The 46,479-nt window shown below is 67.9% G+C and carries 44 protein-coding genes, 1 other RNA gene and 6 pseudogenes; 23 read left to right on the forward strand and 28 right to left on the reverse strand.

The window, feature by feature from the left end:
• The coding region (locus MBELCI_RS09515; protein WP_045319964.1) for an electron transfer flavoprotein subunit alpha/FixB family protein at nt 1-273 on the forward strand (273 nt) is incomplete at its 5' end.
• A gap of 34 nt (nt 274-307) precedes the next feature.
• Here MBELCI_RS09515 and MBELCI_RS09520 read toward each other — a convergent pair.
• Complete coding sequence (locus MBELCI_RS09520; RefSeq protein WP_021693977.1) at nt 308-1,057, reverse strand: DUF6473 family protein; 750 nt, start codon at nt 1,055-1,057, stop codon at nt 308-310.
• A 135-nt stretch (nt 1,058-1,192) separates the two neighbouring features.
• Between MBELCI_RS09520 and MBELCI_RS09525 the strand changes: the two genes are divergently transcribed.
• Nucleotides 1,193-2,068 (forward strand): 3-hydroxybutyryl-CoA dehydrogenase, encoded by an 876-nt coding sequence (locus MBELCI_RS09525; protein WP_021693978.1) that lies wholly within the window; start codon nt 1,193-1,195, stop codon nt 2,066-2,068.
• A gap of 9 nt (nt 2,069-2,077) precedes the next feature.
• Here the strand turns inward: MBELCI_RS09525 and MBELCI_RS09530 are convergent, their stop codons facing one another.
• The 6 genes and pseudogenes from MBELCI_RS09530 to MBELCI_RS09555 form a co-directional block, all read right to left on the reverse strand.
• A complete protein-coding gene (locus MBELCI_RS09530) occupies nt 2,078-2,350 on the reverse strand; it encodes an HPr family phosphocarrier protein (protein ID WP_021693979.1) in 273 nt (90 codons plus the stop codon).
• Nucleotides 2,347-2,766, reverse strand: coding sequence for a PTS sugar transporter subunit IIA (locus MBELCI_RS09535; protein ID WP_021693980.1), 420 nt, complete (start codon nt 2,764-2,766; stop codon nt 2,347-2,349). The genes MBELCI_RS09530 and MBELCI_RS09535 overlap by 4 nt, the downstream gene beginning before the upstream one ends.
• A pseudogene (rapZ, locus tag MBELCI_RS09540) lies at nt 2,763-3,711 on the reverse strand (RNase adapter RapZ). Before rapZ ends, MBELCI_RS09535 begins: the two are co-directional and overlap by 4 nt.
• Complete coding sequence (locus tag MBELCI_RS09545) at nt 3,708-4,139, reverse strand: HPr kinase/phosphorylase (protein ID WP_045319965.1); 432 nt, start codon at nt 4,137-4,139, stop codon at nt 3,708-3,710. Before MBELCI_RS09545 ends, rapZ begins: the two are co-directional and overlap by 4 nt.
• Nucleotides 4,136-5,872 (reverse strand): sensor histidine kinase, encoded by a 1,737-nt coding sequence (locus MBELCI_RS09550; RefSeq protein WP_021693984.1) that lies wholly within the window; start codon nt 5,870-5,872, stop codon nt 4,136-4,138. Before MBELCI_RS09550 ends, MBELCI_RS09545 begins: the two co-directional genes overlap by 4 nt.
• Before the next feature lie 29 nt (nt 5,873-5,901).
• Nucleotides 5,902-6,603 (reverse strand): response regulator transcription factor, encoded by a 702-nt coding sequence (locus MBELCI_RS09555; protein ID WP_021693985.1) that lies wholly within the window; start codon nt 6,601-6,603, stop codon nt 5,902-5,904.
• Between the two features lie 425 nt (nt 6,604-7,028).
• Here MBELCI_RS09555 and MBELCI_RS09560 point away from each other — a divergent pair.
• Both MBELCI_RS09560 and MBELCI_RS09565 read left to right on the forward strand, forming a co-directional pair.
• Nucleotides 7,029-8,530 (forward strand): annotated as a pseudogene (locus MBELCI_RS09560) (phosphoenolpyruvate carboxykinase).
• Between the two features lie 75 nt (nt 8,531-8,605).
• Nucleotides 8,606-9,619, forward strand: a complete 1,014-nt coding sequence (locus tag MBELCI_RS09565) for an alpha/beta hydrolase family protein (protein WP_021693987.1) — start codon at nt 8,606-8,608, stop codon at nt 9,617-9,619.
• A 9-nt stretch (nt 9,620-9,628) separates the two neighbouring features.
• Here MBELCI_RS09565 and MBELCI_RS09570 read toward each other — a convergent pair whose 3' ends face one another.
• On the reverse strand, nt 9,629-10,264 hold the full coding sequence (locus MBELCI_RS09570) for a ribonuclease T2 family protein (protein ID WP_021693988.1): 636 nt from the start codon (nt 10,262-10,264) through the stop codon (nt 9,629-9,631).
• Between the two features lie 132 nt (nt 10,265-10,396).
• Between MBELCI_RS09570 and MBELCI_RS09575 the strand changes: the two genes are divergently transcribed.
• On the forward strand, nt 10,397-11,167 hold the full coding sequence (locus tag MBELCI_RS09575) for a DUF1013 domain-containing protein (RefSeq protein WP_021693989.1): 771 nt from the start codon (nt 10,397-10,399) through the stop codon (nt 11,165-11,167).
• 79 nt (nt 11,168-11,246) lie between these two features.
• On the opposite strand, the gene MBELCI_RS09580 is transcribed toward MBELCI_RS09575, so the two are convergent.
• The 10 genes and pseudogenes from MBELCI_RS09580 to MBELCI_RS19310 form a co-directional block, all read right to left on the reverse strand.
• Complete coding sequence (locus MBELCI_RS09580; RefSeq protein WP_021693990.1) at nt 11,247-11,675, reverse strand: PACE efflux transporter; 429 nt, start codon at nt 11,673-11,675, stop codon at nt 11,247-11,249.
• Between the two features lie 118 nt (nt 11,676-11,793).
• Nucleotides 11,794-12,387, reverse strand: a complete 594-nt coding sequence (gene recR, locus MBELCI_RS09585; RefSeq protein WP_021693991.1) for a recombination mediator RecR — start codon at nt 12,385-12,387, stop codon at nt 11,794-11,796.
• 67 nt (nt 12,388-12,454) lie between these two features.
• On the reverse strand, nt 12,455-12,799 hold the full coding sequence (locus tag MBELCI_RS09590) for a YbaB/EbfC family nucleoid-associated protein (RefSeq protein ID WP_021693992.1): 345 nt from the start codon (nt 12,797-12,799) through the stop codon (nt 12,455-12,457).
• A 77-nt stretch (nt 12,800-12,876) separates the two neighbouring features.
• Complete coding sequence (locus tag MBELCI_RS09595; RefSeq protein WP_021693993.1) at nt 12,877-14,637, reverse strand: DNA polymerase III subunit gamma/tau; 1,761 nt, start codon at nt 14,635-14,637, stop codon at nt 12,877-12,879.
• A gap of 71 nt (nt 14,638-14,708) precedes the next feature.
• Nucleotides 14,709-15,098 (reverse strand): YidH family protein, encoded by a 390-nt coding sequence (locus MBELCI_RS22940; protein ID WP_045319966.1) that lies wholly within the window; start codon nt 15,096-15,098, stop codon nt 14,709-14,711.
• Nucleotides 15,099-15,318: 220 nt separating this feature from the next.
• Nucleotides 15,319-15,972, reverse strand: a pseudogene (rsgA, locus tag MBELCI_RS21595) (ribosome small subunit-dependent GTPase A); the annotation flags it as partial.
• 324 nt (nt 15,973-16,296) lie between these two features.
• An RNA gene (ffs, locus tag MBELCI_RS19890) (signal recognition particle sRNA small type) lies at nt 16,297-16,393 on the reverse strand.
• Nucleotides 16,394-16,594: 201 nt separating this feature from the next.
• A pseudogene (locus tag MBELCI_RS22560) lies at nt 16,595-17,098 on the reverse strand (HAD family hydrolase); the annotation flags it as partial.
• Complete coding sequence (locus MBELCI_RS19305; RefSeq protein ID WP_052512713.1) at nt 17,082-18,134, reverse strand: 5'-nucleotidase C-terminal domain-containing protein; 1,053 nt, start codon at nt 18,132-18,134, stop codon at nt 17,082-17,084. The pseudogene MBELCI_RS22560 and the gene MBELCI_RS19305, both read right to left, overlap by 17 nt.
• Nucleotides 18,131-18,964 (reverse strand): metallophosphoesterase, encoded by an 834-nt coding sequence (locus MBELCI_RS19310; protein ID WP_052512714.1) that lies wholly within the window; start codon nt 18,962-18,964, stop codon nt 18,131-18,133. The genes MBELCI_RS19305 and MBELCI_RS19310 overlap by 4 nt, the downstream gene beginning before the upstream one ends.
• A gap of 181 nt (nt 18,965-19,145) precedes the next feature.
• On the opposite strand from MBELCI_RS19310, the gene nudC reads away from it, so the two are divergent.
• Nucleotides 19,146-20,096, forward strand: a complete 951-nt coding sequence (nudC, locus tag MBELCI_RS09620) for an NAD(+) diphosphatase (RefSeq protein WP_021693997.1) — start codon at nt 19,146-19,148, stop codon at nt 20,094-20,096.
• On the opposite strand, the gene MBELCI_RS20735 is transcribed toward nudC, so the two are convergent.
• On the reverse strand, nt 20,038-20,460 hold the full coding sequence (locus MBELCI_RS20735; protein WP_131505530.1) for a hypothetical protein: 423 nt from the start codon (nt 20,458-20,460) through the stop codon (nt 20,038-20,040). The two genes, nudC and MBELCI_RS20735, sit on opposite strands and share 59 nt — an antisense overlap.
• Before the next feature lie 162 nt (nt 20,461-20,622).
• Entirely contained in the window at nt 20,623-21,474 is an 852-nt protein-coding gene (locus tag MBELCI_RS09625; protein ID WP_021693998.1) for a prephenate dehydratase, read from the reverse strand.
• Between the two features lie 120 nt (nt 21,475-21,594).
• Between MBELCI_RS09625 and MBELCI_RS09630 the strand changes: the two genes are divergently transcribed.
• The 5 genes and pseudogenes from MBELCI_RS09630 to MBELCI_RS09650 all read left to right on the forward strand — a co-directional run bounded on the left by MBELCI_RS09630 (nt 21,595) and on the right by MBELCI_RS09650 (nt 28,077).
• Nucleotides 21,595-22,113, forward strand: coding sequence for a c-type cytochrome (locus MBELCI_RS09630; RefSeq protein WP_021693999.1), 519 nt, complete (start codon nt 21,595-21,597; stop codon nt 22,111-22,113).
• Between the two features lie 179 nt (nt 22,114-22,292).
• Nucleotides 22,293-24,280, forward strand: a pseudogene (locus tag MBELCI_RS09635) (extracellular solute-binding protein).
• A gap of 18 nt (nt 24,281-24,298) precedes the next feature.
• Nucleotides 24,299-25,372, forward strand: coding sequence for a microcin C ABC transporter permease YejB (locus MBELCI_RS09640; RefSeq protein WP_021694002.1), 1,074 nt, complete (start codon nt 24,299-24,301; stop codon nt 25,370-25,372).
• Nucleotides 25,373-26,497: an ABC transporter permease gene (locus tag MBELCI_RS09645; RefSeq protein ID WP_045319967.1), complete on the forward strand. Its 1,125-nt coding sequence runs from the start codon at nt 25,373-25,375 to the stop codon at nt 26,495-26,497.
• Nucleotides 26,494-28,077 carry an ABC transporter ATP-binding protein gene (locus MBELCI_RS09650; protein WP_045319968.1) on the forward strand — a complete coding sequence of 528 codons (1,584 nt, stop codon included), beginning with the start codon at nt 26,494-26,496 and terminating at the stop codon, nt 28,075-28,077. The genes MBELCI_RS09645 and MBELCI_RS09650 overlap by 4 nt, the downstream gene beginning before the upstream one ends.
• 65 nt (nt 28,078-28,142) lie before the next feature.
• On the opposite strand, the gene MBELCI_RS09655 is transcribed toward MBELCI_RS09650, so the two are convergent.
• The 3 genes from MBELCI_RS09655 to MBELCI_RS09665 form a co-directional block, all read right to left on the reverse strand.
• A complete protein-coding gene (locus MBELCI_RS09655; RefSeq protein WP_021694004.1) occupies nt 28,143-28,829 on the reverse strand; it encodes a fumarylacetoacetate hydrolase family protein in 687 nt (228 codons plus the stop codon).
• Between the two features lie 123 nt (nt 28,830-28,952).
• Nucleotides 28,953-30,380 carry a D-alanyl-D-alanine carboxypeptidase family protein gene (locus MBELCI_RS09660; protein WP_045319973.1) on the reverse strand — a complete coding sequence of 476 codons (1,428 nt, stop codon included), beginning with the start codon at nt 30,378-30,380 and terminating at the stop codon, nt 28,953-28,955.
• A gap of 369 nt (nt 30,381-30,749) precedes the next feature.
• Nucleotides 30,750-31,451 carry an HAD family hydrolase gene (locus tag MBELCI_RS09665; RefSeq protein WP_045319969.1) on the reverse strand — a complete coding sequence of 234 codons (702 nt, stop codon included), beginning with the start codon at nt 31,449-31,451 and terminating at the stop codon, nt 30,750-30,752.
• A gap of 154 nt (nt 31,452-31,605) precedes the next feature.
• Here MBELCI_RS09665 and clpS point away from each other — a divergent pair, with 154 nt between their 5' ends.
• The 3 genes and pseudogenes from clpS to MBELCI_RS09680 all read left to right on the forward strand — a co-directional run bounded on the left by clpS (nt 31,606) and on the right by MBELCI_RS09680 (nt 33,826).
• Nucleotides 31,606-31,944 (forward strand): ATP-dependent Clp protease adapter ClpS, encoded by a 339-nt coding sequence (clpS, locus tag MBELCI_RS09670; RefSeq protein ID WP_415143905.1) that lies wholly within the window; start codon nt 31,606-31,608, stop codon nt 31,942-31,944.
• Nucleotides 31,945-31,987: 43 nt separating this feature from the next.
• Nucleotides 31,988-32,997 (forward strand): annotated as a pseudogene (locus tag MBELCI_RS09675) (class I SAM-dependent methyltransferase).
• A 25-nt stretch (nt 32,998-33,022) separates the two neighbouring features.
• Complete coding sequence (locus tag MBELCI_RS09680; RefSeq protein ID WP_021694008.1) at nt 33,023-33,826, forward strand: SDR family NAD(P)-dependent oxidoreductase; 804 nt, start codon at nt 33,023-33,025, stop codon at nt 33,824-33,826.
• A gap of 15 nt (nt 33,827-33,841) precedes the next feature.
• Here the strand turns inward: MBELCI_RS09680 and MBELCI_RS09685 are convergent, their stop codons facing one another.
• The gene (locus MBELCI_RS09685) at nt 33,842-34,228 is read right to left on the reverse strand and encodes a hypothetical protein (protein ID WP_021694009.1); all 387 of its coding nucleotides are present in this window, start codon (nt 34,226-34,228) and stop codon (nt 33,842-33,844) included.
• 99 nt (nt 34,229-34,327) lie between these two features.
• Here MBELCI_RS09685 and hemF point away from each other — a divergent pair, with 99 nt between their 5' ends.
• Entirely contained in the window at nt 34,328-35,221 is an 894-nt protein-coding gene (hemF, locus tag MBELCI_RS09690) for an oxygen-dependent coproporphyrinogen oxidase (protein ID WP_021694010.1), read from the forward strand.
• Nucleotides 35,222-35,283: 62 nt separating this feature from the next.
• Nucleotides 35,284-35,961 carry a DUF2270 domain-containing protein gene (locus tag MBELCI_RS09695; protein WP_021694011.1) on the forward strand — a complete coding sequence of 226 codons (678 nt, stop codon included), beginning with the start codon at nt 35,284-35,286 and terminating at the stop codon, nt 35,959-35,961.
• On the opposite strand, the gene hemE is transcribed toward MBELCI_RS09695, so the two are convergent.
• Entirely contained in the window at nt 35,958-37,010 is a 1,053-nt protein-coding gene (gene hemE / locus MBELCI_RS09700; protein ID WP_021694012.1) for a uroporphyrinogen decarboxylase, read from the reverse strand. The two genes, MBELCI_RS09695 and hemE, sit on opposite strands and share 4 nt — an antisense overlap.
• A 104-nt stretch (nt 37,011-37,114) precedes the next feature.
• On the opposite strand from hemE, the gene hemC reads away from it, so the two are divergent.
• Entirely contained in the window at nt 37,115-38,059 is a 945-nt protein-coding gene (gene hemC / locus MBELCI_RS09705; protein WP_021694013.1) for a hydroxymethylbilane synthase, read from the forward strand.
• A 29-nt stretch (nt 38,060-38,088) separates the two neighbouring features.
• Here hemC and MBELCI_RS21605 read toward each other — a convergent pair whose 3' ends face one another.
• Nucleotides 38,089-38,361 (reverse strand): hypothetical protein, encoded by a 273-nt coding sequence (locus MBELCI_RS21605; protein ID WP_021694014.1) that lies wholly within the window; start codon nt 38,359-38,361, stop codon nt 38,089-38,091.
• Nucleotides 38,358-38,660 (reverse strand): hypothetical protein, encoded by a 303-nt coding sequence (locus MBELCI_RS21610; protein ID WP_021694015.1) that lies wholly within the window; start codon nt 38,658-38,660, stop codon nt 38,358-38,360. Before MBELCI_RS21610 ends, MBELCI_RS21605 begins: the two co-directional genes overlap by 4 nt.
• Before the next feature lie 219 nt (nt 38,661-38,879).
• Here MBELCI_RS21610 and MBELCI_RS09715 point away from each other — a divergent pair, with 219 nt between their 5' ends.
• Nucleotides 38,880-39,761 carry a DUF2189 domain-containing protein gene (locus MBELCI_RS09715; RefSeq protein ID WP_045319975.1) on the forward strand — a complete coding sequence of 294 codons (882 nt, stop codon included), beginning with the start codon at nt 38,880-38,882 and terminating at the stop codon, nt 39,759-39,761.
• Nucleotides 39,762-39,812: 51 nt separating this feature from the next.
• Here MBELCI_RS09715 and MBELCI_RS09720 read toward each other — a convergent pair whose 3' ends face one another.
• The gene (locus MBELCI_RS09720; RefSeq protein WP_021694017.1) at nt 39,813-41,453 is read right to left on the reverse strand and encodes a glycoside hydrolase family 13 protein; all 1,641 of its coding nucleotides are present in this window, start codon (nt 41,451-41,453) and stop codon (nt 39,813-39,815) included.
• Nucleotides 41,454-41,642: 189 nt separating this feature from the next.
• On the opposite strand from MBELCI_RS09720, the gene MBELCI_RS09725 reads away from it, so the two are divergent.
• From MBELCI_RS09725 to MBELCI_RS09745, 5 genes are all read left to right on the forward strand, one after another.
• The gene (locus MBELCI_RS09725; protein WP_021694018.1) at nt 41,643-42,785 is read left to right on the forward strand and encodes a CaiB/BaiF CoA transferase family protein; all 1,143 of its coding nucleotides are present in this window, start codon (nt 41,643-41,645) and stop codon (nt 42,783-42,785) included.
• A 76-nt stretch (nt 42,786-42,861) separates the two neighbouring features.
• Complete coding sequence (locus MBELCI_RS09730) at nt 42,862-43,752, forward strand: lipid A-modifier LpxR family protein (protein ID WP_021694019.1); 891 nt, start codon at nt 42,862-42,864, stop codon at nt 43,750-43,752.
• A gap of 186 nt (nt 43,753-43,938) precedes the next feature.
• Nucleotides 43,939-44,559 (forward strand): 30S ribosomal protein S4, encoded by a 621-nt coding sequence (rpsD, locus tag MBELCI_RS09735; RefSeq protein ID WP_021694020.1) that lies wholly within the window; start codon nt 43,939-43,941, stop codon nt 44,557-44,559.
• A 237-nt stretch (nt 44,560-44,796) separates the two neighbouring features.
• Nucleotides 44,797-45,876, forward strand: a complete 1,080-nt coding sequence (gene hisC, locus MBELCI_RS09740) for a histidinol-phosphate transaminase (RefSeq protein ID WP_021694021.1) — start codon at nt 44,797-44,799, stop codon at nt 45,874-45,876.
• Nucleotides 45,873-46,479: prephenate dehydrogenase/arogenate dehydrogenase family protein (locus MBELCI_RS09745; RefSeq protein ID WP_045319970.1), on the forward strand; the 607-nt coding region annotated here is incomplete at its 3' end. The genes hisC and MBELCI_RS09745, both read left to right, overlap by 4 nt.

Here is a 46,479-nt window from a genome sequence, read left to right on the forward strand (position 1 = left end):
CTCGGCGCCGCCGTCGGCGCGAGCCGCGCGGCAGTGGATTCAGGCTATGCGCCGAACGACTGGCAGGTCGGGCAGACCGGCAAGGTCGTGGCGCCCGCGCTCTACGTCGCGGTCGGCATCTCGGGCGCGATCCAGCACCTCGCGGGCATGAAGGACAGCAAGGTCATCGTCGCCATCAACAAGGACGAGGAGGCGCCGATCTTCCAGGTCGCCGATTACGGCCTCGTCGGCGATCTGTTCGGGGTGCTGCCGGAGCTGACCGAGAAGCTGTGAGGCCGCAGGGGCGGCGTCGCCGATGCCGCCCCTTTCAGACTGTTTGCCTGGCAAAGGAAACTTCAAGCGCCTCCGCAATGGCGCGATGCCGCATGGCCTCGGAGAGGTCGGGCGTCGTCATTGCGACGATCCCGCTCACGATCGGGCGGAGATCATTGACCATTTCGCCGGTCACGAACAGAGGATCATCCCCGAGCCGACCGTCACCCCGCCGTTCGGGCAGAAGCACCAGTGTCACGGGCGAGGCGAGGCAGCTGATCAGTTTGCGCATCCGCATGGTCCAGGCGATGTGCAACTCCGCGCGCAAGGTCGCGAAACGCACGGGGTCGAGGTCCTGCAACGACGACAGCATGTGGCGCACGAAGCAGAATTCCGTGAAATCGACCTCCGGATAGAGCGCCCTTAGGGTCGCCGATGCTCGCAGGAAGCGGTCGTTGCGCCGCGGGTGTACCGTGTAGAGCCGGTTCGACAGCCCCTGCGCGCCCGTGATTTGCAGCACGACCCGTTCCGCGCGATTGCAGATGTCGAGCAAGGCCCGATCCCCCAGAAACGCCCCCGCGCCGGCATTGAGCGCGCCCAGATTGACGCATTCCAGACCGGTCCGCTCTTCGAGCAGCGCCACATAAGAGGCGGACATTCCCGGCCCGAAGGTTTCGGTGCCACCGGGGCAGGCGATGTAACGCCCCGCGCGTAGCCGTTCCGGTCCCCGCACCTCGAGCCGCGAACCTTTGTAGCATACGCGTGCGATATCGCCGGTTTTCAGACCGGTCCTGTCATGCTTCATGGCACAATCTCACCCATTTTTCCCGCCGGTGATTAGGCCATCGAAGGCTTGAGATACCGCTAAGGACCTCGCCGCCCTTGTGACCGGGGCGGGGGCAGACCTATGCTGCGCCGAACTGGACAGGGATGGTGTACAATGACAATCGAACGCGTGGGTGTCGTAGGTGCGGGTCAGATGGGCAACGGCATCGCTCATGTGTTTTCGCTGGCCGGCTACGAGGTGGTGATGACCGATGTGAGCGCCGAGGCGCTCGACAAGGCCGTGGCACTTATCGAGCGCAACCTCGACCGACAGGTCGCGAAAGGCGCTGCCACCGAAGACGAGAAAGCCTCCGCGATGGGCCGCATCTCAACCACGCCGACCCTCACCGATCTTGGCTCTTGCGACCTCATCATCGAGGCCGCCACCGAGCGCGAGGCCGTCAAGACCGCGATCTTCGAGGAGCTGGTGCCACATCTCGCGCCGCACACGATCCTGACCTCGAACACCTCTTCGATTTCGATCACCCGGCTGGCCTCGCGCACCGACCGTCCCGAGAAGTTCATGGGTTTCCACTTCATGAACCCGGTCCCGGTCATGCAGCTCGTCGAGCTGATCCGCGGCATCGCCACGGATGAAGAGACGTTCCGCGCCTGTTTCGAGGTGGTCGAGCGGCTTGGCAAAACGGCGGCGACCTCAGAGGATTTTCCGGCATTCATCGTCAACCGGATCCTGATGCCGATGATCAACGAGGCGGTCTATACGCTCTACGAGGGGGTGGGGTCGGTCTCCTCCATCGACACCTCGCTCAAGCTCGGCGCGAATCATCCGATGGGGCCGCTGGAGCTGGCCGACTTCATCGGCCTCGATACCTGCCTCGCGATCATGAACGTGTTGCATGACGGGCTGGCCGATACCAAGTACCGACCCTGCCCATTGCTGACGAAATACGTCGAGGCGGGCTGGCTCGGCCGTAAGACCAAGCGCGGCTTCTACGACTACCGGGGCGAGACGCCGGTGCCGACACGCTGAGGGGGGCCCTCAGCCCCCTTCGCCAAAGTAGTCCGCGACCAGCGTCTCGATCGCGTCGGCGAGCCGCTCGGCCTCGGCTCCGGAGGTCTCGACCTCGATCCAGGTACCGCGCGAGGCGGCGAGCATCAGGAGCCCCATGATGCTGTCGCCAGTGGTCGAAAGACCGTCCCGGCTCACGGTCGCGTCGGCGTCGAAGGATTCGACGCATTCGGCGAGCTTGGCTGAGGCGCGGGCGTGAAGCCCCTTCACGTTGATGATTTGCAGGCGTCTCGAAGTCGTCATGTTCCGGTGCGTGTCTCCGTCTGCAGCCCCGCATCGACGATGAGGCTATCAATATATTTTCGGCCCGCCATGAGCGCCGCGCGCACCGCCTCCGGGACGGTCTTGCCGCGGGATTTGGCGAGCTTGATGAGCATGGGGAGGTTGGCGCCATATAGAATGCGCCGATCCGAGACCGAGCAGGCCCTGAGCGACAGATTCGAAGGCGAGCCGCCAAACATGTCGGTCACGATGACGACGCCGTGGCCGGTATCGACGCTGTCGGCGGCGACGCAGATCTCGTCCTGCTTGGCGGCGCGATCATCATCGGGCAGGATGGTGATGGCCATGACGCCGGTCTGGCGTCCGACGACGTGTTCCACAGCAGCGAGGTATTCGCGTGCGAGGCCTCCATGGGCCACGATGACGATTCCGATCACGCGACTTGTCCCCGTGCGGCCGACGAGACACCCGTCCCGGCGCGGCGTTCCAGCTCCCTGTGACGTTTAGACACCTGCCATCCCTCCTTCGCAAGGGCCTTGGCCAAACGCTCGGTCACGGCGACCGAGCGGTGTTGCCCGCCGGTACAGCCGAAGCCGATCGACAGATGGGTTTTGCCCTCGGCGTGATAGGCCGGAAGCAGCGGTACCACAAAATCGCACATCGACGTGAAGAAGCCGTCAAAGCGGGGATCGCCCGCGACATGCGCATCCACCCGTGCGTCGCGCCCGTCGAGTGGGCGCAGAGCCGCGTCCCAATGCGGGTTGCGCAGGAAGCGGCAATCGATGACCAGATCGAGCCCGCGCGGCAGCCCCCTCTTGTAGGAGAAGCTGTGGATCGTCACCGCGAGAGTGCGCCCCTCGGGCGGCGCAAACCAGTGTTCGATCTCGGCCCGCAGATCATGCGGCGACAGCCCCGAGCTGTCGAGCAGCACGTCGGCGCGGGCGCGCACCGGCACCAGCAGTTCGCGTTCGCGGGCGATGCCGGCAAGAGGCTGTCGGCCGGGGCGAGAGGATGGCGGCGGCGCGTTTCGGAATAGCGGCGCACTAATTCATCCTCGTCGCAATCGAGATAGAGCACCTGCAACCGCAGCTCCGACCGCTGCGCCAGCCGGTCGATCGCGTCGATCAGCGCGTCGGTCGAAAAATCACGGTTGCGCACGTCGAGCCCGAGTGCCAGCGGGTGCGACAGAGGTGGTCCGTCGAGCAAGCGCCCCAGAAGGGAAAGTGGCAGATTGTCGATCACCTCGAAACCGAGATCCTCCAGCACGTTTATTGCGGTCGTGCGCCCGGCGCCCGAAGGCCGGTGACGAGCACGAGAGTATGGCGCCCGTCGGGATCGGCGGCGCGAGGAGTAATGTCGGCAAGCGCGGGGTCGGGTATCATGGCTCTCTCCGTCCTGCTTTCAGATACTGCAGGATCGCGGGCGCGAAATGCCCCGTATCGATATCGTGAAGCAAGGGGAGCGAACTTCCCAGATGCATGACGCGACGTTCCGGTGGAAGACGGAGCGTCTCCGGCGTGCCGCGCTCCACGGCCAGATACAGCCGCGCCGGCCCATGGGGAACGGCGTGGAGCAGCCCCACGCCCCGCGCCTCGACCAACCCGGCGATGGTGGCCGGGCAACTTGCCCAAAGGCCGCCATCGGGAGCGGGGGTTATGTGGGTGCGGTCGTCGGCCACCAGCTCGCAGCCCAGCGCCATCAGCGCCAACGCCAGCGTCGACTTGCCGCTGCCCGAGGGGCCGGTGATCAGCACGCCGCGTCCGCGCCAGGCCACGCAGCTTGCATGCAGGGTGAGCGGCGAAGGTGTCAGACCGGCAGGCCCACCACAAAGCGCGCGCCCAGCGGCTCGGAGGTGGGATCAGCCTCGGTTGGGCGGATGTTCTCGGCCCAGATCACGCCGCCATGCGCCTCGACGATCTGCTTGGAGATGGCGAGGCCGAGGCCCGAATTGTTACCGAACTGGCCCTCGGGCCGCTCGGAGTAAAAGCGCTGGAAGATCTTGGTCAGCGCCTCTTCGGGGATGCCGGGCCCGGTGTCCTCGATCACGATGAGCACCCGGTTTTCGCGCTGACGCGCCCAGATGCGAATTGCGTCGCCATCCTCGCAAAACGAGATCGCGTTGGTGATCAGGTTGACGAAGACCTGCGCCAAGCGCCCCTCGAGGCCCTGAATCTCGATCGGCCGCGACGGCAGGTCGGCGATGAAGTCGATGCCCTTGAGAGTGGCCTCGCGCCCGAGGAAATCGTTGAGGTTCGACAGCATCTTCAGAAGGTCGAAGCTCTCTTCCTCCTCCTTGACCAGCTCGGCATCGAGCCGCGAGGCGTTGGAGATGTCCGAGACGAGCCGGTCGAGGCGGCGCACGTCATGCTCGATCACGTCGAGCAGCTTCTCGCGGTGGTCCTCGCGCTTGACGATGCGCAGGCTGCCGACGGCCGAACGCAGCGACGCGAGCGGGTTCTTGATCTCGTGCGCCACGTCGGCGGCAAACTGCTCGTTGCCTTCGATCCGGTCATAGAGCGCCGCGACCATGCCACGCAGCGCCGCCGAGAGGCGTCCGATCTCGTCGGGGCGCGCGGTCAGGTCGGGGATGCGCACCTTGGTCGGCGCGAACTTGCGGGCGTTGCGGTCGCGTCCGGTCTCGGCGGCGGCGGCAAGCTCGGAGAGCGGGTTGGCGATGGTCGAGGCGAGCACGAGGCTCAGGCCGATCGACACCAGCATGCCGACCACGAACATCTGCAACACCTGCTCGCGCTCGCGGCGCACCAGCGAATCGATCTCGCCCGCCGCCGAGGTCACCGCCACCACACCCACGGCGCGGCGGCCCTGCTGGATCGGGGTGGCGACGGCAAAGATCGTGCGACCCTGCGCGTCGGTGCGGGTCTGGACCGCGGTGCCGCCGTTGAGGGCGGGCGACACCAGCGCACGCGCCGCATCGGCGGTGCCGAAGGCGGGCGGCTCGGCGCTTCTGGGCGACAGGAGGCCGGCCAGAGCCTCCCATCCGGAGTTGAGAAGATCCGTCAGCAGGGTGCCGCCATGGCCGAGATCGAGGCCGCTCACCGCCTCGCCCCCCATGGCGGCGGTTTCGCCCACCAGTTTGCCGGACGGGTCGTAGACCCGAAGCTCGATACCATCGCGCAGGTCGAGCGCGTCGAGGCTTGCCTTCACGTCGATGCCGTCGCCGGTGATCATGTTCACGGGTCCGCCCACGGGCAGCTGCACTTCGAACAGGTCGGCCACCAGCTCGGCCTGACTGACCAGAGACGAGGCTCTCTGAAAGGCGAGGTTGTCGCGCGAAGGGGTGAAATAGAGCATCCCCGCCACCAGAAGCAGCAGCGCCACGAGGTTGAAAGTGATGATCTTGCGCGCCAACGGCGAGCGGTTGAGCTGAACCAGCCTGCGGCGGCGGCGCGGCTGGTCGGCGGTCTGGGGCGTGACCCAGTCGTCGCCCAGAACCACCCGCTCGCGCGCTTCGCCCTCCCCGCCGCGGGCGGCGCGGCGGACCGAGTTGAGATCCCTCACATCGATCTTGGGAGCGGCAGTCATGCGGGGTTCATCCTTTGGCGGCGCGGAACCTATTCCTCGTTGTAACGATAGCCGATCCCGTAAAGGGTCTCGATCGCCGAGAAATCCGGATCGGCGTTGCGCATCTTCTTGCGCAGCCGCTTGATGTGGCTGTCGATGGTGCGGTCGTCGACATAGACCTGATCGTCATAGGCCACGTCCATCAGCTGGTCGCGGCTCTTCACGAAGCCCGGACGCTGGGCAAGCGCCTGCAGCAGCAGGAATTCGGTGACGGTGAGCGAGACGTCGCGGCCCTTCCATTTCACCGCGTGACGCAGCGGGTCCATGGTGAGCTGGCCGCGCTCCATCACCTTGTTCTCTTCGGTAACCTCGACCGTGTCGCCCGAGATCGCGTCCTGGCGGCGCAGCAGCGTGCGGATCCGTTCGACCAGCAGGCGCTGGCTGAAGGGCTTCTTGACGTAGTCGTCGGCCCCCATGCGCAGGCCGAGAACCTCGTCGATCTCGTCATCCTTGGAGGTGAGGAAGATCACCGGCATCTGGGTCTTCTGGCGCAGCCGCTGCAGCAGGTCCATGCCGTCCATGCGTGGCATCTTGATGTCGAGCACGGCCATGTCGGGGAGCTTCTTGTTGAAGGCGTCAAGCGCCTGCTGCCCGTCATTGTAGGTCTCGACCTCGAAGCCTTCGGCTTCGAGCGTCATCGATACGGAGGTCAGGATGTTCCTGTCGTCATCTACCAGTGCGATTCTCGACATTCGTGATCCCTCTTCAGCATGGATTCTTGTTAACGGGTTATTCACGTTGTTCCGGTTTGCCACCCGCAGATCAAGCCTGCAGGGCGAATCGGGGCCCCAAAGACGCCCCATTTGCGCCGAAATACGATAACCAATGGCTAAAATGCCTCACCTTCTCGTTGCACTCCATGCGTGTTTCGCGGCTCTATGCCGCTGCGAAAGGGGGTCGCGCGGGGCGGTTGCGCTAACAGTCAGCATGGTTGCGCTAACTGCATGGTCGCCTTGGAAATCATCGTGTTAAGCCATTCATGGCGGGCCGGGGAATGGCCCCGATGAGAGGAGCCGGACAGATGCAGCATGGACGCGTGAACCCCGAGATGACCCTCGAGGCGCAGGGGGTCTCCGGACTGGGCGAGGTCTATTACAACCTCACCGAGCCGCAGCTGATGCAGGCGGCGATCCGCGCCGGCGAGGGCGAGCTGGGGCAGGGAGGCACCCTGCTCGTGACCACCGGGCAGCACACCGGTCGCAGCCCCAAGGACAAGTTCGTGGTCCGCAGCGCAACCACCGAAGACACGATCTGGTGGGAGAACAACGCCGCGATGGAGCCTGCGGCCTTCGCGACGCTCAAGGCCGACATGCTGGCCCATCTCGCCGGGCGCTCGATGCATGTGCAGGATCTCTTCGCCGGGGCCGATCCCGCGCACCGCATCGACGTGCGCATGGTGACCGAGCTGGCCTGGCACGGGTTGTTCATCCGCCATCTGCTGCGTCGCCCCGAGCGCGCGGAGCTCGACGCTTCGCCCCCGAATATACCGTGATCAACGCGCCGAGCTTCCGCGCCAACCCCGAGCGTCATGGTTGCCGCTCCGGCACGGTGATCGCCCTCAATCTCGACGAGAAGCTGATCCTGATCGGCGGCACCGAATATGCGGGCGAGAACAAAAAGGCCGTGTTCACGCTGCTCAACTACCTGCTGCCCGCCAAGGGCATCATGCCGATGCACTGCTCGGCCAACCACGCGCCGGGCAACCCGGTCGACACGGCCGTCTTCTTCGGCCTGTCGGGCACCGGCAAGACCACGCTCTCGGCCGACCCCAGCCGCGTGCTGATCGGCGATGACGAGCATGGCTGGTCGGATCGCGGCACCTTCAACTTCGAGGGTGGCTGCTACGCCAAGACGATCTCGCTCTCGGCCGAGGCCGAGCCCGAGATCTATGCCACCACGCGCAAGTTCGGCACCGTGATCGAGAACATGGTGCGCGACGACGACACGTTGGAACTCGACTTCGAGGACAGCTCGCTCACCGCCAACATGCGTTGCGCCTATCCCCTGAACTACATCTCCAACGCCTCCGAAGACGCACTGGGTGGGCATCCCAAGAACATCGTGATGCTTACCTGCGACGCCTTCGGCGTGCTGCCGCCGATCGCGCGGCTGACCCCGGCGCAGGCGATGTACCACTTCCTGTCGGGCTTCACCTCCAAGGTCGCGGGCACCGAGCGCGGCGTGACCGAGCCCGAGCCGACCTTCTCGACCTGCTTCGGCGCGCCCTTCATGCCGCGCCGCCCCGAGGAATACGGCAAGCTCCTGCAGGAGAAGATCGGCAAGCACGGCGCCACCTGCTGGCTGGTCAACACCGGCTGGACGGGGGGCGCCTATGGCACCGGCCGCCGCATGCCGATCGCCGCGACCCGCGCGCTTCTGGCCGCCGCGCTCGACGGGACGCTGGCCGAGGGCAGCTTCCGCAAGGACCCCAATTTCGGCTTCGACGTGCCGGTCTCGGTCGAGGGTGTTGACGACGCGCTGCTCGATCCGCGCGGCACCTGGGCCGATGGGCAGGCCTATGACACGCAGGCCGCGAAGCTGGCGCAGATGTTCGCCGACAACTTCGCGCAATACGTGCCGCATATCGACGACGACGTGCGCGCCGCCGCCATCGGCTGAGACCCGCGACAGGCCGGGCTTGACAGGGAGGGGCATGGCCCCTCCCAATTCGTTTGCCCTATCGGAGACAGCCCCATGCAGACGCCGTTTCACGCCCTGTTCCTTGTCGGCCTTCTGGCCGCCGCGCCGGGGCTCGCTCAGGAGACGGCGGTGCCCGAGGTCGCCGCATCCGAGGCCGACCCTCAGGCGAGCGACGCAGGCCCCGGGATCGACCTCTCCACCTTGATGATCACCGCGCCGTGGCCGCGTCCTCTGCCGCTCTCGGACGGGCGCGCGGGGCTGTCGGACCGCGTCTCCTTTGAGGTCGAGGGCACGCCGGTCTATGGCACGCTGGCGCTACCGCCCGATGGGCCCGCCCCGACGGTGCTGCTGCTGCACGGCTTCACCGGCGACCGCGACGAGCTTGGCATCGCTGGAACGAGTGAAGGCGTGTTCCGGCGCAGCGCGCGGCTTCTGGCCGAGGCGGGCTATGCGAGCCTGCGCGTCGATTTTCGCGGCTCGGGCGAAAGTGTCGAGGGCTTCGATTTCGCCGACACCACCTTCGAAAGCCAGATCGCCGATGCGGGTGTGGCGCTCGACTGGCTGGCGGGCGACGAGCGTACGGCCGGGCCGCTCTATCTCATCGGCTGGAGCCAGGGCGGTCTCGTCGCCGCCACCCTCGCCGGGCGCGGCGCGCCGGTCGAGGCAATGGCGCTCTGGGCCGCCGTGGCCGACCCGCAGATCACCTTCGCCACGCTGTTCGGCCCCGAGACGCTGGCGGCGGGGGTGATGTCCGAGACGCCGACCCGTGTCGCCCTGCCTTGGGGCGCGGAGGTGACACTCGGGCAGCCCTTCTTCGAAGGCGTCATCGAGGCCGATCCCGTCGCCGAACTGTCGCGCTACGACGGCCCGCTCTTTGTGGCGCAGGGCACTGCCGACGCCACCGTCGATCCCGCACAGGCCGAGATGCTGCTCGGTGCCCATGAGGGGCGCGAGGAGCTGTGGCTGCGCGACATGGACCACAGCTTCGACGCCTATGAGGGGCCCGAGCGGCTCGACGAGATGGTCGGGGCCACCGTCGCCTTCTTCGACATGCTGGGCGCGCCCTGAGCGCGTGCGCTAGCGGATCGGGGGCATCCGAGCGTCGTTCAGGCGGCAATCGCGGATCACGTCGCGCCCGCAGTCGCGCGGCTCGAGATCGCGGGTCAGGCAGATCCGCACCTCCTGCACCATGCCGTCCCGGCAGGTGACGGTGAGACCGTCCGCCGCGAGGTCCGGGTTGTCGCGCAGGAATGCCTCTTCGACCAGCGAGGCGGGCAGGGTGATCTCCCGGTCGAGCCTGCGAAACTCCTCGGGGCGGGTGATGCGCGCATAGGCGTCGCGCGCGGTTTCGTAATAGGCGTCCGCCGACAGGCCCGAGCAGGTGCCGTGCTTCTTCCACTGATGCCAGGCGGAGCCGGAGGTGCCCATGATGTCGGCCATCGCGCCGGTGCGCGCGCGCGACGGCGGGGCCTCGGGCGTGGCGCAGTAATCGGGCCAGCCATCCTCGTATTGCGGCCAGAGCCCGTGCAGCACCCAGCCGAGGTCGCGATCCGAATCGCATTGTTCCGAATCGCGCGCCGCGCCCTCGCGGGCGCACCAGCCGGGCGACCAGCTCAAGGCCAGCACGTAGTAGTCGAATTCACCGGTCGTCTCGGCCCGCAAGGGCGAGGCGAACAGCGCCAGCACCGCGAAGGCTCTTGCCGCAAGGGTCATTTATGTCTTTCCTCCTGCCAGTCCGACCCCTATATAGCCCGGTGAGTTCCCCGAAAATGGAGACATGGATCGCAAGCGCGGTCCGCCCCGCGCCGGGGCAGGGGGAAGACGTGTTTTCGAAAGGGTGTTCACATGGCTGACAAACCGCTCATGGCCAAGGCCACCGCCGTCTGGCTGGTGGACAACACGACGATCAGCTTCAAGCAGATCGGCGATTTCTGCGGGCTGCACGAGCTCGAGGTGCAGGGCATCGCCGATGGCGACGTGGCCGCTGGCGTCAAGGGGTTCGACCCCGTTGCCAACAACCAGCTGACGCAGGACGAGATCGACAAGGCCGAGAAGAGCCCGCTGCACAAGCTCAAGCTCAAGTTCAACGCATCGGCCGTCGGCGAGGAAAAGCGCCGGGGTCCGCGCTACACGCCGCTGTCCAAGCGTCAGGACCGACCCGCCTCGATCCTGTGGCTGGTGAAGTTCCACCCCGAGCTCAGCGACGGTCAGGTCTCCAAGCTCGTCGGCACCACCAAGCCGACGATTCAGGCGATCCGCGAACGCACCCATTGGAACATCGGCAACATCGACCCGATCGATCCCGTGGCGCTGGGCCTGTGCCGCCAGTCCGAGCTGGATGCGGCGGTGCAGCAGGCCAACGCCAAGCGTCTGCGCGACGGCTCGGCGATGAGCGACGACGAGCGCCGCAAGCTGGTCTCGACCGAGCAGAGCCTCGGCATGTCGCCTGAGCCCAAGATGCCCTCCTCGATGTCGGGCCTCGAGAGCTTCTCGCTCTCCGAGAGCAACGCCGCCGAGGAAGAGGAGGAAAAAGAGGACAAGCGCGACGTCAAGGACGCCGACAGCTTCTTCAACCTGCCGGGCAAGGGCGACGACGAGGACGAAGAAGACAACTGATCCGCGCCGCGCCGGGGGTCGTGCGCCCCCGGCGCCGCATGGGGCGCCCCGCGCCCCGACGCCACATCGGGCGTCCCGCTCAGGCGGCGGCCCGGGCGCTCGGATCGGGGAACACCCGGTCATAGACCCAGGTGAAGACGATCGTGTAGACGAGGTAGAACAGCGCGAAGCTCAGCTGGATCAGGAAGGCCTCCACGTAGCCCAGATCGAGCCACCACGAGAAGATGGGCAGCAGGATCAGCAGCAGTCCCAGTTCGAAGGCCGTGGCATGCAGCGCACGCAGCGGCAGCGTCTTGGCGGTGGTGCCGCGCCAGTACCGCAGCGCATGGTCGAAGATGAAATTGAACACGTAGTTCCAGCAGGTCGCCACCAGCGACGAGATCACGCTGATCGCGCCTATGTCGAGCAGCGGGAACCCGTAGATCCACGATCCCAGAGGTGTGACCGTGGCCAGCCCGATCAATTCGAAGCTGACAGCCTGCCGGATACGATCGGATTTCGTGCGCATGGAGCCTCCGCCGTGCCATGTTCACCGGGTCGTCCCGGCCTGTCAGGCCCGCGATGGGGCGGAGGTGGTCCTCGCTTGGTGAGGGGAATAGAATGTCTTTCGATTGCGCCGCAAGGGGTCAGAGGCTGCGCCGGGCCCTGAGCGCCGCGCTGATCGTGCCGTCATCGAGATAGTCGAGCTCACCGCCCACCGGGACGCCTTGGGCCAGCGAGGTTACCGAGACGTCCGGCAACTGGTCCGAGATGTAATGCGCCGTGGTCTGGCCGTCGATCGTGGCCCCGAGCGCCAGGATCACCTCCGATACGGCTTCGGATTTCACCCGGTCCATCAGCCGCGGGATGCGCAACTCCGCCGGCCCCACGGCGTCGAGCGCCGAGAGCGTGCCGCCGAGCACGTGGTAGCGGCCCTTGAACACGCCCGAACGCTCCATCGCCCAGAGATCGGCCACGTCCTCGACCACGCAGATCTGCCCCGTCGCGCGGCGCTCATCCGCACAGATGCCGCAGACGTCGCCGGTGCCGACATTGCCGCAGTTGAGGCATTCGCGCGCGGTCGCGCCCACCTCGGTCATCGTCTCGGCCAGCGGCACGAGAAGTGTGCCGCGCTTCTTCACGAGATGCAGCACGGCACGCCGGGCCGAGCGCGGCCCGAGCCCCGGCAGCCGCGACATCAACTCGATCAGCCGGTCGATGGCCTCGCGGTCCTCGCTCATATTCGGGCCTTTCGCGGGCCACCGGAGCAGGGCCCGGTATCTGAAGTGCGACGGAGCAGGGCGGACCTCAGAACGGCAGGTTCATGCCGGCGGGCAGGCCGAGCTCTTCGGTGATCTTCTTCATTTCCGCCTGCGCGCGCTCGGTCGCGCGCGACTGCGCGTCCTTGATCGCGGCGAGGATCAGGTCCTCGACCACCTCCTTTTCGGAGGCCACGAAGATCGACGGGTCGATGTCGAGGCCCGTGAGTTCGCCCTTGGCCGTCGCCGTGGCCTTGACCAGCCCCGCGCCGCTCTCGCCGGTCACGGTGATGGTTTCGAGATCCTCCTGGATCTGCGCCATCTTGCCTTGCATCTCCTGCGCGGCCTTCATCATCTTGGACATGTCGCCCAGGCCACCAAGCCCCTTGAACATCGCTGATCTCCTCGAATGCATTGGCCCAGAGATACGGTCGCGGGGGCCGCGTCACAAGGGCGGCGCGGCGATTGGGCTCACTCCTCCTCGAAGGGGTCCCATTCGTCCTCGACCTCCTGCAGCGCCTCTTGGGCCGCATGCTGCGCGCGCTCGGCCTCGGTGCGGATCTCGGTGATCTTGGCCTTCGGAAAGGCCGCGAAGACCGCGCGCACTAGCGGATGCGCCTCGGCCTCCTGCCTGAGCGCCAGCGTCGCCGCGTCGCGCGTCTCGGCCACGGTCGGCGCGCCGCCCTCGCTGACCACGCTCATCGCCCAGCGCGCCCCGGTCCAGGCCTGAAGCTTCTGACCCAGCCGCTGCGCCATGTCCGGACGCGCATCCCCGGTCGGTTCGAACTCGATCCGGCCGGGGCTGTAGCGCACGAGCCTGAGCGTGGTCTCGACCTCGATCAGCATCTGCACGTCGCGGTGATGCCGGATCAGCTCCACCACGTCCTCGAAGCGGGCATAGCGCGCCAAGGCGCTCTCGGTGGCGACGGCCATGGCGGGCTGGGCCGAGCCGCGCGCCGAAGGACCCAAGGGGCCGGCATGGGTCGGGGCGGGGGCGCCGCGCGCCTGCATCTCGCCGCCCTGCGGGGGCCGCGCGCCGCCGCCGCCGCCGCCCGAGGGGGGCGGGGGAGGCGGTGCGTCCTGCAGCTTGCGCACCAGTTCCTCGGGCGAAGGCAGGTCCGCCACATGGGTGAGTCGGATCACCGCCATCTCGGCGGCCATCATCGCGTTGGGGGCGTGCGCCACCTCTTCGAGCGCCTTCAGGAGCATCTGCCACAGCCTTGTCAGCACCCGCATCGGCAGCGCCTCGGCCATCTGCGCCCCGCGCGCCCTTTCGTCGGGGCCGACGGTGGGATCGTCGGCGGCCTCGGGCGTGATCTTGATGACCGAGACCCAATGTGCGATCTCCGCGAGATCACGCAGCACCGCCATCGGGTCGGCTCCTTCGGCGTATTGCGCGGACAATTCAGTCAGCGCGCCCGCCGCGTCGCCCCTCAATACCATGTCGAACAGATCGAGCACCCGGCCCCGGTCGGCCAGCCCCAGCATCGCACGGATCTGCTCGGCCGTGGTCTCGCCCGCGCCATGGCTGATCGCCTGATCCAGAAGCGAGGTCGCGTCGCGGGCCGACCCTTCGGCAGCGCGGGTGATCAGCGCCAGAGCGTCGTCGGCGATTTCGGCGTCCTCGGCGGTGGCGATGCGGCGCAGCAGGCCGATCATCACCTCGGGCTCGATCCGGCGCAGATCGAAACGCTGGCAGCGCGACAGCACCGTCACCGGCACCTTGCGGATCTCGGTGGTGGCGAAGATGAACTTCACATGCTCGGGCGGCTCTTCCAGTGTCTTGAGGAGCGCGTTGAACGCCCCCGTCGACAGCATGTGCACCTCGTCGATGATATAGACCTTGTAGCGCGCCGAGGCCGCCCGGTAATGCACGCTATCGATGATCTCGCGGATGTTGGCGACGCCGGTGTTCGAGGCCGCGTCCATCTCCATCACGTCGACATGACGGCCTTCCATGATCGCCACGCAATGCTCGCATTGGCCGCAGGGTTCGGTCGTGGGGCCGCCATTGCCGTCGGGACCGATGCAATTCATGCCCTTGGCGATGATACGCGCCGTCGTCGTCTTACCGGTGCCGCGGATGCCGGTCATGATGAAGGCCTGCGCGATGCGGTTTGTGGCAAAGGCGTTCTTGAGCGTGCGCACCATCGCGTCCTGCCCGACGAGATCGGCGAAGGTTTCGGGCCGGTATTTCCGGGCGAGAACCTGATAGGCGGGGGCGTCTGACATGCGTTTGGCTCCGGAGATCGGGACCGGACCAAACTAGGCGCTGAGGGCGCGGAGGTCCACCTCGGGGCGGCTCAGAGCAGCCACAGGATCGCGCCCGTGGCAATCGCGCCGAGCGAAAGCAGCACCGCGAGGATCAGCATTCGCCGCGCCCCCTGCGCCTCGGCCACATGGCTGGAGATCCGCCGCTGCGCGCGGCGTGTCTCGCACGCGGCGGCGGCAAAGATCAGCACCGCGATGACGATGAAGATCGTGGCGACGGCCTTGGCCATCCAGGTTGGAGAGAAATCGCCGAACACCGCCTTGAGACCGATCGCCACCGCGAGCGCGGCCATGCCGGTGCGCATCCAGCCCGCGAAGGTCCGCTCGTTGGCCAGAAGCGTCCGATCCTCGGCCCAGTCGGTGCGGTCCTCGGCCCATCGCGTCTTGCGGTCGATCTCGCGGTCGCCTTCGGTCTCGTCCATGCACCCTCCTGCGAAGGCCATCAGGCCCGGCAGGAGGCGGGGCGTCAACCGCCCTTGCGGCGGCGCGCGCCTCGCTGGGTCGATTTGACGTGCTTGGTGAAGGATTTGCCGCGCGCCCGCCTTCGGCGAGGCTTTCGCTGTTGTGGCGGTCCTCGGCCTCCAACTTGCGCCAGCGCGCGAGGCGCTCGGGGTCGAGATCACCCGCATCGACGGCGGCGCGCACCGCGCAGCCGGGCTCGGTCTCATGGGCGCAATCGGTGAAGCGGCATTCGCTCACCAGCGCCGTCACGTCGTCGAACAGCTCCTCGATGCCCTCGGCCGTGTCGGTGAGTTGCAACTCGCGCATTCCCGGCGTGTCGATCAGCCAGCCCCCCGCGCCGCAGCGTCGCAGCGCCCGGAAGGTCGTGGTGTGCCGCCCCTTGGCGTCGTCGGCGCGCACGCCCGCCGTGGCCCCGGCCCCGCCGGTGAGCGCGTTCTGAAGCGTCGTCTTGCCGACGCCGGAGGAGCCGACCAGCGCCAGCGTCCGTCCCGGCCCGCACCATGGTTCGAGCCGCGAGGCATCGGCCAGATCGCGCGCGTTGAGCGCCATCGCCACGACCTGCGGCGAGATCGCGCGCGCCTGCACGAGATAGGGCTCCACATCGTCCACGAGGTCGGCCTTGGTCACGATCACCAGCGGCAGGCAATCCCCCGCCATGGCGAGCGCGACGTAGCGCTCGAGCCGCGCCGGGTTGAAGTCGTCGTTGCAGCTGGTGACGATGCCGAGGCTGTCGACATTGGCGGCGACAAGCTGGCGCGAGACGGTATGGCCTGCGGCCTTGCGGGCGATCTGGCTGCGCGGCGCGAGGCGCATCCGCGCCTGCCCGTCGCGCATGCCGACCCAATCGCCCACGGCAAAGGAGCCCGCGCCCGAGGGCGCGCCGATCTTGACCGGTCCGTCGGGGGTCAGCGCCACGAGGATCGTGCGATGGATTTCCGCGATGCGCGCGGGCGCGTCGCCCTGTTCGAGCTGGCGTGCGAAATGGTCCGACCAGCCGAGGTCGGAAAGCGAGAGGTCTGTCACTGGAATGGTCCCGTCACGAAAGAACACGGTCCCGCGAAGGCGGGCGGCGTCGCGTCGGGCAAGGGGCGGCTCAGGCGGCCCCGGCCCGGAGGGCGATCACAATCTGCATGATGTCCTCCGTGGTGCGGGTGGGTAGGTGAGAGGCTGGACAACGACCCAAGCGGGGCTCGTTACGGCTGCTTCCTTCCGGACCTGACCGGGTTGGCGAGGCGCTCGCCCGCGCCAACCTCTCGAAAAGCGATATAGGCAAGGCCGCGCCGGGACGCAAGCCCGACCGGTCACGCCGGCAGCGGCAGGAGACCGGCGGCGCGCGCGCCTCGATCAGCCCCTGGACGAGGTGGGTGGCGTGCAATCCCTTGGTGCCGGAGGTTTCGGGCACCTGCACAACCACCATGCCGGCGGCCTTTCCAGCCTCGGCGCCGGTGTCGCTGTCCTCGAAGACGATGCAACGGGCGGGGTCGGCGCCGAGGCGCCGGGCGGCTTCGAGATAGGCGTCGGGGGCGGGCTTGGCGTTGTCGATGTCGTCCACCGTGACGATGGTGTCGACATGCGCGTCGAGACCCGCCGCACGGATCTTGCTCAGCCCCGGTGCGCGGCGCGACGAGGTGGCGATCGCCATTGGCAGGCCCAGCCCGGCGATCTGCGCGATCAACGCCTCGGCCCCGGTCTTGAGCGACAGCCCCGGCGCGAGGCGCGCGTCGACCCGCGCGTCCCAGTCCTCGAGGAAACGTTCGGCGTCGAGCGGTTGGTCGATGTGGTCGCGGATCAGCTCGATCCGGCGCGCGTCATGCACGCCCGCGAGGCTTTCGAAAAAGCCGGGATCGATCTCGATGCCCTGCGCGCGGAGCGCCTCCAGCGCCTCGGCGTTGCACAGGGTTTCGGTGTCGACCAGCGTGCCGTCGAGGTCGAAGATCACGGCGTCATAGCGGCGGGGCATCGGGGCGTCCTTGTTCTGGCGGGACCGCCATAGCCAAGCCTCGGCCCCGAGTCGATGGGATGGGCCACGCCTCCGGGCCGAATCGCAGCTGGTACCGGTGATAGCCGTCATCGGCGGGGCCGACCGGTGTGATCTGCCGCGAGGCGACCCCTGCGGCGGCCTTGCGGGCCTCCGGCGGCGCGTCGAACCACGCGGCGGTGCCGGGCAGGGCGGCAAAGCGCCACGAGGGCCGGGGCCGGGGCGTTACCGGGCCGGTGACCAGATGCGCGCGCAGCGCCTCGCGCAGAAGCGGCCCCTCGATTGGCAGCTGGCCCGCCCGAAGCCGCCGCGGCAGCGGTCCGTCGCCCCCCAGATGATGGCTGGTCATGGCGATGACGAAGCGGTCGGCCGGCCCGACGGGACGGCCCTCGTGGCGCAGATCGCCGACCCGCCCTTGCCCGGCGGGGCGGCTGGGATCGATGCGCCAGCCGAGCCCGTCGATCACCTCGAACCCGTAGGGCGGGCGCGAAGGATCGATCAGCGGCTGATCGCGGCGACCGGGCAGCACCCGGCAGAACAGCGCCGCGCCGCGTTCAAGCCAGTCGAGCAGCGCCGCGCGGTCCACCACCGTCAGGCACAGCCGGTCGGGATGCGGATGCAGCGCCTGCAGGTGGCGCTCGGTCAGCATGCCCGCGGGAAGGGACAGGTAGTGCCCGGCGCCGCCATGGCCCCCGGTGCAAAACGGCCTGACGGCAACCAGCAGCGGCAGCGCCGCCTCCGCGCGCCCCTTGAGCATCCGCTGCGCCGCCGCCCGCAGCGCATCGGCAGCGAGCTGCAGGGAACGGTCGGGAGCCACCAGGGCGAAATGGCTGTCGATCGGCAAGGTGCTGTGGCCGACGGGCCGACTCAGCGCCGCCAGCGCCGCGCGATGCGCGCGTCGCACCGGCAGGGCCGTGGCGGCGTCGCAGCCGCGCGCGGTCGGTGTCTCGATCCGGCCCGCGCCCCGGCTGTACCACAGCGCGCCGGGCGCGGCGCGCCACAGGTCGAGGTCGATCACCCCCAGGTGACTACCGAAGCGTCCGGCCTGCGCCGTCGGACGCGCGAACGCGGACTCGCTTCCGGCGCGCTGCGGGTCGGCAGCAGGCTGTGCGTATGCCCGAGGAACAGCGCGTCGATGTCCGTTAGTGCGGCGAGCGCGCGCCCCGCGTTCTCCGCGCCCTGCTGGGGCCGGGCCACGCCGGGGCCGCTATGGGCCAGAAGCACGACGATGTCGGCCCCGCGCGTGCGCAGCTCCGCCGCTTGCCGCCGCGCCGCGAGCACCATGTCCTCGGCCAGAAGCTGACCGCCGAGCCGGAGCCTGTCCCATTCGGCGGTTTGCGGGGGGGCGACCCCGATGACGCCGATCCGCAAGAGCGCCTGCCGACCATCGCGCCGCGTCAGCCGCCTGCGCAGCAACAGGCCGGGCGGCACCAGCGGCGCACCGGACCCAGGCGCGAGCGTGAGGTTCGAGGAGGTGAGGGGGTGGCCAAAGCCGCGCAGCACCCGCCGCAGCACCGGAAGGCCCTGATTGAACTCGTGGTTGCCCAACGTGCCCGCGTCGTAATCCAGCGTGTTCATCGCCGCCACCACGGCATGCGGCCCGGGCCCTCCCTGCGCGAGCCGTTCGGTTTCGGCATCCGTCATCGGATTGCCCTGAAGAAAATCGCCATTGTCGAACAGCATGACATTGGGCTGGCGAAGCCGATGCGCCCGGATCAGCGGCACGAGGCGCGACAGGCCGATGCGCGGATCGCGGCGACCGGCTAGGTAGTCCCAAGGCAGCACATGCCCGTGCAGATCCGTGGTGCATAACAGCCTGAGCGCGATCGACTCGCTGCCATCCCTCACCGCAATACCCCCTCGGTCCGCATGCTCCATATCCTCCGAACCCCGTCCAACGGTCGGCCCGCGGAGCTTTCGGCAACCTAGGGTGGCGGCGGCGCAGCTGGACAGCTTTACAACGGCGCGACGTTGCGCACTGTGGCGAACGCCGCAGCGTCACTGCGGTCACACGCGCGAAAGGATAGGCATGGGGCCGCTGGACGACATCACCTTCGGCGGCGGCGGGCTCGATCGCGCGGCCGAGATCCGCGGTGATTCGCGCGCCGTGGCGGCGCTTGTGGCGCAGCCCGGCACAAGGGTCCTGCCCCTGTGGCGGGGGCGGGTGCTGCTGGAGGAAGGGCGGCTCACGGGCCTGCCGCCGGATCATGCGCTGTTCGACGGCGCGCCAGAGGCGGCGGTGCTGCTGGGGCGCGACTCGGCGGGGGCGGCGATCCTCGCGCGGCCGATCGCCGATTGGCCCGGCGCGCCGGAGGCGGCCGACCCGGCCGAAGCCGTGGTCCATCCCAGTCTTGGACAGGCTGGTTTCGCCGAGTTGCGCGGCACCATGGCAACGCTGGACCCGCGCGATGCGGAGCTGGCGGCGATGGCGCGTGCGGTGCTGAACTGGCACGACTCGCACCGCTTCTGCGCGCGCTGCGGCGGCCCGAGCGTCCTGGCACAGGCGGGCTGGCGGCGCGATTGCCCGGCCTGCGGCACGCCGCATTTTCCGCGCACCGACCCGGTGGTGATCATGCTGGTGACACATGGCGACGCGGTGCTTCTGGGCCGCGCCCCCGCCTGGCCCGAGGCCATGCATTCGGTGTTGGCGGGGTTCGTCGAACCGGGCGAGACGGTCGAGGCGGCGGTGCGCCGCGAGGTGCTCGAGGAAGTGGGCGTCACGGTCGGGTCGGTGCGCTACGTGGCGAGCCAGCCATGGCCCTTTCCGGCTTCGCTGATGATCGGCTGCCAAGGCGAGGTGTCGGGGTCCGAGCGCCCGGTCCTGCGGCCCGATCCCGTCGAGATCGCGGCGGCGCATTGGGTGTCGCGGCAGCGGCTGGCGCGGATCTTCGCAGGCGAGGACGCGCAGATCCGCGCGCCGCTCAAGGGCTCCATTGCCCGGCATCTGATGTGGAACTGGCTTGCGGGGCGGCTCGATTGACGCGAGAACCGGGCCGCCGGGCGAACAGGCGCCCGGCGAGGCAGATCGAGGCAGCGTCATGGAACTCACGTCGAAAAAGGCCGTCGCCGCACCGCGGGACTTCGTCTTCGAGCAGGCCAGCGATTTCACCGCCTTCGAGCGGCAGGCACTGCGGCGCGGCGTCGAGCTGCGCAAGGAGGGCGGTCCCGCGCCGCTGGGCCGCAGCTGGAACGCTTCGGTTCCGCTGATGGGCCGCGAGCGTGACATCGCCGCGCGCGTCATCTCTTTCGACGCGCCGCAGGACTACACGGTGCAGGGTGAAAGCTCGGGCGTGGGGATCATCGTGCGGGTCGAGGCCGAATCCGACGGCAATGGCGGCAGCCATCTCGGCCTGTCGGTCCGGCTCGAGCCGCGCACGATGCCCGGGCGGCTGGTGCTGCAGTCGCTCAAGCTGGCGCGCAGTTCGCTCGAAACCCGTCTTTCGGGGCGGCTCGAGGGCTATACCCGTGAAATCGAGGCGCGCTGGGCGCGGCGCGCGGCTGATGCCTCAGCCGCGCGGCACCTGCTCGTGTCGGCGCGGCGCGGTCGGAAACACGCCCATCAGCCGGATGCTGTCAGTAAAATAGTCCAGTTCGTCGAAGGCGAGCTGGACGTTGCGGTCGTCGGGATGGCCCTCGATCTCGGCATAGAACTGCGTCGCGGTGAACTGGCCGCCGACCATATAGCTTTCGAGCTTGGTCATGTTGACGCCGTTGGTGGCAAAGCCGCCCATCGCCTTGTAGAGCGCGGCCGGGATGTTGCGCACCCGGAACACGAAGCTGGTCATCATCCCCGCTTTGCCCCGCCGCTTGAGGTCGGGCTCGCGCGACATGACCAGAAACCGCGTGGTGTTGCGCGCGTGATCCTCGATGTGGCGCGCCAGCACGTCGAGCCCGTAGATCTCGGCCGCGATCTCGGAGGCCAGCGCGGCGTGGCGCGGGTCGTTCAGCTCGGCGATGGCGCGGGCCGATCCGGCGGTATCGGCGCCGGTATGCGGCGTGATCGAATGCTCGCGCAGAAAGCCCCGGCACTGGCCCAGAAGCACGGTGTGGCTGGTCGCGGTCTCGATCTGGTTCAGCCGTGCGCCCCGGACCCCGAGCAGGTTGATATGCACCCGCACGAAAGCCTCGTCGATGATGTGCAGCCCGCTTTCGGGAAGAAGGTGATGCACATCGGCGACCCGGCCATAGGTCGAGTTCTCGACCGCGATCATGCCGAGATCCGCGGCGCCCTTGCGCACGGCCTCGATCGCGTCCTCGAAGGTGGTGCAGGGCAGCGGCTCCATGTCGGGCCGCGCCTCGGCGCAGGCCTGATGCCCGTAGGCGCCGAGTTCCCCCTGAAATGCGATGCGACCGGCCACGGCAGATCCTCCCCTGAACAGGCGTCCCCATAAGGGCAATTCGTCGCGGGACTATACCTTGCAACATTGCGCGGGAAGCGGATACATACCCCCGAAACGCCGAACGGAATGGAACGCGACATGTTCGACACGATGACCCTGACCAAGGTCGTTGGCGGCCTTTGCGGCACGCTGCTGGTCTTCCTCCTTGGTGGCTGGGCCGCCGACATCATCTATAGCGGCGGCGGCGGTCATGGCGAAGTCGCCCAGGCCTATTCCATCCCGGTCGAAGAGGGCGGCGAGGGCGGCGGCGCCCAAGAGGAGGCCGTGCCCTTCGAGGAGATCTACGCCTCTGCCGACGCCGGGGCCGGCGAAGGTGTGTGGCGCAACTGCCGCTCCTGCCACGCGCTCGAAGAGGGCGTGAACGGCACCGGCCCCTCGCTGCATGGCGTGGTCGATCGCGAAGTCGGCGCCTATCCGGGCTACAGCTATTCGGGCGCGCTCAAGGCCGTGGCCGATGTCTGGTCGCCCGAGAACCTCGACGGGTTCCTCGCCGCGCCGCGCGATTACGCGCCGGGCACCAAGATGACCTATAACGGTCTCAAGGACGCCGAGGACCGGGCCAACCTGATCGCCTATCTCGCGACCATCGGCGGCTGATCCCGCGCGATCGTCGCCGCTGTCGAAGGGGCCGCTCCGAAAGGGCGGCTCTTTTCGCGTTCCGACCCCCCGCCCGCGACACGGCGGACACGCGCCGCTCACGCAATCTCGCCTTGAACGTCAGGCGCTTGCCCCGCTAGCCTCGCCCGACGAGGCCGTTTCGTCATGAGGAGCGCAAGATGCAGACCCGCCGTCCCCTTCAAGCCGTCGCGCGGACCCGCGCCCGCTTCGACCCGCGCCTGTGGATCACCGGCTCCGCGCTGGCCATGGCCGCGCTGTTCGCGGCGCAGCCCGCCGAGGCGCAGGAGGGCCCGCGCGTGATCCTGCCGCAAGTCGCCCTGCCGCAGCAGACGGGCGGGGCAGGCGAGGCGCCGGGCGAGGAAGGTGTCATCGTCAGCCACGGCTACACCAATTTCGGCGATCTGAAATACGGCCCCGACATCACCCATCTCGACTACGTCAACCCCGATGCCCCCAAGGGCGGCGAGATCAGCGAATGGGCGATGGGCACCTTCGACAGCTTCAATTCCTATTCGCGCCAAGCGTCGCCGCCGCGCTCAACTCGCTTCCGCACGAGCGGATCATGACCTCCGTGGCCGACGATCCCTACGGCATGTATTGCTATCTCTGTACCACGCTCGAATATCCCAAGAGCCGCGACTGGGTCATCTTCAACCTGCGCGACGACGTGACCTTCGCCGACGGCACGCCGATGACCGCCGAGGATCTGAAATTCACCAACGAGCTGTTCCTCGAACAGGGCATTCTCGAATATCGCAACGTGGTCGAGGGCTTTCTCGAAAGTGTCGAGGTGCTGGGGCCGCACCGGATCAAGTTCACCTTCGCCGATGAGGCGCCGCGCCGCGACGTGATCGGCTTTGCCGGCGGCACGGTGGCCTTTTCGAAGGAGTGGTTTGAACAGACCGACGCGCGCATCGACGAAAGCACGCAAGAGCCGTTCCTCGGCACCGGCCCCTACGAGATGAAGAGCTTCGACATCAATCGGCGCATCGTCTATGGCCGCAACGAGAACTTCTGGGGCGCCGAGCATCCGCTCAACATCGGGCGCAACAATTTCGACACCATCCGGATCGAGTATTTCGCCGACAGTGCCGCCGCCTTCGAGGGGTTCAAGTCGGGCGAATACACCTTCCGGGTCGAGAACTCGTCCAAGGACTGGGCCACGGGCTACGACTTTCCGGCGATCCAGAAGGGCTGGGTCAAGACCGAGGAGATCGCCGACGGCACCATCGCCGGGGCGCAGGCCTTCGTCTTCAACCTCGACGATCCGACTTGGCAGGACCCCCGTGTCCGCGAAGCCATCGGCATGATGTTCAACTTCGAATGGTCCAATGAATCGCTGTTCTACGGGCTCTATGAGCGGGTCGACAGCTTCTGGGAGAACTCCGATCTCGAAGCGACCGGCACGCCGTCCGAGGGCGAACGCGCGATTCTCGCGCCGCTGGTGGATGAGGGGCTGCTGCCCGAGAGCATCCTGACCGACGAGGTGCGCCGCGCGCCCGTGCTCGACGCGGCCGCCAACACCCCCGACAGGGGCACCTACCGCCGCGCCGGGCAGCTTCTCGAGGAGGCGGGCTGGACCATCGGCGCGAACGGCCTGCGCGAAAAGGACGGCGAAGTGCTGGAGCTGGTGTTCCTGCAGGTCAGCCCGCAATTCGACCGCGTCGTGAACCCCTTCATCGAGAATCTCGCGCGGCTCGGCGTGAAGGGCGTGCTGGAGCGGGTCGACACCTCGCAATACGTGGAGCGCACCCGTTCGGGCCAGTTCGACCTCGTGAACCACACCTTTGGCATGGGGTTCGAGCCGGGCATCGAGCTTGAGCAGTGGTACGCCTCCAAGACCGCCGACGACAGCTCGCGCAACCTGATGCGGCTGCGCAGCGCGGCGGTGGACCGGTTGATAAAGACGGTGATCGACGCAAGTTCGTTCGAGGATCTGACCACCGCGACACATGCGCTCGATCGGGTGCTGCGCGCCGAGATGATCTGGGTGCCGCAATGGTACAAGGACATCCACACCGTCGCCTATTACGACCAGTACCGCCATCCCGAGACCATCCCGCCGCTCGCTCTGGGCGAGATGGATTTCTGGTGGTACGACGCCGAAGCCGCAGACAAGCTGCGCGCCGCCGGCGCGCTGCGATAAGGGAGAGCTTCCGACCGCATGGGCGCCTATATCCTCAGACGACTGCTGCTCGTGATTCCGACCCTGCTCGGGATCATGATCATCAACTTCGCCCTCGTGCAGTTCGTGCCCGGTGGCCCGATCGAGCAGATCATCGCCCAGATGGAGGGTGGTGGAGACGTGTTCGAGAGCTTTGCCGGCGGCGGCAGCGAGGTGAGCCAGGGCGGCGACAGCGACTATATCGGGGCGCGGGGCCTGCCGCCCGAGTTCATCGCCGAGCTAGAGCGCGAGTTCGGCTTCGACAAGCCCCCGCTCGAGCGGTTCCTCTCCATGATGTGGAACTACATGCGCTTCGATTTCGGGGAGAGCTACTTCCGCTCGATTTCGGTGATCGACCTTGTGCTCGAAAAGATGCCGGTCTCGATCACGCTGGGGCTGTGGTCGACGCTCTTGGCCTACCTGATCTCGATCCCTCTGGGCATCCGCAAGGCGGTGCGCGACGGCTCGTCCTTCGACACATGGACCTCCGGCGCGATCATCGTCGGCTACGCGATCCCGGGCTTTCTCTTCGCGATCCTCTTGATCGTGCTCTTCGCGGGCGGCTCATACTGGCGCATCTTCCCATTGCGCGGGCTCACTTCGGACAATTGGGAAAGCCTGTCGCTGATCGGCAAGTTGCTCGACTATTTCTGGCACATCGCGCTGCCCGTACTGGCCTCGACCATCTCGGCCTTCGCCACGCTGACGCTGCTGACCAAGAACTCGTTCCTCGACGAGATCAAGAAGCAGTATGTGATGACTGCGCGGGCCAAGGGCCTGCCTGAACGCCGCGTGCTCTACGGCCACGTGTTCCGCAATGCGATGCTGATCGTGATCTCGGGTTTTCCGGCGCTGTTCATCGGCGTGTTCTTCGGCGGCAGCCTGATCATCGAGACGCTGTTCTCGCTCGACGGGCTGGGGCGTCTCGGGTTCGAGGCGGCGGTGGCGCGCGACTACCCGGTGGTGTTCGGCACGCTCTTCGCCTTTTCGCTGCTGGGACTGATCGTCGGCATCGTGACCGACCTCACATATGTGCTGATCGATCCGCGCATCGACTTCGAACGGAGAGGCTGAATGACGCTGTCGCCGCTCAACGCGCGCCGCTGGCGCAATTTCAAGCGCAACCGCCGGGCGCTCTGGTCGCTCGTGATCTTCTCGATCCTGTTCGGACTGAGCCTCTTCGCGGAGCTTCTGGCCAATGACCGACCGCTTCTCGTGAGCTATCGCGGCGAGATCCGCAGCCCGATCGTGAGCTTCTATTCCGAACAGGATTTCGGCGGCGATTTCCCGACCGAAGCCGCCTATTCGGACCCCGAGGTGCAGTGTCTGATCGCCACCGGCGGGCTCACCGACTGCTTCGATGCTCCGCGCGAGATCATGGCGGCGGCCGAGGCGGGCGAGACGCTGCCGCTCGTGGCCAATGACATGTCGGAGTTCGAGAAGGGCTGGCTGATCTGGCCACCGATCCCCTATGCCTACGACACCATCGTCGACGTGCCCGGCGTCGCCCCCGCGCCGCCCTCCGAAACCAACTGGCTCGGCACAGACGACACCAAGCGCGACGTCGTCGCCCGCGTCATCTATGGCTTTCGCCTGTCGATCGTCTTCGCGATTCTGGTGACGCTGGCCTCGTCGCTCATCGGCATCGTCGCGGGCGCGGTACAGGGCTATTTCGGCGGCTGGACCGACCTGATCTTTCAACGCTTCATCGAGATCTGGACCGGCACGCCATCGCTTTACGTGATCATCATCGTCTTCGCGATATTGGGACGAAGTTTCTGGCTTCTGGTCTTCCTCACGGTGCTGTTCGGCTGGCCCGCTCTCGTCGGCGTGGTGCGGGCGGAATTCCTGCGCGCGCGCAACTTCGAATATATTCGCGCGGCGCGCGCGCTCGGCGTGTCGGACAGCAAGATCATGTTCCGCCACATGCTGCCCAACGCCATGGTGGCGACGGTCACGATGCTGCCCTTTCTCGTCACCGGCGCGATCGGTACGCTGGCGAGCTTGGACTTCCTCGGCTTCGGCCTGCCGTCATCGGCGCCCTCGCTTGGTGAGTTGACGCTTCAGGCCAAGCAGAACCTGCAGGCACCATGGCTCGGTTTCACCGCCTTCTTCACCTTCGCGATCATGCTGTCGCTGTTGGTATTCATCTTCGAGGGGGTGCGCGACGCCTTCGACCCGAGGAAGACCTTTTCATGACCGACACGATTCTCGATGTGCGCGACCTGAAGGTGAATTTCCGGCAGGACGGCGCGCTGATCCCGGCGGTGCGCGGCGTCTCCTTTACGGTGGCGCGCGGCGAAACCGTGGCGCTGGTCGGCGAGAGCGGCTCGGGCAAATCGGTCACGGCGCTCTCCACGGTTCAGCTTCTAGGCGAGACGGCGGAGCTGTCGGGGTCGGTGCGCTACGAGGGCCGCGAGATGGTCGGCGCGCCGGAGGCCGATCTGCGCCGGGTGCGCGGCAACGACATCTCCTTCATCTTTCAGGAGCCGATGACCTCGCTCAACCCGCTGCACACGCTGGAGCGGCAGCTGTCGGAATCGATCGAGCTACATCAGGGTCTGCGGGGCGCAGCGGTGCGGACCCGCATCATCGAGCTTCTGACCCGGGTCGGCATCCGCGATCCCGAGAGCCGGCTCGGCGCCTATCCGCATCAGCTTTCGGGCGGACAACGGCAGAGGGTGATGATCGCCATGGCGCTCGCCAACGGGCCCGACCTGCTCATCGCCGACGAGCCGACGACCGCGCTCGACGTCACGATCCAGGCGCAGATCCTCGAATTGCTGGCCGAGCTCAAGCGCGACGGCGCGATGTCGATGCTGTTCATCACCCATGATCTCGGCATCGTACGGCGTATCGCCGACCGGGTTTGCGTTATGAAGGATGGCGAAATCGTCGAGCAGGGGCCGACCGCCGAGATCTTCGCCAACCCGCAGCACGGCTACACGCGGATGCTGCTCGAAGCCGAATCGACCGGCCTGCCGGACCCGGTGCCGGAGGCCGCCCCCGTCGTTGCCGAGACCAAGGGCCTGAAGATCTGGTTTCCGATCCATCGCGGCCTGCTCAAACGCACGGTGGGCCATGTGAAGGCGGTCAACGACGCGACGCTCTCGGTGCGCGCGGGCGAGACCGTGGGCGTGGTGGGAGAAAGCGGCTCGGGCAAGACCACTCTGGCGCTCGCCATGGCGCGGCTCATCGGCTCGGAAGGACGCATTCTGTTCGACGGGCGGGAGATCCAGGGACTGAGCGAGCGCCGGATGCGGCCGCTGCGCTCCGAGATCCAGATCGTGTTCCAGGACCCGTTCGGATCGCTCTCGCCGCGCATGACCGTATCGCAGATCATCTCGGAGGGTCTGGGCGTGCACGGTGTCGAAAAGGGGCGCGACCGGCGCGACATGGTGGCCGAGATCATGCGCGAGGTCGGGCTCGACCCCGTGGCAATGGACCGTTACCCGCACGAGTTCTCCGGCGGCCAGCGACAGCGCATCGCCATCGCCCGCGCCCTGATCCTGCGGCCGCGCCTCATCGTGCTCGACGAGCCGACCTCGGCGCTCGACATGACTGTGCAGGTGCAGATCGTCGATCTGCTGCGCGACCTGCAGCGCAAATACGGCCTCGCCTATGTCTTCATCAGTCACGATCTCAAGGTCGTGCGTGCGCTCAGCCACAAGGTCATGGTGATGAAGAACGGCGACGTGGTCGAGGCAGGCCCGGCGGCGGAGATCTTCGACGCCCCCAAGACCGATTATACGCGCGAGTTGATGGCAGCGGCGTTCTGAACCTTGGCCCGCCCCGCAGGGGGCGGCCGGGCTCATCGAAGGCACTCGAGAGCGAAGGCCGCCGGTCAGGCGTAGCGGAACCGGGCCTCGCCCAGACCCTCGATCGCCACGACGCAGTCCTGTCCCGGCGCGACCGAGCCCACCCCGTCTGGGGTGCCGGTCATGATCAGGTCGCCGGGGCACAGCGTCACCAGCCGCGACAGGTGCGCCACGATCTCGGGCACCGTCCAGATCATGTCCGACAGGTCGCTTTCCTGCCGCAGCTCGCCCTGCACATGCGCGGTGATTCGTCCCTTGGAGGGATGGCCGACTTCGGAGGCCGGGTGGAACGGTCCAAGGATCGCCGAGGCGTCGAAGCCCTTGGCCATGTCCCAGGGGCGGCGCATCTCCTTGGCCTCGGCCTGCAGGTCGCGGCGGGTCAGATCGTTGCCTGCGGCGTAGCCCCAGATATGGTCGAGCGCCTGCTCCACCGGGATGTCGGTGCCGCCCGTGCCGATCAGCGCGACCAGTTCGGCCTCGTGGTGCAGGTTCGAGGTCGCGGGCGGGTAGGAGAGCGTCGCGCCGGAGGCGACGGCGGCGCTTGCGGGCTTGGAAAAGAAGAACGGCGGCTCGCGGTCGTCATGGCCCATTTCGCGGGCATGGGCGGCATAGTTGCGCCCGACGCAGAAGATCCGGTGCAGCCCGACCTCGATCGAAGGATCTGTGGTGGCGAAGCGTGGCGGGGCAGGGGGGGTGACGGCAAGACGGGTCATGCGGGCTCCGGATCAAGGCAGGGCCATCAAACGCAAGCATGGCCCCGAAAACAAGACGGCGCCGCGTTCCGGGAGGAAAACGCGGCGCCGAAAGGGTCGTGACGAGCCCGGGAGAAAGGAGGCTCAGGACGGCCCGATCATGAAACACATCGCACCGCGCGCTTGCAGGCGGCGACAGGCGAGATCGGCGGCCTCGTTGGTGAGGCCCATGAAGTTGGCGTCATAGCCGCCCGCGCGCTGGGTCACCCGGCGCAGCGCCCCGTCGAGCGCGCCCGGCTCATTGAGCGCGGTCTGGATCAGGATGCGCTCGGCCGAGCCGCGGCTGTTGTAGCGACCGACATTGATGCCCCAGAGCCTGCCGCCGGAGGTCGACACGCGGGTCACCACCTCGGGGACCGCCTGCATCCGCGACGCATCGACCGGCGCGATCGCGGCGGCGGTCATGATCATCTCGGTTGGGCGCGCCTCCGGCGTGGTCTCGGGGGTGATCCCGGCCTCGGCGAAAAGCTCGGCGGTCGCGGGCGCCATGTCGCTCAGTTCCGTGACCGGCGCGGCGGGCGCGATGGCGGCCGCCACGGAGACACGGGCCGGGGCGGGCTCAGGCTGGGTCGTGGCCGAGGGCGACGAGGAGACGAGCAGCGCCGCGGCGAGCGCGTCCTCGATGCCGGACGCGGTGGCGACCAGCACCGGCGCGTCCGCGGCAGTGCCGGGACGCTGCTGCGGACGCAGGCTGCGCCGGACCACGCCGGTCACGCGAATCGTATGCGCGCCGCTGGTCGGCCCGAGCGCCGGGGTCGCGGCGACGAGGGCGGGGGCCTGCGCCGGGGCGGCCTGTCCGGGCTGGCTGGCGAACCCCTTGTCGAGAAGCTTCATCACCTGCGCGTTGCGGTTCGCGGTCGAGGTGCCGCCGAAGACGGTAGCGATGATCCGGCGATCGCCGCGCTGCGCCGAGGCCACGAGGTTGTAGCCTGCGGCATTGGTGAAGCCGGTCTTGATGCCGTCAGCGCCCTTGTAGGCGTCGAGGAACCGGCGGTTGGTGTTGTTGACCTGCTTCATGCCGGCATCGGCCGAGCGGCGCGAGAACAGGTTATAATATTGCGGGAAATCGTAAATCATGTGTCGGCCCAGCACCGTCATGTCGCGCGCGCTCGACAGGTGGTTGGGGTGGGTCAGCCCGTGCTGGTTCACGAAGGTCGTGTTGCGCATGCCCATCGCCTGAGCGGTGGCGTTCATCCGCTTGGCAAAGGCCTCCTCGCTTCCCGATATGGCAAAGCCGATGGAAGAGGCGGCGTCGTTGGCGGACTTCACGGCCGCCGCGCGCAGCAGGTAGCGGAACTTGATCTTCTGGCCGGTGCGCAGCCCCAGCTTCGAGGGGGGCTGGGCGGCGGCATAGGCGGGAATCGCGATCTCGGAATCGAGAGAGATCTCTCCGCGCTGGATCGCCTGAAAGGCGATGTAGAGGGTCATCATCTTGGTCAACGAGGCGGGGTGCAGACGGGTGTCGGCGTTTTCCTCGTGGATGACGGCCCCGGTTTTGGCGTCCACGACCATCGCCGCGTAGGGCGCGGCAAGCGCGCCGGTGGCGATGGTGATACCCGCCGTAAGGGTAGTGATTAGAAACAGCCCGATCCGGGCCGTCCGCAACAGACGACTGCTCACGTGATTGCCCTTTATCTTGCCTCGTGGGCGACCGTCTTGTCGCGGTCACCTCGTTTATGTTTCGAAAACTAACACAAACGTGGCGTCACGAAAACAGATATGTTTCCAAATACTTTGCCCGTTGTCTTCAGGCATCGGGCGAAGCCGCACCGCGCGACTCGCCCTATATCTAAGGTGCGCAACGCCGACAGGGACCTGCGCCGGAGGCCCCTCGTGAGGGGCGTGGCGCAAAAGCCTCAGGCAAGGATTTCTTCGCCGGTCTCAGGCGCGAAGTTCGGCGACCATGGCGGGAAGTGCGACGAGGCTGTCGATCCGGCGGAAGCGCGGATGCGCCTCGGGGGGCTCGGCGTGCTCGAGCTCCCATGTCGTCTCTGAGGGGACATGCACGCCCCAGCCGCCCGCCTCGATCACCGGGAGCACATCGGATTTCAGCGAATTGCCCACCATCACCGCGCGGTCGGGCCGGATCGCGTAGCGGGCAAAGATCGCGGCATAGACCGGCGCGGTCTTGTCGGACACGATTTCCACCGCCTCGAATGCCTCGCCAAGGCCCGACTGCGCCAGCTTGCGCTCCTGATCGAGCAGGTCGCCCTTGGTGACGAGCACCAGCCGCGCCTCGTGTGACAACGCCGCGATGGCCTGCTCGACGCCGGGCAGAAGCTCGATCGGATGCGCCAGCATCTCGCGGCCCAGATCCATGATTTCGCCGATCGCGGTGGCGGGCACGCGGGCCTCGCTGACCTCGATCGCGGTTTCGATCATCGACAGGACGAATCCCTTCACCCCGAAGCCGTACCGCCCGAGGTTGCGGCGCTCCGCCGCGAGCAGCCGCTCGCGCAGTTGGTCCTCTCGCGCATGATCGCGCAACAGCTCGACAAAGCGGGCTTGGGTGGAGCGGAAGAAACGCTCGTTGTGCCAAAGCGTATCGTCTGCGTCGAAGGCGATGGTCCAACGATCCGGCATCTGCGGCGCTCCACGCAAGGGCCGGGCTTTTCACCGGGCACGGGGCGCATATATAACGGAGCCAGAGCGAGATTGGCAACGCAGCGGGGCCCAAGCCGAGATGGTCGGAAAGCGGATGACGATGCAAGGCACGACGACGCGAATGGTGGCGCAGATGACGGCACGCATGGCGGGGCCCGGTGGAGGCGATGACGGCGACGACCTGACCGGCGTCAAGGTCGAGACACGCCCCAAGACCAAGCGTCCGCCCCTCTACAAGGTGCTGATCCTCAACGACGACTACACGCCGATGGAATTCGTCGTGCATGTGCTTGAGCGGTTCTTCGGGCTGAGCCACGCGCAGGCCTTCGAGATCATGCTGACCGTGCACAAGAAGGGGCTCGCCGTGGTCGGCGTATTCTCCTACGAGATCGCCGAAACCAAGGTGGCGCAGGTGATGGATTTCGCCCAGCGGCACCAGCACCCGTTGCAATGCACGATGGAAAGGGAATAGGGGCCCCGATGCCCTTGTTCCAACCCCTGTCCCCGGAGTGCCCATGGCCGATGCCCGCCTGACCACCGCGATCGAGAGCGGCGCGCTCGTGCTGCCCGAGGGCGAGATCCTCGCGCTGCGCCCCGCCGCCGGGACCGACCTTTCGGCGCTGCCCCGCGACCGCACCCGAATCCTGCATGGGTTTCGCCCCGACATCGACGCGTGGGAGGCGCAAGGTTGGACCGTCTCCGAGGCCGAGGCGGAGGCCGAGACCGACCCCGCCGGCGCCGCCGTGGTCTTCGTGCCGCGCTCCAAGCCGCTGGCGCGCGCATGCTGGCGCAGGCGGCGGCGCTGGCCCCTCTGGTGATCGTCGACGGCCAGAAGACCGATGGGGTCGACAGTCTGTGGCGCGAGATGCGCACGCGCACCGGCGATCTGCCTTGCGTGACCCGCGCGCATGGGCGGCTCTTCTGGTTCGAGTCCACCGCGGTCGACATCTCGGACTGGACCGCTCCCGCACCGGCGCCGGTCGATGGTGGCTTTGTGACGCAATGGGGCGCCTTCTCGGCCGATGGGCCGGATCGCGGCTCGCAGATGCTGGCGGCGGCATTGCCCGGCAAGTTGCCCTCGCGCATGGCCGATCTCGGGGCGGGCTGGGGCTATCTGGCGCGCGCGGTGCTTGAGCGCGACGGCGTGAAGTCGATCGATCTGGTCGAGGCCGAGAAGCTGGCGCTCGACTGCGCGCGGCGCAACGTGACCGATCCGCGCGCCGCCTTCCACTGGGCCGACGTCACCCGGTTCAAGCCCGATCATCTCTATGACGGGATCGTCTCGAACCCGCCGTTCCACGTGGGCCGCGCCGCCGACCCCGCGCTGGGCCGCGCCTTCATCGTGGCGGCGGCGCGGATGCTGGCCCCGTCGGGGCAGCTGTGGATGGTCGCCAATCGGCATCTGCCTTACGAGTCGAGCTTGCGCGAAAGCTTCCGCTCGGTCGAGGAGATCGGCGGCGACGGAACCTTCAAGCTGTTCCACGCGATCCGGCCGCTCAAACCCACCGACAAGAAACCCCGCTGACACGTTCCTTTCCCCGGAGACCGTCATGAGCTTTTCCATCGCCGGCAAGACCGCGATCGTGACCGGGGCCGCGCATGGCGTCGGCCTCGCCATCGCCCGCGCCATGGTCGAGGCGGGCGCCAACGTCGTCTTCGTCGACCGCGACGAGGCCGCGCTCGAGCGCGAGACCTCGGTGCTGCGCGAGGCCGATGGCCCGGTGCGCCATTTCGCAGGCGACCTGCGCGAGCGGCTGACCATCACCAACCTTCTGTCCTTCACCATCGACGCTTTCGACCGCATCGACATTCTCGTCAACGCGGCGCGGCAGGTGCGGGTCTCCGATCCCTTCGACCCGGAGGATGATTCGGTCGAACGGCTGCTGGATCAGAACCTCATGTCGGCGCTGCGGCTCAGCCAAGCGACGGCGCGGCGCATGATCAAGCAGGCCGACCCCGACAGCGACGCGCCCTTGGGGTCGATCATAAATCTCAGCTCGATCGCGGCGCGGCTCACCCATCCGCAACTGCTCGCTTATTCGGTGAGCTGTGCGGCGCTCGACCAGATGACCCGTTCGATGGCGGTGGCGCTGGCGCCCAAGCGCATCCGCGTCAACGCCGTGGCCTTCGGTTCGGTGATGAGCGCCTCGCTCAAGCAGTCGCTGTCCGAGCATGACGAGATTCGCGAGGCGATCCTGCACTGCACGCCGCTCGGCCGCATCGCCAGCGCCAGCGAGGTGTCGGACGCGGTGCAGTACCTCGCCTCCGACGCCTCGGCCTTCGTTACCGGGCAGGTGATCACCGTGGATGGCGGACGCAGTCTCATCGATCCCTCGCACGTCGCCGCGCATTAGAACCGCATCGCCCGGTCATTGGGGGTAGCGCGCCACGCATTGCGCCTTCGCCGTGGCCTCGGCGGGGATAAGCGCCTCGCGACGTGCCAGAAGCTGGTCGAGCTTCACCTTCTCGGCCTCGATGTCGATCGTCACCGGCACGCGGACATCCTCGGCGGTGGTCCTGTTGCAAAAGCGGCGACCGATCGAGCCGTCGTCGCGCCGGAACTCGCACAGTTCGCGGCGGGTGCGCAGCTCCTCGCGCTCCTCGATCGCATAGCCGCGGGCGACGTTGCCGCGGGTCTGCGAGATCAGCGCGTCGATCACCCGGCCCTGTTGACCAACCGAGGAAAGGCAGCTCTCGCGCGGGGTGGCGCAGGCGGCGAGGACGAGGGGCAGGACGAGGAACAGGGCGGGGCGCATCGTGTATCTCCGGTCGAATCGGTCAGGGCCAGCGGGTCGCATGGCGGGTCGTTCGAGAGGATGCTAGACGCGGGCGATATTCAATAGCAGGGGGCGCGCATGACCTCGCAGGCCATGAAGACCGAAAAGGACGAGGCAGCCGGCTGGTTCGCCGCGCTGCAGGGCGAAATCGTCGCCGCCTTCGAGGCGCTGGAGCAAAGCCATTCCCGAGGCCCGCTCTCCGACCATGCGCCGGGCCGCTTCGAGGTGACGCCGACGCGGCGCACCGGCGAGGATGGCGAGGACGCGGGCGGCGGGCGCATGTGCGTGATGCGCGGCGGTCGGGTGTTCGAGAAGGTCGGCGTCAACATCTCGACGGTTCACGGCACTCTGGGGCAGGCGGCGCAGACCTCCATGGCGGCGCGCGGCGTGCCCGGCATCAAGGACGACCCGCGCTTCTGGGCAAGCGGGATCAGCCTCGTCGCGCATATGCAGAACCCGCACGCCCCGGCGGTGCACATGAACACCCGAATGTTCTGGACGCCGGGTGCATGGTGGTTCGGCGGCGGCGCCGATCTCAACCCTTGCATCGAATACCCCGAGGACACGGCGCATTTCCACGACACGCTGAAGGCGCATCTCGATCCGCACGGGGCCGATCTCTATCCCAGTCTGAAGGCTTGGGCCGACGAGTATTTCTATATCCCGCACCGCAAGCGCGCGCGCGGCGTCGGTGGCGTCTTCATGGACGACCGCTGCACTGGCAACTGGCGCGCCGATTTCGAACTGACCCGCGACATCGGCCGCGCCTTCCTGCCGGCTTGGCTACCGCTGGCCGAAGCGCGGTGCGCCACCCCGTGGGACGAGGCCGACAGGGACACGCAACTGCGTCACCGCGGCCTCTATGCCGAATACAACCTCGTCTATGATCGCGGCACCAAGTTCGGCCTTGCCACCGGGCACGACCCCGACGCGGTGCTGATGAGCCTGCCGCCTATGGCGAAATGGGCCTGATCTTCCAAGGGCTTTGACCGCCTGCCCGCGCCCGTGTCAGATGGGTGCGGGAGGACCGCGCCATGGTGAGACACGAGGCCGACGCACAGCGAGAGATGACCTCGGCCGAAATCGGTGCGCTGGCGCATCTGTGGCGCGGCGAGGTCTATCGCTCCACGATCTGGCGCACCCGGCTCGACACCACGACCAACTGGGCGGTGGTGACGCTCGGCATCGCGCTCTCGATCGCCTTCGCCTCGCGCGAGGCGTCGCCGCTGCCTCTTGTGCTCGTCGGCATCCTGATCCTGTTCTTCCTGATGCTGGAGGCGCGGCGCTACCGCTACTTCAACGTCTGGCGCGCGCGCTGCCGCTGGATGGAGACGCATTTCTACGCGCCGCTCCTGCAGGACGGCAATCTGCGGCTGGGCGAGGGCTGGCAGCGCGAGCTGGCAGAGGATTACTGGGTGCCGCGCTACCACGTGTCGTTCCGGATCTCGGTGGGCCGCCGGATCAGGCGCAACTACCTGTGGATCCTGTTGATTCAGGCGGCGGCCTATATCGGCAAGCTGATCGTGCACCCGACCCCGGTGGAGGGTTTCGAGATGTTCGTGGACCGCGCCGCCATCGGCCCGGTGCCGGGGCTGATCGTGCTGGCGGCGGGCGGGTTCTACGTCTTGACCTGGAGCGGCTGGGCGCTGCAGAGCTGGCATCATGACCGGCGGCGCTGGGGCTCGACCCAGCGCCCGACCGGCATGGGTTAACGCGTCTCGCGCAGCGTCTCGATCATCAGCGCCACGTTCTCGGGATCGGCATCGGGGGTGATGCCGTGGCCGAGGTTGAACACATGCGGGCCGCCCGAGAACGCGTCGCGGATGCGCCGCGTCTCGTCGATCAGTTCCTGACCGCCCGTCACCATGTGGCGGCTGGCGAGATTGCCTTGCACGCAAGCGATCGGCTGCACATGCTCGGCGGCCCATTCGGGGCTCACCCCGTCGTCGAGCGCGATGCAATCGGCGCCGATGGCGCGCGCGGCATCGACGAAGCGCTCTCCCGCTCCGCGTGGAAAGGCGATGACCGGCAGGCCGGGATGGCGCGCCTTGAGTTCGGCGGTGATCCGCGCCATCGGCGCGATCGAGTAGCGGTCGAGATCGTCGTCCCTGAGCGACCCGGCCCAGCTGTCGAACAGCTTGACCACCTCGGCCCCGGCCTTGACCTGCGCCGACAGATACTCGATCGTGGCCTCGGTGATCCGGTCGATCAGCGCCTCGAACTCGGGCCGGTTCTCCTCCTTGAGCGTATGCGCCGGCGCCTGATCGGGGGTGCCGCGCCCGGCGATCATATAGGTGGCCACGGTCCAGGGCGCTCCCGCGAAACCGATCAGCGTCGTCTCCGAGGGCAGTTCGCGCGCGAGGATCCGCACCGTCTCGTAGACCGGGGCGAGGTGCTCGTGGATCGCGTCGGCGGGCTTGAGCGCCGCGACGCCGCCCTTTTCGGTGATCGGCGACAGGCGCGGGCCTTCGCCGGTGACGAACCACAAATCGAGGCCCAGCGCCTGCGGCACGAGCAGGATGTCGGCGAACAGGATCGAGGCGTCGAAGCCATAGCGGCGGATCGGCTGCAGCGTCACTTCGGCGGCCAGATCGGGGTTGTAGCACAGCGACAGGAAGTCGCCCGCCTGCGCCCGCGTGGCGCGGTACTCCGGCAGATAGCGTCCGGCCTGCCGCATCATCCAGATCGGCGGGACGGGCAGGGTTTCGCCCGCGAGGGCGCGCAGCAGGAGCTTTGACGGGGGGGTGGGGGCATGGGTCATGCCACCTCGTCCCGCTGCGGGGCCGCAAAGTCAAGCCGCGCGGGCGGGGGCGCGACGGGCGGTCGCGGTTGCCGCGCCTCCGGCCCGGGCGTAGAGATTGGCGCATGACCCGCGAACTTCCCTCCCCCGCCAAGCCCCTGCGCATCGGCACCCGCGGCTCGCCGCTGGCGCTTGCGCAGGCCAACGAGACGCGCGCGCTGCTGGCCCAGGCCTGGGACCTGCCGTACGAAGCCTTCGAAGTGGTGATCATCCGCACCACCGGCGACAGGGTGATCGACCGTCCGCTGAGCCAGATCGGCGGCAAGGGGCTGTTCACCAAGGAGATCGAGGAACAGCTCCTGTCGGGCGACATCGACATCGCCGTGCATTCGATGAAGGACATGCCGGTCGAACAGCCCGGCGGGCTGGTGCTCGACGGATACCTGACCCGCGAGGACCCGCGCGACGCCTTCGTCAGCCTGAATCACGCCGCGATCCCGGATCTGGCGCAGGGCGCCACGGTCGGCACCTCGAGCCTGCGGCGCAAGGCGCAGATCCTCGCGCGGCGGCCCGACCTGAACGTCGTGGAGTTTCGCGGCAACGTGCAGACGCGCCTGCAAAAGCTCGAGGATCGGGTAGCCGAGGCGACGTTTCTCGCCATGGCAGGGCTCAGCCGGCTGGGCATGATCGACAGCGTGCCAGCACGCGCCATCGGCACCGAGGAGATGCTTCCCGCCATCGCCCAAGGGGCGATCGGCATCGAACGGCGCGGCGACGACAGCCGCGTGGCGGCGCTGCTGGAGCCGATCCACCACGAGGAGACGGCGCAGCGCCTCGCCGCCGAGCGCGCCTTTCTCGCCGCACTCGACGGATCGTGCCAGACGCCGATCGCGGGGCTCGCCGAGCTGTCGGGCGGCACGCTGCGCCTGCGCGGCGAGATCCTGCGCCCCGATGGCTCGGAGGTGCTGGACGACGCCGGGGACTGCGCCGTCGCCGATGGCGCGGCGCTGGGCCACGAGATGGGCAAGCGGCTTTTGGGCCGCGCCGGACCGGGCTTCTTCGCGGAATAGGGGCCGCACGTCGCGGCCCCCGGCCCGTCTCACTCCATCGTCGCGTCCAGATCGGCATCGGTGGTGAAGAGATAGTTTTCGCCCGCGTTCTGGTGACAGGCGATGCAGCCGGCCTCGGCGTTCTTGCCCACCAGCCCCGCCAGCGCCACGCCGTTCGGATTGGCGTCGAGCGAACCGTCGGGCAGGTACTTGGCATAGAACCAGTTGCCGGTCTCGTCGTCATATCCCGCCTCGCGCCGGAACATCACCGTCACCGCGCCCAGATGCTCGGCGGGGGCGCCCAGCACATCGTCGACCGTCACCCCTTCGGTCCGTAGTTGCGCTTGACCACAAGCGCGCCGTCATGCCCGTCGATCGTCGCGCGGGAATAGAAGGTCTCGAGCATCATTCCGTGCGGATCGGTACCCGGATAGGGAAAGGACATGATCGCGCCTTCGCCTGCGAGGTTCTGGTCGACCATCGCCTGCCAGACCTGCTGCGCATAGGCCTGATCCTCGTCGCCCCCGAAATTCGGCGCGTCCTGCGCCATCGCCGCTCCGGCCAGCCCCGCCCCGAACGCCGCCGCCATCATCAACTTCGCCGTCGTCAACTTCATGGTCATCGTTACCTCCCTCATCACCGAATGGGGCCAGCCTACGCCAATGCGACCGGTGGCGGGGTCACGTCGGATCACGACTGCTCGACGCTTTGTAACCCCGCACACGCGCGGGTGAGAGCCATCGCCGCGAATCCGTGCTAGGATCGTCCCATCCGGATGACCCCGCTGCGGCGCATCCGGGCCGGGCGGGGCCGTCCCTTGGTGATCAGGGAGGACGGCATCATGGCAAAGACCGACGGCCATATCGACAAGACCATCGGCAATCCGCTCAGCTGGGCGGGGCACGTTCTGGGCGCGGGCTCGCACCATCTTGGCGAAGGCGCGCGCGAGACCATCGGGCGCGACACCGCGCCGATCCGACTGCGACGCATCGAGGTGGCGGACCTCAAGGCGGCGCTGCGCGCGGGCTACGAGGATTTCAAGGCGTTCCGCTCCGACGTGATCTTCCTATGCGTGGTCTATCCGCTGGCGGGGCTGGTGCTGATCCGCTTTGCCATGAACGAGAACCTGCTGCCGCTGCTGGTGCCGCTGATCACCGGTTTCGCCCTCTTGGGTCCGGTCGCCGCCGTCGGCCTCTATGAGATGAGCCGCAGGCGCGAGGCGGGTCGTGATCCGAACTGGGGGGCGGCCTTCAAGGTCGTCGAATCGCCCTCGGCCATCGCGATCCTGACCCTGAGCCTGCTGTTCCTTGCGATCTTCGTGGTCTGGATGCTGGCGGCTTGGATCATCTACGCAGTCACGCTGGGACCCGAGCCGCCGGTTTCGGCGGGAACCTTCATAAGCGACACGCTGACCACCGCACCGGGCTGGGCGATGATCGTCGTGGGCACAGGGGTCGGCTTCGTGCTGGCCGCCTCCGTGCTGGTGATCGGGGCGATCTCGTTTCCGCTGCTGCTCGATCGGCATGTCGGCGTGCGTCGCGCGGTCCGGGCTTCGACCCGGCTGGCGCGCGAGAACCCGCGCAGCGTGGCGATCTGGGGCATGATCGTCGTGGTGGGCCTCGGCCTCGGCATGGCGACGCTGCTGGTCGGGCTGATCTTCGTTCTGCCGATCCTTGGCCATGCGACGTGGCATCTCTACCGCCGCGCGGTCGAACCCGCGTGAGGCACGGCGCGGGCCACCGGCCCGCGCCACCACCACTACCACCGTCACGGCTCAGGCTTCGAGGATCGCCACCGCCTCGAAGGGACGCAGCTCAACCCTGCCGGTCAGCGTGTCTCGGCCCGGATAGTTGGCGCTGATCGCCCGCCCGGTGAGGGCGAGACCCTCGGGCACGTCGACAGCAACAGCCTCGCCGGTGAAATTGGCCAGCACCGAAATTCGCGCGCCGTCATGACGCCGCGCATAGGCGATGATCTTGGGATGATCCTCGAGGTAGGACGTAAAATCGCCCTCGCGCATCACCGCCAGCTCCCGGCGCAGCCCGGCCAGTTCGCGGTAATGGGCAATGATCCCCTCCGGGTCGGTCCGGTCGGCGGCGACGTTGATCGCGGCGTGATTCGGGTTCACCTCGATCCAGGGCTCGCCCGTGGTGAAGCCTGCCTGATGCCCCGCGTCCCACTGCATCGGCGTGCGCGCGTTGTCGCGGCCGTTCGAATTGGCGCCGTCGAGGAAATCGCCCGGCGTCACCCCCGCGGCGGTCTGGATGCGGTGGAAGTTCAGCGTCTCGATGTCCCGGAACTGGCTGATGTCGGTGAAGGAGACGTTGGTCATGCCGATCTCCTCGCCCTGGTAGATGTAGGGCGTGCCCTTCATCATGTGCAGCACCGTGGCGAGCATCTTGGCCGAAGCCACCCGGAAGCGCCCGGTATCGCCGTATTTCGACACCGCGCGCGGCAGGTCGTGGTTGCTCCAGAACAGCGAGTTCCAGCCATCCTCGGCCAGAGCCACCTGCCACTCGGTCATCACCCGCTTGAACGCCACTAGGTCGAAGGGTTTGGGCCGCCACTTGCCATGCACCTCGTCCCAGCCCTGCACGATATGCGCGAACTGGAACACCATCGACAGCTCGCCCGCATCGCGGCCCGAGTATTTCAGCGCGCCTTCGGTCGTGGCGCTCCACGCCTCGCCCACGGTGACGACGTCGCGGCCCTTCAGCGTGGCGTCATGCATCTCGCGAATGAAGCGGTGCAGGTCCGGCCCGTCGGCGGTGATCCCGGCATCGGGGTCCTTGCCGATCAGGTCGATCACATCCATCCGGAAGCCCGCGACGCCCCGGTCGAGCCACCAGTTCATCATGTCGTATATGGCCGCGCGCAGCTCGGGGTTCTGCCAGTTCAGGTCGGGCTGCTTGCGGTCGAACAGGTGCAGGTAATACTGGCCCGTCCGCTCGTCATAGGTCCAGGCCGGGCCGCCGAAATTCGATTGCAGGTCGTTGGGCGCACCGCCATCTGGACCCGGATCGCGCCAGACATAGTAGTCGCGGTAGGGGTTGTCGCGGCTCTGGCGCGCCTGCCGGAACCACTCGTGCTCGTCCGAGGAGTGGTTCACCACGAGGTCCATGACGATGCCGATGCCGCGCGCCTTCGCCTCGGCGATGAGCCGGTCCATGTCGGCCAGCGTGCCGAATTCGGGCGCGATGTCGCGGTAGTCCGAGATGTCGTAGCCATTGTCGGCCATCGGGCTGCGATAGACCGGCGACAGCCACACGAAGCCGATGCCGAGATCGGCGAGGTGGTCGAGCTTCGAGATGATGCCGGGGATGTCGCCGATGCCGTCGCCATCGCTGTCGCAAAAGCTGCGCGGGTAGATCTGATAGGCGGTGGCGGCGTGCCACCAGGGGGCGGGATCGGTCATTCGGGTGGTCCTTGGGCTTGGTCGCCTTGCACCCTCGCCACCAGTCGAGCCGGGCGCAAGCCCCCCGGAGGGGGAGGCAAGAACGCTCCACGTGAAACCATCGCCGCCTTGTTGTTCCAAGCGGCGCGCATTGCGGCCCTGCCGGGGCGCGGCTAGCGTGCGCGGCGAGGTTACCGGGGGAGGGACGTGATGGGCGAGGACACGACGCAGGCGCCGCTGGCGGGGCTCAGGGTGGTCGAGCTGGCGCGCATTCTCGCCGGGCCATGGGCCGGGCAGGTGCTGGCCGATCTCGGCGCGGAGGTGGTCAAGGTCGAGGCCCCCGAGGGCGATGACACGCGCCACTGGGGCCCGCCATGGATCGAGTTGGAAGGCGACCGCTCGGCGGCCTATTTCCACGGCTGCAACCGCGGCAAAAAGAGCGTCACCGCCGATTTCCGCACGCCTGCGGGGCTGGCCCTCGTCCGGTCCCTGATCGAAGGGGCCGACGTGGTGATCGAGAACTTCAAGGTCGGGGGGCTGAAGAAATACGGCTTTGATTACGAAAGCCTGCGCGCCGCGAACCCGGCGCTGGTCTATTGCTCGATCACCGGTTTCGGGCAGGACGGACCCTATGCCAGCCGCGCGGGCTATGATTTCCTGATCCAGGGCATGTCGGGGATCATGGACCTGACCGGCGACCCCGAAGGCGAGCCGCAAAAGATCGGCGTCGCCTTCACTGACATCTTCACCGGGCTCTATTCCGTCATCGCGATCCAGGCCGCGCTGGCGGCACGCGAGACCACCGGGCGCGGCCAGCATATCGACATGGCGCTGATGGACTGCGCCACGGGCGTGCTGGCCAATCAGGCAATGAACTTCTTCGCCACCGGCACGGCCCCGCGCCGCCTGGGCAATGCGCATCCCAACATCGCGCCCTATCAGGTCTTCTCGGCCTCGGACGGGGACCTGATCCTCGCCGTGGGCAATGACGGGCAATTCGCCCGCGCCTGCGGCGTGCTGGGCCTGCCCGAATTGGCGGGCGATCCGCGTTTCGCCTCGAACGGGGCGCGGGTGGCCAACCGCGCGGCGCTCACCGGGGCGCTGGGCACGGCCTTTGCCGCATGGGGCCGCGACGCCGTGCTCGCCGCGCTCGAAGCCGCAACGGTGCCCGCCGGGCCGATCAACCGCGTCGATCAGGTCTTTGCCGACCCGCAGGTGATCGCGCGTGGCCTTCGGATCGATGCGGGCGGCGTGCCGGGTCTGCGCAGCCCGATGCGGTTCTCCGAAAGCTCTCTCTCGCTCGACCGCCGCGCCCCGACGCTGGGCGAGCATGACGCGAAGGACACGCCCTGAGGCGAGGCGTCGGGCTGGGGCTGGCGCGCGGGGCAGGGCGGCGGCTAGACCGGGGCATCCCAGCGGAGAGCCCCGGATGCGCGCCCTGATCCTCGCCCTGACCTTCGGTCTCACCGCTACGGTCCCGGCCTTCGCTGCGGCCGAAACGCTCGGCTGGGGGCGGGTCTTTTCCAACGATTACGCGGGCGACGGCCATGACCGCTGGCGTTCGGGGGCCTTCGCCCTGTCCATGCTGCGCGGGCAGAGCTGGGACGGCGCGCCGCCGCCCGCGCCCGATGCGATCACCGAGCTTCGGTTTCGCACGGAGGTGATCGCCCCCGCCCGCACCCGCGACGGGCGCGACGACCGGCCTTATGCCGGGCTCGTGGCCTTCGGCGCTTTTGCCCACCAGTCCTTCGGGCCTTTCAAGACCAGCCTTGGCGGCGAGGTCATCGCCATCGGTCTCTCGACCGGGGTCTCGGCGTTTCAGGAGCGCGCGCATGAGATCCTCGGCTTCGATCCGCCGCGCGGCATCGACCGGCAGCTTGGCGACGCGCTGCACCTGCATGCCCAGAGCGAGGTGGTCCGGCCGTGGCGCATGGCCCCCGGTCTGACCCTGCGGCCCTTTCTGGCCGCCGAATCCGGCTCCGAGGAGATCGCACGCCTCGGCGTCGACGCGATCTGGGGCGGCATCGGCCATGGCGACATATGGCTGCGCGATCCGGTGACGGGCCAGCCCTATCGCGGCATCGAGGCCGAGACGACCGGTCTCTCGCTGGTCATTGGCGCCGACACGGCATGGGTGGGCGACAGCGTGTTCCTGCCTAGGCACGAGGCGCGCGACCGACGCCGCGCCCGGATCGGCCTGCACTGGCAACCGCAGGCGCAAACGCGGCTGTTCTATGGTCTGAGCTGGCTGTCCGAGGAGTTCGAGGGCCAGCATGAGGCGCAGGTTCTGGGCTCGCTGAAGCTCGAATTTGGCTATTAGGGCGGGGCGGTTGACTTCGCGCCTGCGGGGGATATAAGCCGCCCGTCCTGGGTCCTCGTGTCCCGGGACTTTCATTGGTGTTGGCGGACCCCGCGAGGGGATCCCTGTCGGGAGGCGGCGCGAGCCGTCCCAGAGGACAACGCCCTTCGAGACATGGCCTTCGGGCCGACAGAAGGAGATCAGAGAGTGACCAAACGCACCTCTGCCAAGTACAAGATCGACCGCCGCATGGGCGAAAACATCTGGGGCCGTCCGAAGTCCCCGGTGAACCGCCGCGAATACGGCCCCGGTCAGCACGGCCAGCGCCGCAAGCAGAAGCTGTCGGATTTCGGCATCCAGCTGCGCGCCAAGCAGAAGCTCAAGGGCTACTACGGCGATCTGACCGAAAAGCAGTTCCGCCGCATCTACGGCGAAGCCGAGCGCGTCAAGGGCGACACCGGTGAGAACCTCGTGGGCCTGCTCGAGCGCCGTCTCGACGCCGTGGTCTACCGCGCCAAGTTCGTGCCGACCGTCTTCGCCGCCCGCCAGTTCGTGAACCACGGCCACGTGACCGTGAACGGCAAGCGCGTGAACATCCCCTCCTACCGCGTCAAGGAAGGCGACGTCATCGCCGTCCGTGACAAGTCCAAGCAGCTCGCCGTGATCCTCGAGGCCATCCAGCTTCCCGAGCGCGACGTGCCGGACTACCTCGAGGTGGACCACTCCAAGCTGACCGCGACCTTCGTGCGCACCCCGGCGCTGGGCGACGTGCCCTACCCGGTGGTGATGGAGCCGAACCTCGTCGTCGAATTTTACGCCAAGAACTGATCCGAACAACGGATCGAGGGACGGCAGGGGCCGCGCGGGAGACCGCGCGGCCCTTTGCGCATGCGGGTCGGGCGATCCGACCATCGCCCATTCGTGAAACGCCGCCCTTCGCTGCGGCTTGGCCGTCACGACGGCTGCGGCGGCACGTCGCTGACGGGCAGGGGCGAGTGCTGCGCATGACGCTGGAAACCATGACCGGCCCCGGCTATGGAGGCCCGGTCGACAGGAGCGCAGAGAATGACCATCACCCCGCAGCCCGGCATCATGGACATCGCCCTCTACGTGGGCGGACAGAGCAGGCTCGAAGGCCATGCCAGCCCGCTCAAGCTCTCGTCCAACGAGAACCCCTACGGCACCAGCACCCGCGCACTGGCCGCGCTGGAGCGCTCGGCCGCGACGCTGCACCGCTATCCTTCGACCGACCACGCCGAACTGCGCGCCGCCATCGCCGAGATCCACGAACTCGATGCCGAGCGCATCATCTGCGGCGTCGGCTCCGACGAGGTGCTGCAATTCCTGGCCCAATGCTATGCGGGCCCCGGTGACGAGGTGATCCACACCGAGCACGGCTTCGCCATGTATCCGATCCTCGCCCGCGCGGCCGGGGCCACCCCGATCGAGGTGGCCGAGCGCGAGCGTGTGGTCGATGTCGACGCGATCCTCGCCGCCTGCAACGAGCGTACGCGCATCATCTACCTCACGAACCCCGGCAACCCGACCGGCACGATGATCCCGATCACGGAGGTCGCGCGACTGGCCGAGGCGATCCCCGATCAGGTGATCCTCGTGCTCGACGGAGCTTATGTGGAGTTCGCCGAAGACTACGATGGCGGCGCAAGGCTGGTGGAGACGCGCGACAACGTCGTGATGACCCGCACCTTCTCCAAGATCCACGGTCTCGGCGGCCTCCGGATCGGCTGGGGTTATGGCCCGCGCGCGATCATCGACGTGCTCAACCGCGTGCGGCAGCCCTTCAACCTCTCCAGCACCCAGCTCTCGGTGGCCGAGGCCGCGATCCGCGACGAGGGCTTCACCGAGCATTGCCGGGCCGAGAACGCGCGGCTGCGCGGCTGGCTGCGCGACAAGCTCTTGGGCCTTGGCATCGCCTGCGACGAGAGCCACGCCAACTACGTGCTGGCGCGTTTCGCCGACGAGGCCGAGGCCGGGGCTTGCGACGGCGCCTTGCGCGCGGAAGGCATCCTCGTGCGCCGTGTCGGCGGCTACGGCCTTCCGCAGGCGCTGCGCATCACCGTGGGCGACGAGGCAGGCTGCACGCGCGTGATCGACGCCATCGCCCGCTTCAAGGGCGCGGCATGAGCGCGCCGGTCTATGACCGCGTCGCACTGATCGGCCTTGGCCTCATCGCCTCGTCGATGGCGCATGCGATGCGTCGCGCGGGCCTCGCGGGCGAGATCACCGGCCATGCCCGATCGGCCGAGACCCGCGCCGTCGCGCGCGAGATCGGCCTCGTCGACCGGGTCTGCGAGACGGCGGCCGAGGCCGCGGAGGGTGCCGATCTGGTGGTGCTCTGCGTGCCCGTGGGTGCGATGGGCGCCGTGGCCAAGGAGATCGCGCCGGTGCTGAAGGCCGGTGCCACGATTTCGGACGTGGGATCGGTCAAGAAGGCGGTGATCGAAGCCGTCGCGCCGCACATCCCCGAGGGCGTGCATTTCATCCCCGCCCATCCGCTCGCGGGGACCGAGCATTCGGGGCCGCGTTCGGGTTTTGCCGAGCTTTTCGACAACCGCTGGTGCCTGATCGTGCCAGCCACGCCGGACACCGATTCCGGGGCCACGGCGCGGCTTTCGGCGCTTTGGGAAGGCATGGGCGCGCATGTCGACGTGATGGATGCCGATCACCACGACCTCGTCCTCGCCGTAACCAGCCACACGCCGCACCTCATCGCCTACACCATGGTCG

This window comes from Limimaricola cinnabarinus LL-001 (genome assembly GCF_000466965.1).
GTDB lineage: Bacteria > Pseudomonadota > Alphaproteobacteria > Rhodobacterales > Rhodobacteraceae > Limimaricola > Limimaricola cinnabarinus.

What these genes read in the sequence shown, in the direction of transcription:
- MBELCI_RS09520 (WP_021693977.1), bottom strand. Translation starts at nt 1,057, where the DNA reads ATGAAGCATGACAGGACCGGTCTGAAAACCGGCGATATCGCACGCGTA.
- MBELCI_RS09525 (WP_021693978.1), top strand. Translation starts at nt 1,193, where the DNA reads ATGACAATCGAACGCGTGGGTGTCGTAGGTGCGGGTCAGATGGGCAAC.
- MBELCI_RS09530 (WP_021693979.1), bottom strand. Translation starts at nt 2,350, where the DNA reads ATGACGACTTCGAGACGCCTGCAAATCATCAACGTGAAGGGGCTTCAC.
- MBELCI_RS09550 (WP_021693984.1), bottom strand. Translation starts at nt 5,872, where the DNA reads ATGACTGCCGCTCCCAAGATCGATGTGAGGGATCTCAACTCGGTCCGC.
- MBELCI_RS09555 (WP_021693985.1), bottom strand. Translation starts at nt 6,603, where the DNA reads ATGTCGAGAATCGCACTGGTAGATGACGACAGGAACATCCTGACCTCC.
- MBELCI_RS09565 (WP_021693987.1), top strand. Translation starts at nt 8,606, where the DNA reads ATGCAGACGCCGTTTCACGCCCTGTTCCTTGTCGGCCTTCTGGCCGCC.
- MBELCI_RS09570 (WP_021693988.1), bottom strand. Translation starts at nt 10,264, where the DNA reads ATGACCCTTGCGGCAAGAGCCTTCGCGGTGCTGGCGCTGTTCGCCTCG.
- MBELCI_RS09575 (WP_021693989.1), top strand. Translation starts at nt 10,397, where the DNA reads ATGGCTGACAAACCGCTCATGGCCAAGGCCACCGCCGTCTGGCTGGTG.
- MBELCI_RS09580 (WP_021693990.1), bottom strand. Translation starts at nt 11,675, where the DNA reads ATGCGCACGAAATCCGATCGTATCCGGCAGGCTGTCAGCTTCGAATTG.
- recR (WP_021693991.1), bottom strand. Translation starts at nt 12,387, where the DNA reads ATGAGCGAGGACCGCGAGGCCATCGACCGGCTGATCGAGTTGATGTCG.
- MBELCI_RS09590 (WP_021693992.1), bottom strand. Translation starts at nt 12,799, where the DNA reads ATGTTCAAGGGGCTTGGTGGCCTGGGCGACATGTCCAAGATGATGAAG.
- MBELCI_RS09595 (WP_021693993.1), bottom strand. Translation starts at nt 14,637, where the DNA reads ATGTCAGACGCCCCCGCCTATCAGGTTCTCGCCCGGAAATACCGGCCC.
- MBELCI_RS22940 (WP_045319966.1), bottom strand. Translation starts at nt 15,098, where the DNA reads ATGGACGAGACCGAAGGCGACCGCGAGATCGACCGCAAGACGCGATGG.
- nudC (WP_021693997.1), top strand. Translation starts at nt 19,146, where the DNA reads ATGGGGCCGCTGGACGACATCACCTTCGGCGGCGGCGGGCTCGATCGC.
- MBELCI_RS20735 (WP_131505530.1), bottom strand. Translation starts at nt 20,460, where the DNA reads ATGGCTGCCGCCATTGCCGTCGGATTCGGCCTCGACCCGCACGATGAT.
- MBELCI_RS09630 (WP_021693999.1), top strand. Translation starts at nt 21,595, where the DNA reads ATGTTCGACACGATGACCCTGACCAAGGTCGTTGGCGGCCTTTGCGGC.
- MBELCI_RS09640 (WP_021694002.1), top strand. Translation starts at nt 24,299, where the DNA reads ATGGGCGCCTATATCCTCAGACGACTGCTGCTCGTGATTCCGACCCTG.
- MBELCI_RS09645 (WP_045319967.1), top strand. Translation starts at nt 25,373, where the DNA reads ATGACGCTGTCGCCGCTCAACGCGCGCCGCTGGCGCAATTTCAAGCGC.
- MBELCI_RS09650 (WP_045319968.1), top strand. Translation starts at nt 26,494, where the DNA reads ATGACCGACACGATTCTCGATGTGCGCGACCTGAAGGTGAATTTCCGG.
- MBELCI_RS09655 (WP_021694004.1), bottom strand. Translation starts at nt 28,829, where the DNA reads ATGACCCGTCTTGCCGTCACCCCCCCTGCCCCGCCACGCTTCGCCACC.
- MBELCI_RS09660 (WP_045319973.1), bottom strand. Translation starts at nt 30,380, where the DNA reads ATGGTCGTGGACGCCAAAACCGGGGCCGTCATCCACGAGGAAAACGCC.
- MBELCI_RS09665 (WP_045319969.1), bottom strand. Translation starts at nt 31,451, where the DNA reads ATGCCGGATCGTTGGACCATCGCCTTCGACGCAGACGATACGCTTTGG.
- clpS (WP_415143905.1), top strand. Translation starts at nt 31,606, where the DNA reads ATGACGGCACGCATGGCGGGGCCCGGTGGAGGCGATGACGGCGACGAC.
- MBELCI_RS09680 (WP_021694008.1), top strand. Translation starts at nt 33,023, where the DNA reads ATGAGCTTTTCCATCGCCGGCAAGACCGCGATCGTGACCGGGGCCGCG.
- MBELCI_RS09685 (WP_021694009.1), bottom strand. Translation starts at nt 34,228, where the DNA reads ATGCGCCCCGCCCTGTTCCTCGTCCTGCCCCTCGTCCTCGCCGCCTGC.
- hemF (WP_021694010.1), top strand. Translation starts at nt 34,328, where the DNA reads ATGACCTCGCAGGCCATGAAGACCGAAAAGGACGAGGCAGCCGGCTGG.
- MBELCI_RS09695 (WP_021694011.1), top strand. Translation starts at nt 35,284, where the DNA reads ATGGTGAGACACGAGGCCGACGCACAGCGAGAGATGACCTCGGCCGAA.
- hemE (WP_021694012.1), bottom strand. Translation starts at nt 37,010, where the DNA reads ATGACCCATGCCCCCACCCCCCCGTCAAAGCTCCTGCTGCGCGCCCTC.
- hemC (WP_021694013.1), top strand. Translation starts at nt 37,115, where the DNA reads ATGACCCGCGAACTTCCCTCCCCCGCCAAGCCCCTGCGCATCGGCACC.
- MBELCI_RS21610 (WP_021694015.1), bottom strand. Translation starts at nt 38,660, where the DNA reads ATGACCATGAAGTTGACGACGGCGAAGTTGATGATGGCGGCGGCGTTC.
- MBELCI_RS09715 (WP_045319975.1), top strand. Translation starts at nt 38,880, where the DNA reads ATGGCAAAGACCGACGGCCATATCGACAAGACCATCGGCAATCCGCTC.
- MBELCI_RS09720 (WP_021694017.1), bottom strand. Translation starts at nt 41,453, where the DNA reads ATGACCGATCCCGCCCCCTGGTGGCACGCCGCCACCGCCTATCAGATC.
- MBELCI_RS09725 (WP_021694018.1), top strand. Translation starts at nt 41,643, where the DNA reads ATGGGCGAGGACACGACGCAGGCGCCGCTGGCGGGGCTCAGGGTGGTC.
- MBELCI_RS09730 (WP_021694019.1), top strand. Translation starts at nt 42,862, where the DNA reads ATGCGCGCCCTGATCCTCGCCCTGACCTTCGGTCTCACCGCTACGGTC.
- hisC (WP_021694021.1), top strand. Translation starts at nt 44,797, where the DNA reads ATGACCATCACCCCGCAGCCCGGCATCATGGACATCGCCCTCTACGTG.